Annotated in this window: 50 protein-coding genes; 45 read left to right on the forward strand and 5 right to left on the reverse strand. The window is 71.5% G+C overall.

Annotation, left to right across the window (positions count from 1 at the left end):
• Window positions 1–37 precede the first annotated feature (37 nt).
• From DEJ02_RS00005 to DEJ02_RS00025, 5 genes are all read left to right on the forward strand, one after another.
• Window positions 38–1,009 (forward strand): MoxR family ATPase, encoded by a 972-nt coding sequence (locus DEJ02_RS00005; RefSeq protein ID WP_110859004.1) that lies wholly within the window; start codon window positions 38–40, stop codon window positions 1,007–1,009.
• Window positions 1,010–1,107: 98 nt separating this feature from the next.
• Window positions 1,108–2,421: a DUF58 domain-containing protein gene (locus DEJ02_RS00010; protein ID WP_071404615.1), complete on the forward strand. Its 1,314-nt coding sequence runs from the start codon at window positions 1,108–1,110 to the stop codon at window positions 2,419–2,421.
• Complete coding sequence (locus tag DEJ02_RS00015) at window positions 2,418–4,895, forward strand: transglutaminaseTgpA domain-containing protein (RefSeq protein WP_111031579.1); 2,478 nt, start codon at window positions 2,418–2,420, stop codon at window positions 4,893–4,895. Before DEJ02_RS00010 ends, DEJ02_RS00015 begins: the two co-directional genes overlap by 4 nt.
• Window positions 4,892–6,901, forward strand: coding sequence for a zinc-ribbon domain-containing protein (locus tag DEJ02_RS00020; protein ID WP_111031580.1), 2,010 nt, complete (start codon window positions 4,892–4,894; stop codon window positions 6,899–6,901). The genes DEJ02_RS00015 and DEJ02_RS00020 overlap by 4 nt, the downstream gene beginning before the upstream one ends.
• Before the next feature lie 65 nt (window positions 6,902–6,966).
• Window positions 6,967–7,755 carry a hypothetical protein gene (locus DEJ02_RS00025; RefSeq protein ID WP_111031581.1) on the forward strand — a complete coding sequence of 263 codons (789 nt, stop codon included), beginning with the start codon at window positions 6,967–6,969 and terminating at the stop codon, window positions 7,753–7,755.
• An 85-nt stretch (window positions 7,756–7,840) separates the two neighbouring features.
• Here the strand turns inward: DEJ02_RS00025 and DEJ02_RS00030 are convergent, their stop codons facing one another.
• Window positions 7,841–8,833 carry an asparaginase gene (locus DEJ02_RS00030; protein ID WP_111031582.1) on the reverse strand — a complete coding sequence of 331 codons (993 nt, stop codon included), beginning with the start codon at window positions 8,831–8,833 and terminating at the stop codon, window positions 7,841–7,843.
• 34 nt (window positions 8,834–8,867) lie between these two features.
• Between DEJ02_RS00030 and DEJ02_RS00035 the strand changes: the two genes are divergently transcribed.
• From DEJ02_RS00035 to rbfA, 12 genes are all read left to right on the forward strand, one after another.
• Window positions 8,868–9,377 carry an OsmC family protein gene (locus DEJ02_RS00035; RefSeq protein WP_071404620.1) on the forward strand — a complete coding sequence of 170 codons (510 nt, stop codon included), beginning with the start codon at window positions 8,868–8,870 and terminating at the stop codon, window positions 9,375–9,377.
• Window positions 9,378–9,383: 6 nt separating this feature from the next.
• Window positions 9,384–10,355, forward strand: a complete 972-nt coding sequence (locus DEJ02_RS00040) for an FKBP-type peptidyl-prolyl cis-trans isomerase (RefSeq protein WP_111031583.1) — start codon at window positions 9,384–9,386, stop codon at window positions 10,353–10,355.
• Between the two features lie 2 nt (window positions 10,356–10,357).
• Window positions 10,358–11,470, forward strand: coding sequence for a 1-deoxy-D-xylulose-5-phosphate reductoisomerase (gene dxr / locus DEJ02_RS00045; protein ID WP_111031584.1), 1,113 nt, complete (start codon window positions 10,358–10,360; stop codon window positions 11,468–11,470).
• Between the two features lie 128 nt (window positions 11,471–11,598).
• Window positions 11,599–12,933 (forward strand): RIP metalloprotease, encoded by a 1,335-nt coding sequence (locus DEJ02_RS00050; protein ID WP_181440234.1) that lies wholly within the window; start codon window positions 11,599–11,601, stop codon window positions 12,931–12,933.
• A gap of 24 nt (window positions 12,934–12,957) precedes the next feature.
• Entirely contained in the window at window positions 12,958–14,436 is a 1,479-nt protein-coding gene (locus tag DEJ02_RS00055) for a cytosine permease (protein WP_111031586.1), read from the forward strand.
• Entirely contained in the window at window positions 14,433–14,993 is a 561-nt protein-coding gene (locus tag DEJ02_RS00060; RefSeq protein ID WP_111031587.1) for a cysteine hydrolase family protein, read from the forward strand. The genes DEJ02_RS00055 and DEJ02_RS00060 overlap by 4 nt, the downstream gene beginning before the upstream one ends.
• Before the next feature lie 56 nt (window positions 14,994–15,049).
• Complete coding sequence (ispG, locus tag DEJ02_RS00065; RefSeq protein ID WP_171907786.1) at window positions 15,050–16,204, forward strand: flavodoxin-dependent (E)-4-hydroxy-3-methylbut-2-enyl-diphosphate synthase; 1,155 nt, start codon at window positions 15,050–15,052, stop codon at window positions 16,202–16,204.
• A 693-nt stretch (window positions 16,205–16,897) separates the two neighbouring features.
• Complete coding sequence (locus DEJ02_RS00070) at window positions 16,898–18,649, forward strand: proline--tRNA ligase (RefSeq protein WP_111031588.1); 1,752 nt, start codon at window positions 16,898–16,900, stop codon at window positions 18,647–18,649.
• A 203-nt stretch (window positions 18,650–18,852) separates the two neighbouring features.
• Entirely contained in the window at window positions 18,853–19,848 is a 996-nt protein-coding gene (nusA, locus tag DEJ02_RS00075) for a transcription termination factor NusA (protein ID WP_071414715.1), read from the forward strand.
• A gap of 68 nt (window positions 19,849–19,916) precedes the next feature.
• Window positions 19,917–20,228, forward strand: coding sequence for a YlxR family protein (locus DEJ02_RS00080; protein ID WP_031259737.1), 312 nt, complete (start codon window positions 19,917–19,919; stop codon window positions 20,226–20,228).
• A gap of 74 nt (window positions 20,229–20,302) precedes the next feature.
• Window positions 20,303–23,155: a translation initiation factor IF-2 gene (infB, locus tag DEJ02_RS00085; protein WP_111031589.1), complete on the forward strand. Its 2,853-nt coding sequence runs from the start codon at window positions 20,303–20,305 to the stop codon at window positions 23,153–23,155.
• Between the two features lie 113 nt (window positions 23,156–23,268).
• Complete coding sequence (gene rbfA, locus DEJ02_RS00090) at window positions 23,269–23,742, forward strand: 30S ribosome-binding factor RbfA (protein WP_111031590.1); 474 nt, start codon at window positions 23,269–23,271, stop codon at window positions 23,740–23,742.
• On the opposite strand, the gene DEJ02_RS00095 is transcribed toward rbfA, so the two are convergent.
• Complete coding sequence (locus tag DEJ02_RS00095; RefSeq protein ID WP_375342359.1) at window positions 23,739–24,665, reverse strand: A/G-specific adenine glycosylase; 927 nt, start codon at window positions 24,663–24,665, stop codon at window positions 23,739–23,741. The two genes, rbfA and DEJ02_RS00095, sit on opposite strands and share 4 nt — an antisense overlap.
• A gap of 52 nt (window positions 24,666–24,717) precedes the next feature.
• Between DEJ02_RS00095 and DEJ02_RS00100 the strand changes: the two genes are divergently transcribed.
• Genes DEJ02_RS00100 through DEJ02_RS00120 form a run of 5 tightly spaced genes read left to right on the forward strand, consistent with a single transcriptional unit; the run spans window position 24,718 to window position 27,980 of the window.
• Window positions 24,718–25,164: a hypothetical protein gene (locus DEJ02_RS00100; protein WP_146249187.1), complete on the forward strand. Its 447-nt coding sequence runs from the start codon at window positions 24,718–24,720 to the stop codon at window positions 25,162–25,164.
• A 22-nt stretch (window positions 25,165–25,186) separates the two neighbouring features.
• Window positions 25,187–26,149, forward strand: coding sequence for a tRNA pseudouridine(55) synthase TruB (gene truB, locus DEJ02_RS00105; RefSeq protein ID WP_071244775.1), 963 nt, complete (start codon window positions 25,187–25,189; stop codon window positions 26,147–26,149).
• Entirely contained in the window at window positions 26,146–26,511 is a 366-nt protein-coding gene (locus DEJ02_RS00110) for a hypothetical protein (protein WP_071403707.1), read from the forward strand. The genes truB and DEJ02_RS00110 overlap by 4 nt, the downstream gene beginning before the upstream one ends.
• Before the next feature lie 45 nt (window positions 26,512–26,556).
• Window positions 26,557–27,009, forward strand: coding sequence for a hypothetical protein (locus tag DEJ02_RS00115; protein WP_111031592.1), 453 nt, complete (start codon window positions 26,557–26,559; stop codon window positions 27,007–27,009).
• 8 nt (window positions 27,010–27,017) lie between these two features.
• Entirely contained in the window at window positions 27,018–27,980 is a 963-nt protein-coding gene (locus DEJ02_RS00120) for a bifunctional riboflavin kinase/FAD synthetase (protein WP_071414720.1), read from the forward strand.
• 84 nt (window positions 27,981–28,064) lie between these two features.
• Here the strand turns inward: DEJ02_RS00120 and DEJ02_RS00125 are convergent, their stop codons facing one another.
• Entirely contained in the window at window positions 28,065–29,297 is a 1,233-nt protein-coding gene (locus DEJ02_RS00125; RefSeq protein ID WP_110864584.1) for a DUF349 domain-containing protein, read from the reverse strand.
• A gap of 113 nt (window positions 29,298–29,410) precedes the next feature.
• Complete coding sequence (locus DEJ02_RS00130; RefSeq protein ID WP_111031593.1) at window positions 29,411–30,223, reverse strand: peptidylprolyl isomerase; 813 nt, start codon at window positions 30,221–30,223, stop codon at window positions 29,411–29,413.
• 132 nt (window positions 30,224–30,355) lie between these two features.
• Between DEJ02_RS00130 and DEJ02_RS00135 the strand changes: the two genes are divergently transcribed.
• The 23 genes from DEJ02_RS00135 to DEJ02_RS00245 all read left to right on the forward strand — a co-directional run bounded on the left by DEJ02_RS00135 (window position 30,356) and on the right by DEJ02_RS00245 (window position 57,027).
• A complete protein-coding gene (locus DEJ02_RS00135; protein WP_084740335.1) occupies window positions 30,356–31,708 on the forward strand; it encodes a replication-associated recombination protein A in 1,353 nt (450 codons plus the stop codon).
• A gap of 234 nt (window positions 31,709–31,942) precedes the next feature.
• Window positions 31,943–32,572, forward strand: coding sequence for a 30S ribosomal protein S4 (rpsD, locus tag DEJ02_RS00140; RefSeq protein WP_017887166.1), 630 nt, complete (start codon window positions 31,943–31,945; stop codon window positions 32,570–32,572).
• Between the two features lie 123 nt (window positions 32,573–32,695).
• Window positions 32,696–32,878 carry a hypothetical protein gene (locus tag DEJ02_RS00145; RefSeq protein ID WP_110891564.1) on the forward strand — a complete coding sequence of 61 codons (183 nt, stop codon included), beginning with the start codon at window positions 32,696–32,698 and terminating at the stop codon, window positions 32,876–32,878.
• 59 nt (window positions 32,879–32,937) lie between these two features.
• Window positions 32,938–35,595 carry an alanine--tRNA ligase gene (alaS, locus tag DEJ02_RS00150; protein ID WP_111031594.1) on the forward strand — a complete coding sequence of 886 codons (2,658 nt, stop codon included), beginning with the start codon at window positions 32,938–32,940 and terminating at the stop codon, window positions 35,593–35,595.
• Between the two features lie 8 nt (window positions 35,596–35,603).
• On the forward strand, window positions 35,604–36,047 hold the full coding sequence (gene ruvX / locus DEJ02_RS00155; protein ID WP_181243029.1) for a Holliday junction resolvase RuvX: 444 nt from the start codon (window positions 35,604–35,606) through the stop codon (window positions 36,045–36,047).
• Between the two features lie 93 nt (window positions 36,048–36,140).
• The gene (mltG, locus tag DEJ02_RS00160; RefSeq protein WP_146249188.1) at window positions 36,141–37,730 is read left to right on the forward strand and encodes an endolytic transglycosylase MltG; all 1,590 of its coding nucleotides are present in this window, start codon (window positions 36,141–36,143) and stop codon (window positions 37,728–37,730) included.
• 42 nt (window positions 37,731–37,772) lie between these two features.
• Window positions 37,773–38,993 (forward strand): chorismate synthase, encoded by a 1,221-nt coding sequence (aroC, locus tag DEJ02_RS00165; RefSeq protein WP_110858979.1) that lies wholly within the window; start codon window positions 37,773–37,775, stop codon window positions 38,991–38,993.
• A complete protein-coding gene (locus DEJ02_RS00170) occupies window positions 38,990–39,571 on the forward strand; it encodes a shikimate kinase (protein WP_111031597.1) in 582 nt (193 codons plus the stop codon). The genes aroC and DEJ02_RS00170 overlap by 4 nt, the downstream gene beginning before the upstream one ends.
• On the forward strand, window positions 39,568–40,665 hold the full coding sequence (aroB, locus tag DEJ02_RS00175; protein ID WP_111031598.1) for a 3-dehydroquinate synthase: 1,098 nt from the start codon (window positions 39,568–39,570) through the stop codon (window positions 40,663–40,665). Before DEJ02_RS00170 ends, aroB begins: the two co-directional genes overlap by 4 nt.
• A 177-nt stretch (window positions 40,666–40,842) precedes the next feature.
• Window positions 40,843–42,534: an AarF/ABC1/UbiB kinase family protein gene (locus DEJ02_RS00180; protein WP_071403714.1), complete on the forward strand. Its 1,692-nt coding sequence runs from the start codon at window positions 40,843–40,845 to the stop codon at window positions 42,532–42,534.
• A gap of 148 nt (window positions 42,535–42,682) precedes the next feature.
• Complete coding sequence (gene efp / locus DEJ02_RS00185) at window positions 42,683–43,246, forward strand: elongation factor P (RefSeq protein WP_017887175.1); 564 nt, start codon at window positions 42,683–42,685, stop codon at window positions 43,244–43,246.
• A gap of 11 nt (window positions 43,247–43,257) precedes the next feature.
• Window positions 43,258–43,710, forward strand: coding sequence for a transcription antitermination factor NusB (nusB, locus tag DEJ02_RS00190; protein ID WP_027465744.1), 453 nt, complete (start codon window positions 43,258–43,260; stop codon window positions 43,708–43,710).
• Between the two features lie 24 nt (window positions 43,711–43,734).
• A complete protein-coding gene (pyrR, locus tag DEJ02_RS00195; RefSeq protein WP_017887177.1) occupies window positions 43,735–44,334 on the forward strand; it encodes a bifunctional pyr operon transcriptional regulator/uracil phosphoribosyltransferase PyrR in 600 nt (199 codons plus the stop codon).
• A complete protein-coding gene (locus DEJ02_RS00200; RefSeq protein ID WP_110864574.1) occupies window positions 44,334–45,308 on the forward strand; it encodes an aspartate carbamoyltransferase catalytic subunit in 975 nt (324 codons plus the stop codon). The genes pyrR and DEJ02_RS00200 overlap by 1 nt, the downstream gene beginning before the upstream one ends.
• Window positions 45,305–46,663, forward strand: coding sequence for a dihydroorotase (locus tag DEJ02_RS00205; protein ID WP_111031599.1), 1,359 nt, complete (start codon window positions 45,305–45,307; stop codon window positions 46,661–46,663). The genes DEJ02_RS00200 and DEJ02_RS00205 overlap by 4 nt, the downstream gene beginning before the upstream one ends.
• The gene (locus tag DEJ02_RS00210; RefSeq protein ID WP_051596738.1) at window positions 46,660–47,223 is read left to right on the forward strand and encodes a hypothetical protein; all 564 of its coding nucleotides are present in this window, start codon (window positions 46,660–46,662) and stop codon (window positions 47,221–47,223) included. The genes DEJ02_RS00205 and DEJ02_RS00210 overlap by 4 nt, the downstream gene beginning before the upstream one ends.
• Window positions 47,220–48,419, forward strand: a complete 1,200-nt coding sequence (gene carA, locus DEJ02_RS00215; RefSeq protein WP_111031600.1) for a glutamine-hydrolyzing carbamoyl-phosphate synthase small subunit — start codon at window positions 47,220–47,222, stop codon at window positions 48,417–48,419. The genes DEJ02_RS00210 and carA overlap by 4 nt, the downstream gene beginning before the upstream one ends.
• On the forward strand, window positions 48,419–51,712 hold the full coding sequence (gene carB, locus DEJ02_RS00220; RefSeq protein WP_111031601.1) for a carbamoyl-phosphate synthase large subunit: 3,294 nt from the start codon (window positions 48,419–48,421) through the stop codon (window positions 51,710–51,712). Before carA ends, carB begins: the two co-directional genes overlap by 1 nt.
• 11 nt (window positions 51,713–51,723) lie before the next feature.
• Window positions 51,724–52,608 carry an orotidine-5'-phosphate decarboxylase gene (pyrF, locus tag DEJ02_RS00225; RefSeq protein ID WP_258378634.1) on the forward strand — a complete coding sequence of 295 codons (885 nt, stop codon included), beginning with the start codon at window positions 51,724–51,726 and terminating at the stop codon, window positions 52,606–52,608.
• Window positions 52,605–53,528 carry a guanylate kinase gene (gmk, locus tag DEJ02_RS00230; RefSeq protein WP_258372412.1) on the forward strand — a complete coding sequence of 308 codons (924 nt, stop codon included), beginning with the start codon at window positions 52,605–52,607 and terminating at the stop codon, window positions 53,526–53,528. The genes pyrF and gmk overlap by 4 nt, the downstream gene beginning before the upstream one ends.
• Window positions 53,529–53,555: 27 nt before the next feature.
• Complete coding sequence (gene rpoZ / locus DEJ02_RS00235) at window positions 53,556–53,819, forward strand: DNA-directed RNA polymerase subunit omega (RefSeq protein WP_017887186.1); 264 nt, start codon at window positions 53,556–53,558, stop codon at window positions 53,817–53,819.
• Between the two features lie 5 nt (window positions 53,820–53,824).
• Entirely contained in the window at window positions 53,825–55,036 is a 1,212-nt protein-coding gene (gene metK / locus DEJ02_RS00240; protein WP_111031603.1) for a methionine adenosyltransferase, read from the forward strand.
• Between the two features lie 8 nt (window positions 55,037–55,044).
• Window positions 55,045–57,027: a primosomal protein N' gene (locus tag DEJ02_RS00245; RefSeq protein ID WP_111031604.1), complete on the forward strand. Its 1,983-nt coding sequence runs from the start codon at window positions 55,045–55,047 to the stop codon at window positions 57,025–57,027.
• 124 nt (window positions 57,028–57,151) lie between these two features.
• On the opposite strand, the gene DEJ02_RS00250 is transcribed toward DEJ02_RS00245, so the two are convergent.
• Window positions 57,152–57,607, reverse strand: coding sequence for a DUF4383 domain-containing protein (locus tag DEJ02_RS00250; protein WP_111031605.1), 456 nt, complete (start codon window positions 57,605–57,607; stop codon window positions 57,152–57,154).
• Between the last annotated feature and the right edge of the window lie 64 nt (window positions 57,608–57,671).

The following is a 57,671-nucleotide window of genomic DNA, read 5'->3' on the forward strand; positions in this document are numbered from 1 at the left end:
CCGCACCCCTCCCGCCACGACCGAAGGACCACCCCGCATGAGCATGACCCCGGAGCAGGCCACCTGGTTCGCCGACGTCGCAGGCCGCATCGTGACCAACGTCGAGCAGGTGCTCCTCGGGAAGACGTTCGTGATCCGCCTCGCGGTCACGGCGATGCTCAGCGAGGGGCACCTGCTCCTCGAGGACGTCCCCGGAACGGGCAAGACGAGCCTCGCCCGCGCGATGGCGCAGAGCGTGCAGGGCAGCACGAACCGCATCCAGTTCACCCCCGACCTGCTGCCGGGCGACATCACCGGCATCAGCGTCTACGACCAGCGGACGCAGGAGTTCGACTTCCACCGCGGGCCGGTCTTCGCGAACATCGTGCTCGCCGACGAGATCAACCGCGCGAGCCCGAAGACGCAGTCCGCGCTGCTCGAGGCGATGGAGGAGTCCGCGATCACGGTCGACGGCGTCAACCACCGTCTCGCCGCGCCGTTCATGGTCATCGCGACCCAGAACCCGATCGAGCAGGCCGGCACCTACCGTCTGCCCGAGGCGCAGCTCGACCGGTTCCTCATGAAGACGTCCATCGGCTACCCGGACCACGCCGCGACGGTGAAGATCCTCGAGACCTCGTCGGCTCCGTCGGCGTCGGTCCCGCTGGCGAGCGTCGTGCCCGCCGCGACCATCACCGAGATGGCCGCCCTGGCGCGCACCGTGCACGTCGACGCGGTGATCGCCGACTACGTCGCCCGTCTGGTGGACGCGACCCGCTCGGCGAGCGAGGTCCGGCTCGGCGTCAGCGTCCGTGGGGCGATGGGCCTGATCCGTGCCTCCCGTGTCCTCGCGGCGCTGAGTGGTCGCCACTACGTCACGCCGGACGACGTGAAGGCACTGGCCGTCCCGGTCCTCGCGCACCGCCTGGTGCTCGACGCCGAGGCCGAGTTCGACGGCGTCAGCGCACCGAGCGTCATCGCGCAGCTCCTGGTGGAGACCCCGCCGCCCGCCGACCGAGTCACGACGTGACGGACCGCCGGCCCGTCTCCACGCGCTCGCGCCGTCCGTCCTCGACGCGGTCGCGTCGTGGCACGACGGCGTACGAGCGCACGGGGACGGTCACCGGCATGACCAACGTCCGGACGCGCATCGTCGGCGACCGCGAGGGCGTCGCAGCGGATGCGGTCATCGGGATCGTCCGGCTCTGGGCAACGGCCTGGAGGCTCGTCCTGCGTCTCTGGGGCGAGGTCTCGTCCGTCGTCACCGGGCTCGGGTGGACGGTCGCCGCCCTGACGCTCGTCGCGTTCGTGACCGGCTACCGGTTCGGCCTGCGGGAGATCGTCGTCGTCGGGTTCGCCGGCGCCGTGCTCGCTGTGGTCGCCGCGGTGGCGTTGATCGGCCGGTCGCGGCTGGCGATCCGGATGCGGCTGCCGCAGCACCGTGTGGCGGTCGGCGACGACGCCGGCGTGATCATCACGGCTGAAAACCCCACGCGTCTGCCGTCGGTGCCGACCACGGTCGAGGTGCCGGTCGGATCCGGCCTGGTCGACGTCGCGATCCCGGCCATCGGGCCGCACGGCACCTTCGAGCGGGAGGTCCCGGTCCCGACGCTCCGCCGCGGGGTGCTCGACGTCGGTCCCGTGACGGGCGTCCGCGCCGACCCGGTGGGACTCGTCCGCCGCGAGCTCGTCTGGACCGCCCGTGAGCAGGTCATCGTGCACCCGCGCACGATCGCGATCCCGTCGACGAGCACCGGCCTGGTGCGCGACCTCGAGGGGCAGGCGACGACGGACCTGTCACCCGCGGACATCGCCTTCCACGCCATCCGCGAGTACATGCCCGGCGACGATCCGCGCACCATCCACTGGAAGTCGACCGCCAAGTCCGGCGCGCTCATGGTCCGGCAGTTCGAGGACACCCGTCGCTCGCACCTCGTCGTCGCGCTCGGCATCGCCCGCGGTGAGTTCGCCGACGACGAGGAGTTCGAGCTCGCAGTCAGCGCGGCCGCCTCCCTCGGGGCGCGGGCGATCCGCGACGGCCGTGAGGTCTCGGTCGTGGTGTCGCAGCGCACGCCCGAGTTCGCGAAGCGTGCCGTGTACGCCGTGCGGACGCTCCCCACCGTCACGCCGACGCGCCTGCTCGACGACTTCGCCTCGGTCGGCCTCGCCGACGCGTGCCTGCCGATCGCCGAGGTCTCCCGGATCGTCGGGAGCGACACCGAGGGCATCTCCGTCGCGTTCCTCGTGGTGGGGTCGACCGTCGGCCTGCCCGCGCTCCGACTCGCCGCCACGCGGTTCCCCGTCGGGGTGGAGGTCGTCGCGGTGATCTGCGAGCCCGAGGCCCAGCCGCGGTTCCTGCGCGTCGCGGGTCTGACGGTGATGACCATCGGCTACCTGGACGACCTCCGGCACGCCCTGCACCGATCGGCGTCGGCAGCATGAGCGCCGCACCCGTGACCAACCCGGCCCCGGCCGCGGACCGGGCGAGACGCTCGACCCGGCGTTCCGACCGGCGCGACGCACGGCGGCTCGTGCCGTTCCGGCTCGCAGGCGGCACACTGGCGGTCTGGCTGTTGCTGGCCGTCGCGAGCACGTCCTGGTGGCCGGTGTACCGGGACGGCACGATGATCACCGCCGCGGTGACCGCGATCGTCATCGGGACGGTCGTCGCGCTCCTCGGCACCCTGTTCCGGCTCCCGACGGCCGTCGTGGCGGTCGCGACCGTCGCCGCCTTCACGCTCACCGGCGTCCCCGCTGCCGTGCCGAGTCAGGCCAACGGCCTGCTGCCCACCGGACGCGGACTCCTCGACCTCTTCGCCGGCGTCGCCCTCGGCTGGAAGCAGCTGGTGACCATCAGCCTGCCGGTGGGCTCCTACGAAGCGCTCCTCGTGCCCTACTTCGTGACGCTGCTCGTGGCGGCGGTGACCGCCGTGAGCGTGGCGACCCGCGCCTCCAGGCAGGAACTCGCGAGCATCCCGGCACTGGTGCTCTTCGCGGTGGGGGTCGTCGTCGGGCCGAGCCGACTCGACACGTCGATCGTGACGGCGGTCGTCCTTGTCGGCCTCGCCCTCGTCTGGGCGCTGACCGTGCGGCACGCGCGTCGCGCCGTCGCGGTGGCGACCACGATCGGTGCACGCGTGCCGGTCGCGCGGTCGATCGTCCGCCCCGCCCTCGTGGGAACCGGCACCATCGTGGCCGCGGCGGTCGTCGCGACCGGACTCGGCCTGGTGGCACCTCCGTCGGGTGAGCGCACCGTCGCACGCACCGACGTCGTGAAGCCGTTCGACCCACGCGACTACGTCAGTCCGCTCAGCGGGTTCCGCGCCTACGAGGAGTCCACCGCCTCGGACGCGACCCAGCTCCGGGTGACCGGCCTGCCCGAGGGCGGGTTCGTGCGCATCGCGACGCTCGACACCTACGACGGCGTCGTCTACCGCGTCGGCGGGGCCGACGGTTCGGCCGGCTCGGGCACCTTCGAACGTGTGCCGACCGCGGTCGACGTCCGCGGTGTCCGGGGCACCACGGTCGACGTCGGTGTGACGGTCGACGGGTACCGCGGGGTGTGGCTGCCGACGGTCGGTGACCTGGAGCGCGTGGAGTTCACTGGGCAGGACGCCGACGACGAGCGCGGCGCCTTCTTCTACAACGGATCGACCGGCACCGGCGCCGTGGTCGGCGGAGTCGGGGACGGCACGTCCTACAACCTGACGGCGGTGCTGCCCGACCAGCCGACCGAACGGCAGCTGGTCACCGCACGGCCGGGGAGCGCCGCCGTGCCCACCGCACGGGACGTCCCCGACGCCGTGCGCGACACCGTTGAGTCCACGACGAAGGACGTGTCGGCACCCGGTGCGAAGCTCCTCGCCGCGATGCAGTCCCTGCATCGGAACGGGTACGTCAGCCACGGTGTCGGCGACGACCGGATGAGTCGGTCCGGTCACGGTGCCGACCGTGTCCAGGAGCTCCTCACCGCACCCCTGATGATCGGGGACCAGGAGCAGTACGCCGCGGCGGCCGCACTGATGGCGGACGAGATCGGGTTCCCGGCACGGGTCGTGATGGGCTTCACGGCCGGGGGAGACTCGGGCCGCGACGGCACCGCAGCGCGTGGCGGGACGACGACCTTCCGCGGGTCCGACGTCACGGCCCGCATCGAGGTGGACACCGCGCAGTGGGGATGGGTGATGCTCAACCCCAACCCCGAGGTGCGCGAGATCCCGAACGAGCAGCAGCAGACCCCGCAGCCGGTCACCCGACCGGAGACGGTGGTGCCACCGCCCCCGGTCGACCGACAGGACCAGGACCAGCAGACGCCCCCCGAGAGCGACCGGAACACACCGCCGGTGCAGCCACTCTGGCTCCAGATCCTGCTCGCGGTGCTGCCCTGGGCCCTCGGGACCCTCGGCGTGGTCGCGCTCGTCCTGCTGCCGTTCGCCGTGATCGTGCTGCTGAAGCGACTGCGGCGCCGCCGACGGCGGAACGCCACCACGCCCCGCGGCCGCATCGTCGGCGCCTGGGACGAGTACCGCGACGCACTGCTCGACCGCGGGCACGACGTGCGGCAGGCAGCAACCCGACGCGAAGCCGTGGTCGGTGCACCGGGCGACGGTGGCACCGGACTCGCCGCGCTGGCCGACCGTGCGGTGTTCGGTCCGAGTGACGCCGACCAGACCACCGCCGACCGCATGTGGGCGGCGACCGACGACGCGATCGGTTCGCTCCGGACAGGGCGGACCCGGCGGGAGCGGTTCCGCACCGCCGTCTCGCTCCGGTCCCTGCGGGGAACGGGACGCCGTCCGACGGCACGATCCCGTCGGAGGACCGACCGCCAGGCTGCGTCGGGGCGCGGCGACTACGATGTCCAGAGGCCGGACGAGCGTCGTGGACGGCCGAGTGAGGACAGAGGCACCACGTGATCAGATGCGAACACTGCGGATCGATGCTCCCGGACGGAGCGATCTTCTGCGGTGAGTGCGGTCGCGCGGTCACCGCCGCCGCGAGCCGTCGCCCGGTCGCGCCGACCCCCGTCGAACAGGCACCGCCGCCACCGTTGCAGCAGCCCGACGCCCACGGCCGACGGTCCGACCCGGCTTCCGACGCCTGGTTGCCCGAAGCCACGCTCGATCCCGCCACGCGTGCGTGGCTCACCGGTGCCGACCGTCGCGGCACCGAACCGCCGGCACCCGTGCCGGTGCAGCGTCCCGATGACTTCGCGCCGCGCCAGGCCCCCTCCCATGTGCACGGTGCCGGCTCCGGGCTCGAGGACTGGTCGGGTGCGCCGGGCGAGTCCGAGCCTCCCCTCGACCCCGACGCGCACCCGTCCGAACCCCTCGATGCCGACGACCCCGAGCGCACCCGCATCGCCCCGGCTCCCGGTCGCCCCGAGACGTCCGAGGACCCGATCCGCGATGCTGCGTTGTCGGTCTCGGACCAGGCGGCGCGACAGCCCGTCGAGCCCCAGCCCGTCATGCCCCAGCCCGTCGAGCCGCCGCCCGCTGCCGAGCCCTCCGTGCCGGTGTGGGCACCGCCAGCTGCCACCGCACCCCCGGCGGCACCCGCCGGTCCGTCCTGGTGGGTCGGTCGCGGTACCCCGGCTGCCGAGGCGCCCGCCGAGCCGGTCGTCCCGCCGATGCCGGGAGCACCCGCCGAACCTGCTCCCGAGCAGGATGCTGCGGCTCCTGCCCCCGACGAACTCGGCGCGCAGGAAGCCCAGAACGCACAGGACGCCCAGGAACCTCGGGACGCACAGAGCGCCCGGGACGACGCACAGGCTGCCCTGGGCGACTCCGAGCCGGAGCCCGACGAAGCGATCGTGGCCGCGTCGGAGACGAGCGCCACCGACGACCAGCCGCCCGTCGTGTCGCCCCCGCAGCCCGGGGACACCGCCGTGGTCGAGCCGCTGATCGACCGTCGACCGCCCCGTCCGGCCCCGCTCGTCACCCCGGGCATGCACGAGACGACCATCTGCCACGTCTGCGGCAACCGGCTCGAACCCGACGACATCTTCTGCGGCGAGTGCGGAGCCGTCCGTCCGGCGGTCACCGCGGCCTTCACCGGCCCGGTCATGCCGCTGCCGATGACCCGACCCGACTGGGCAGCCGAGGAGCCCGACAGCACGCAGGCCCCCGACGCGGGCAACGAGCCGGACGAGCCGGACGAGCCCGACGCGGGTTCCGCCGAGCCCGCGGGTCCGAACGAGTCCGACGAGCGCGCTGCAGGCGACGAGCCGGACGACGAGATCCCGGTGGACGACCAGTCCCTCCGCGCCGAGGTCGAGCAGTCCGATGCCGGCCGACGTCCCCGCGGAGCGCACGCTGCACCGGTGACCGAGCCCGAGCCGCCGACCGAGGCGTCCGCCGTGCCGCGCACGCCGATCCCGCCGGTGCCCGGTTCCGCCACCGTCCCCTCCTCGGTACCGTCCGCCCACACCGCGGGCGTGCCTTCCGCTGCACCGCTGCCCCCGATCCCGGGAGCGACCGGACCCGCGCTGCCGCTCCCGCCCGTCGACCGGTCGGAGTCGCCCGCAGCGGCCGGCGTGCTCGACGACCTCGACGAGGACGTCGACGAGACCCGCATCGTCGCGAAGACCCCGACCCGGGCACCGTTCGTGCTGCACTTCAGCACGGGCGAGCGGCTCGGCGTCCACGGTACGGGCCTGCTCGGCCGGCTGCCGCGACCGCAGCCGGGGGAGCGCTACGACGATCTGCTGACCGTGCACGACCCGGGCAAGTCCGTGTCGAAGACGCACCTCGAGCTCGGCCGCGACGGCGACGACCTGTGGGTCTCCGACCGGTTCTCCGGCAACGGCACGGTCGTGCGCCACATCGACGGATCGATCCGCCGCTGCGAGCCCGGTCGCCGGTACCGCGTCGAGCGTGGCGCCCGCGTCGACATCGGTGAGCAGTTCTTCCTGGTGCAGTAGACGACTTCTCCACAGATCGGGCCCGGGGCCAGCGCTGAGCTGCTCGTTCCTGGTGCGATGGGGGCATGTCCCGGTTCACCGCTCGTTGCGTGATCGTGGGGGCCGCGGTCGCGCTCGTCGTGGCCGGGGTCCTCGCGCCGATCAGCGGCGCGGGGCAGGGCGTCCTGCTCGGCGCGGGTGCGTGCTGCGCGCTGGTCGACGTGGTGCTGCACCGTTCAGCCTCGCCGGACCCGGACCCGGACCCGGACCCGGTCGCGGTCGTCGCTCCGCGCGGACCCGACCAGCCCGACGAGCCAGAACCGCTCAGTGCGCCGGAAACGCTGGCGGGTGCCGTTCCCGAGGACGGCGACGGCACGCCAACACTCGTCCTCGGGTACGGTCCGGGCGGCCGCGTACTCCGGGTCGACGCCGCGTCCCACGTCGTGGTCGTCGGTGGCGGAGCACTCGCCGTCGCGGTGTTCCGCGGGCTCGCCGAGCAGCTCCGAGCCGCTGCCGCCCGCACCGACGAGGACCTGCGCTGGGCCGCTGCTCCCGAGGGCTTCGACGCCGTGGGGACCAGCAGTGCCGATCCAGCCCCGAGCGCCCGGTCAGCGAGCACCCGAGCAGCGAGCAGCCTGTCAGTGCACGCCCTGCCGTCGGGGACCTCGGTCGCTGTGCGGATGGGGGCCGATGGCCGACCGCACGGCTCCGTGGTGCTCGTGGCCGGACTCGGATCGGCGCCTCGTCAGCAGGACGTCACCGTCGAGGTCTCACGGTACGGCTGCTCCGTCCGTCGACCCGACGACCACTCGGTCGTCCGGGTGTCCCCGGCGCTGCCGGTCCTCGTCCCCGACCCGGTGAGCGCCGATCGATGACCACCGCCGACCCTTGACCAGCGCTGACCCTTGACCAGCGCCGACCCTTGACCGGCGCTGCCCCTCGATCAGCGCCGACCAACGATCAGCGCAACCCGGCGCCGACCCGCACCGCGCCGACGGGCACGCCACCGCCGAGCACCCGCTCACCGGTCGCTTCGAGCACCTCGGCCACCCCGTCCGACGCGACGAGTCCGTTCCGCTCGAGCAGCGCCAGGGCCGCCAGGGTGCCGGCCCGCTGCGAGCCGTCGAGCACCTTCACGGCCACGGCGGCGCCTCCGGGCAACCCCATGACCATGACGCCCTCGGCACCGAGCTTCGCCAGCACCTGCAGCCGCTCGATGGTGACCGTGTTCGCGCGTCCGACGCCGTCGATCGCCCACGGGTGCGCCAGGACCGCGTCGGTCAGGGCAGCGGAGTCGTCGTCGGCCCGTGCCACGACACCGGCGAACCCGCGTGCCAACCCCGTCAGGGTGAGCGGGAACACGGGGGCGCCGCAGCCGTCCGTACCGACCAGGTCGACGGTCTCGTGCGTGTACTCCTCGACCACGGAACGCACCCGCTGCTGCAGCGGGTGCTCGATGTCGAGGTACGTGGGTTCGTCCCACCCGTTCACCCGGCAGGCCGCGAGCATGCCGGCGTGCTTGCCGGAGCAGTTCATCGCCAGTCGGCGGGGGCCGTCCATCGTCCGGGCGGTCCCGCGGTCGAAGGGCATGTCGGGCGGGCAGCCGAGGTCGGATTCGACGTGGTCGAAGGACTCGAGCATGTGCAGGGCGAGCGCCTGGTGCGCCGCGGTGCCGGCGTGACTCGCGGTGGTGAGGACGAGTTCCTCGTCGGAGAACAGCGCACCGGCACGTCGGACGGCCAGGGCCTGGAACGGCTTCATGGTGGAACGCGGGTAGATGCTCGCGGTCACGTCGCCCACGGAGTCGATCACGGTGCCGCTCGCGTCGACGACGACGCCGGCGCCGACGTGCCGGCTCTCGTCGAACCCTGAGCGTTCGAGCACCGCCAGCTCGACGGAACCGTCGGCGGTGAGAGGATGGCGATCACTGCGGACTTCGGGGCTCACCGTCATGCCGCCATGCTAGCCAAGGCGAAGGGGCGCACCCGTGCACGACCACTCCTACGAGGTCTCCGTCAGCTGGACCGGCGACCGCGGGACCGGCACCTCCGGGTACCGCGACTACGGCCGCGAACACGTGGTCTCCGCGACCGGCAAGCCGGACGTCCCCGGCTCCGCCGACCCGACGTTCCGCGGGGACCGTGACCGCTGGAACCCCGAGGAGATGGTGGTCGCGGCGCTGGCCCAGTGCCACATGCTCAGCTACCTGCACGTCGCGGTGACGAAGGGCTTCACCGTCGTCGACTACCAGGACACCGCGACCGCGTCGCTCCGCCTGAACCGCGACGGTTCGGGTGAACTGACCGAGGCGACCCTGCACCCGGTCGTCACCATCCTCGAAGCCGACCGGGTCGCGGATGCCGAAGCCGCACACGTCACCGCGAACGAGCTCTGCTTCATCGCGCGGTCCGTGGCGTTCCCGGTGCACCACGAGCCGCAGCTGGTCGTCCGACCTGCGTCATTGGCAGGGGACTCTTCGACAGGTGGGGCAGACTAGGTCCTCGTGAAGCGTCTCCGCCTGCTCCCGATCGCCATCGTCCCCGCCGTCGTGCTGGGACTCGCCGCCTGCTCCGGCTCCGGTTCGAACGGGTCCTCGGCCTCGCCGACCCCGTCGGCCAGTGCCACGGCCTCGGCGATCACCTCCTGCCCCGACCCGGGCAAGTCGTCCGATGCCATCAAGGCGACCGGGTCGTTCGGCGGACCGAAGGCCCCGACCGTGAAGTTCTCGTCCGGCCTGTCCGCGAAGACGCCGCAGGCCACCCGCCTCGTGAAGGGCAAGGGCGCGGCGCTCGACGAGGGCGACTACGCGCAGGTCTCCTACAGCGTGTACGAGGCTTCGGACGCCAAGAAGCTCGGCACCGTCGGCTTCGACGAGGGCAACCCGCAGGTGCTCTCGGTCGGCGGATCGGGCTTCGGTGCGCTCCTCGCCTGCTCGAAGGTGGGCGACCGCGTCGCCGCGGTCGGACAGTCCTCCGCACTCGGCTTCAACACCGGCGGTGAGATCGTCGTGGTCGCCGACGTCGTCGCGCAGACCCCGACCAAGGCGACCGGCACCCCGCAGGACCAGGACCCGGGCCTGCCCACGGTCAAGGACAAGGCCTCGGGCGAGCCGGAGATCACGGTCCCCGACGGCGTCAAGGCGCCCACGAAGACCACGGTCGAGGTGCTCAAGCAGGGCGACGGCACCGAGATCGCCGACGGCGACACCGCACTCGTGCAGTACAAGGGCGTCGTCTACGACACCGGCAAGGAGTTCGACTCCTCGTGGTCGAAGGGTGTCCCCACCACCTTCACCGTGTCGGAGAGCGCGCTCATCAAGGGCTTCGTCACCGGGCTCGTCGGGCAGAAGGTCGGCTCGCAGGTCCTGATCGTCGCCACGCCGGAGGACGCCTACGGCGCGAACCCGCAAGAGGGCTCGGGCATCCCGAAGAACGCCACGCTCGTCTTCGTGGTCGACGTCCTCGCCAAGGGCTGACCGTGACGGACGGCCGCCTCGGCACCACCGGTCCTGATCGTCGGCGGATCGTCGTCCTCGGCAGCACCGGCTCGATCGGCACCCAGGCGCTCGACGTCGTCGCCCGCAACCCCGATCGGTTCGAGGTCGTCGGGCTCACCGCCGGCAGCAACCGCGACCTCGTCGCCGAACAGGCCGCCCGGTTCGGAGTCCGCGACACGGCGTTCGGCGCGGCCGACTCGGAGCAGCTCGTCCGGAGCGTCGAGGCCGACGTCGTCCTGAACGGCATCACCGGCTCGGTCGGCCTCGGCCCGACGCTCGCGGCCCTCGAGACCGGTGCCGTGCTCGCCCTCGCGAACAAGGAGAGCCTGATCGTCGGCGGCTCCCTCGTGCAGCAGGCCGCGGCGCCCGGGCAGATCGTGCCCGTGGACAGCGAGCACTCCGCCATCGCGCAGGCGCTGCGCTCCGGCGCCGACGCCGAGGTGCAGCGGCTCGTCCTGACGGCGAGTGGCGGTCCGTTCCGTGGGCGCACCCGCGAGCAGCTCCGTGACGTCACCCCCGCCCAGGCACTGGCGCACCCGACCTGGGACATGGGTCTCGTCGTCACGACGAACTCCGCGACCCTGGTCAACAAGGGACTCGAGGTCATCGAGGCCCACCTGCTCTTCGACGTGCCGTACGACCGCATCGACGTCACCGTGCACGCGCAGTCGATCGTGCACTCCATGGTCGAGTTCGTCGACGGTTCCACCATCGCCCAGGCGTCGCCGCCGGACATGCGGCTGCCGATCGCGCTCGGCCTGGCCTGGCCGGACCGGGTGCCCGGCGTCGGCGTGCCGCTCGACTGGACGACCGCGAGCACGTGGACGTTCGAGCCGCTCGACCAGGACGCCTTCGGCGCCGTCGCCCTCGCCAAGCGGGTGGGTGAGCTGGGCGGCACGTTCCCGGCCGTGTTCAACGCCGCGAACGAGCAGGCCGTCGCCGCGTTCCACGCTGGTGCGATCGGTTTCCTCGACATCGTCGACACGGTCGAGCGCGTCGTCGAGGAGCACACCGCGGGGGAGCCGTCACTCGACGGCGTGCTCGCCGCGGAGCAGTGGGCCCGCACCGCTGCGGACCGCGCGCTGACCCGCTGACGCGAGTCGCGCCTCCCGTCCGACGCGGAGGCGGCAGACCGCGGACGTGACGCACAGGCCTGGAGGCCCAGCTCGCCTCTCAGACGGCGCTCGGCTCCGTCATGGAATCAGTCCCGTACTCTTTCCCGGTGACCGTCGAATCCGTCCTGCTCTTCGTCCTCGGCGTGGTCGTCTTCATCATCGGCCTGCTGGTCTCGATCGGACTCCACGAGCTGGGGCACCTGTCCTTCGCGAAGCTCTTCAACGTCAAGGTGACGCAGTACTCGCTGGGCTTCGGCAAGGCGATGTGGTCGTTCAAGCGGGGTGAGACCGAGTACGGGATCCGCCCGATCCTGCTCGGTGGGTACATCTCGATGGTCGGCATGCTCAAGCCGCGCGCCTCGGGCCGGGCGAACGCCATCACGAACACCGGCATGTACGGCGCCTTCGTGCAGGACGCCCGCCAGGCCAGCGCCGAGCAGATCGCGGACTCCGGCGGTGACGACTCCCGCGCCTTCTACCGCCTGACGCCGTGGAAGCGGATCATCGTGATGGTCGCGGGCCCGGCCATGAACCTGGTGATCGGCATCGTGCTGTTCGGTGTGCTGCTGTGCGGGTTCGGGGCGCCGACGACGACCTTCACGTCGAGCGTCGGGTGCGTGCTGCCGAACAGCCAGACGACCGAGTGCTCGCCCGGCGACGCGGTGTCCCCGGCGAAGCAGGCGGGCATCGAGTCCGGCGACGTCGTGCTCTCGGTGAACGGTGAGCAGGACCCCACCATCACCCGCGTCTCCGAGGTCTTCCAGGAGTCCGCCGGTGAGCAGGTCACCGTGGTCGTCGAGCGCGACGGTGCCCGCAAGACCCTCGAGATCACCCCGACGACCGCCACCCGCGACGTCTACGACTCCGAGGGCAAGGTCGTCAAGAACGACGACGGCACCACGAAGACCCAGCGCGTCGGCGTGGTCGGCGTCAGCATCGGGCAGTCCCTGGTGCGGCAGTCCCCGGCCGAGGTGCTGCCCGCGACCGGTGCCCAGATCGCGGCGTCGGCGCACCTGATCATCGACCTGCCGCAGCGCCTGGTCGCCGTGTGGAACGCCGCGTTCGGTGCCCAGGAGCGGTCGCAGGACAGCCCCGTGTCGGTGGTGGGCGTGGGCCGCGCGATCGGCGAGGTCTCGTCGATGAGCGGCGTCCCCGTGGTCGACAAGGCGTACACGATCCTCGGGCTGCTGGCCTCGCTCAACATCGGCCTGTTCGTCCTGAACATGGTGCCGCTGCTGCCGCTCGACGGCGGACACATCGCGGGTGCGCTCTGGGAAGCGATCAAGCGACGGTCGTTCAAGCTCGTCGGCAAGGTGGACCCGGGGCCCATCGACCTGGCGAAGACGATGCCGCTGACGATGGTCGTCGTGGTGCTGTTGGCGGGCATGAGCGCGCTGCTCATCTACGCCGACATCGTGCGGCCGGTGAACCTGTTCGGGTAGTCGCTCCGGCGCTACGCTCAGCGGATGACCACAGCCGCCCCGAACCCTCCCGAGGTTCGCACCGTCGAGCGCCAGGGCCTCGACGTCATCGCCGAGACCGACCGGAAGGGCACCCCGAGGGGGCTGTTCTGGCCGTGGTTCGCCGCCAACATCTCCGTGCTCGGCCTGAGCTACGGCTCCTTCGTCCTCGGTTTCGGCATCTCGCTGGCCCAGGCGACGATCGTCTCGGTGATCGGGGTGGTGTTCTCGTTCCTGCTGTGCGGCGTCGTCGCGATCGCCGGCAAACGCGGGTCCGCGCCGACGATGGTGCTGAGCCGCGCGGCCTTCGGGGTCCGCGGCAACCGGGTGCCGTCGTTCCTCAGCTGGGTCCTCACCGTCGGGTGGGAGACGTCGCTCGCCGCCCTGGCGGTCCTGGCGACCTCGACGGTGTTCACCGAGCTCGGCTGGGACGGCGGGGTGCTCACGAAGATCGTCGCGCTCATCGTGGTCGCCGCACTGATCGTCGGAGCCGGCATCGCCGGGTTCGACGTCATCATGCGCCTGCAGACCGTGATCACCGTCGTCACCGCCGTGTTGACCGTCGTCTACATCGTGCTCGCCGCGCCGACCATCGACTTCGCAGCGCTCGGTGCCCTGCCGTCCGGCAGCGGGCAGAACGTCATCGGGGCGCTCGTCCTCGTGATGACCGGATTCGGCCTGGGCTGGGTGAACGCCGCCGCTGACTACTCGCGGTACCTGCCACGGAACGCCTCGACGGGCGGGGTCGTCGGCTGGACGACGTTCGGCGGTGCCCTCGCACCGGCGGTCCTCGTGGTGATCGGCGTGATGCTTGCAGGGTCGTCACCGGACCTGAACGACGCGATCGGAGCCGACCCGATCGGCGCGCTCACGACTGTGCTCCCGGTCTGGTTCCTCATCCCGTTCGCGATCGTGGCGATCCTCGGGCTCGTCGGGGGAGCCGTCCTCGACATCTACTCGTCGGGCCTCGCACTGCTGAGCGTCGGCGTGAAGATCTCGCGTCCGGCGGCCGCGGGCGTCGACGGTGTGATCATGGTCGCCGGTGCCGTCTACGTCGCCTTCTTCGCGCAGGACTTCATCTCGCCGTTCCAGGCCTTCCTCGTGACCCTCGGCGTCCCGATCGCGGCGTGGGCCGGGATCTTCGTCGCCGACGTCCTGCTCCGTCGACGCGCCTACGCCGAAGCCGAGCTCGACGACCGCCGCGGGCGCTACGGCGACGTCCGGTGGCTGCCCATCGCGCTCGTCGTGCTCGGTACCGTGCTCGGGTGGGGCCTGGTGACGAACACCTACGGCGTCCCGGCCTGGCTCAACTGGCAGGGCTACCTGCTCGGCCCGTTCGGCCTCGGTGGCCGCGAGGGGCCGTGGGCCTACGCGAACCTCGGCGTCCTCGTCGCCCTGGTCGTCGGGTTCCTCGGCACGCTGCTGTTCGCGCGCGGCTCGATCCGCCGCCAGGAAGCACTCGCCACCCCGGACGACCTGCGATGAGCGCGGAGATCCCCGACGACGCCTGGCTCGTCGTCATCGACATGCAGCAGGTCTTCACCGGCGAGAACCCGTGGGCCGCCCCGCGGTACGACCACGCCGGCGCCGGCATCGAGCGGCTCCTGCCGCGGTTCACGGGCCGCACGGTCTTCACCCGCTTCGTGGCTCCGGCGCAGCCGGAGGGTGCGTGGGTGCCGTACTACCGCGACTGGCCCTTCGCACTGGTGCCGGACGCCGACCCGCTGTACGCGCTCACCGAGCCGTTCGCGTCGGCCGCCGCGGACCGGAACGACCCCGTCGTGACGGAACCGACCTTCGGCAAGTGGGGGACGAGCCTCCAGGCCGTCGTCGGCGACCACGCGCACCTGGTGCTCACGGGGGTGTCGACCGACTGCTGCGTGCTGTCGACCGCGCTGGCGGCGGCCGACGCGGGTGCGACGGTGACCGTCGTGGCGGACGCCTGCGCCGGCGGGACCGACGAGGACCACGACCGCGCGCTCGCGGTGATGCGGCTCTACGCCCCGCTCATCACGGTCGTCGACTCGGTCCGGGAGCTCTGAACAGACGCACGGGGACCGGACCCGGCACGGTCAGACCGAGCGCGTAGAGTGCTCACGTGCCCGCAGTCAACCTCGGTATGCCCAAGTCCCCCGAAACCCTCGCTCCGCGTCGCAAGTCGCGGCAGATCCGGGTCGGCAAGGTGCTCGTGGGCGGCGACGCCCCGGTGTCCGTGCAGTCGATGACCACGACGCAGACCACCAACATCAACGCGACGCTGCAGCAGATCGCCGAACTCACGGCCTCGGGCTGCGACATCGTCCGGGTCGCCGTCCCCACGCAGGACGACGCCGACGCGCTGGCGATCATCGCGAAGAAGTCGCAGATCCCCGTGATCGCCGACATCCACTTCCAGCCGAAGTACGTCTTCCAGGCGATCGACGCCGGCTGTGCCGCCGTCCGCGTCAACCCGGGCAACATCCGCAAGTTCGACGACCAGGTCGGCGCGATCGCCAAGGCCGCCAAGGACGCCGGCGTCTCGCTCCGCATCGGCGTGAACGCGGGGTCGCTCGAGCCGAGCCTGCTGCAGAAGTACGGCAAGGCCACCCCGGAGGCGCTCGTCGAGTCCGCGGTGTGGGAAGCCTCCCTGTTCGAGGAGCACGACTTCCACGACTTCAAGATCTCGGTCAAGCACAACGACCCGATCGTGATGGTCAAGGCCTACCGGCAGCTCGCCGCCGCCGGTGACTGGCCGCTGCACCTCGGCGTGACCGAGGCCGGCCCGGAGTTCCAGGGGACGATCAAGAGCGCCACCGCGTTCGGCATCCTGCTGGCCGAGGGCATCGGTGACACCATCCGCGTGTCGCTCTCCGCCCCGCCCGCGCAAGAGGTCAAGGTCGGCCTGCAGATCCTGCAGTCGCTCAACCTGCGCGAGCGCAAGCTCGAGATCGTCTCCTGCCCGAGCTGCGGTCGCGCGCAGGTCGACGTGTACCAGCTCGCGAACGACGTCACGAAGGGGCTCGAGGGCATGACCGTCCCGCTCCGCGTCGCCGTCATGGGCTGCGTCGTGAACGGCCCGGGCGAGGCGCGCGAGGCCGATCTCGGCGTCGCCTCGGGCAACGGCAAGGGGCAGATCTTCGTCAAGGGCCAGGTCGTCAAGACCGTGCCCGAGGCCGAGATCGTCCAGACACTCATCAACGAGGCGAACCGCATCGCGGACGAGATGGGTCCGGCCGCCGCCACCGGCACGCCCCAGGTGATCATGGCGCCGTAGGCGCGACCACCCTCCGACCGGAGGCCCGGTGCCAGCTGGCACCGGGCCTCCGGTCCGTCGTCGTGCGGCGCTGGTGCCGGCGCCAGCGCCGGTCGGCACGGTGCGTGCTTCGCGAGCGGCCGGCGGGTTGATCGCCTGGTGCGAGCCTGCAGGCGCGCACGGAGCGGCTGGTGCCGCACCGGGCGATGAACCTCGCACGGTGCGGCTCCGCTCCGCGGCGCCCGCGGCGCCCGCGGCGCACCGCGGACCGGCCCGGAGGCCCGCTGTGGCTGCTCGACGCGCGTCCCCTCCGCACGGTGCGGACTTCGCGAGCGGCCGCCGCGTTGACCGCCCGGTGCGAGCCTGCAGGCGCGCACGGAGCGGCTGGTGCCGCACCGGCCGATGAACCTCGCACGGTGCGGCTCTGCTCCGCGTCGCCGGCGGCGCCCGCGTCGCCGGCGACGCGCGTGACGCACCGCGGACCGGCCCGGAGGCCCGTTGGGGCTGCTCGATGCGCATCCCCTCCGCAGGGTGCGGACTTCGCGAGCGGCCGCCGCGTTGATCGCCCGGTGCGAGCGTGCAGGCGCGCACGGAGCGGCTGCCGTCGCACGGGCCGGCGAACCTCGCACCGTGCCGAACGGCGCCGCTCGCGCCCAGCGGCGGGCACACCGCAGCGAACCCGCGCCGTCGGCCCGCCGCCACTAGGCTTGCCCCGTGGTCACACGGCTTTCGCATCTGTTCCTCCGTACGCTCCGCGACGACCCCTCCGACGCCGAGGTGACGAGCCACAAGCTGCTCGTCCGCGCCGGGTACGTCCGTCGCCAGTCCCCGGGGATCTTCGCCTGGCTGCCGCTCGGCCTCCGGGTGCGCGCCAAGATCGAGGCGATCATCCGCGACGAGATGGTCGCAGCCGGTGCGCAGGAGGTCCTGCTGCCCGCGCTCCTGCCGCGTGAGCCATACGAGGCGACGAACCGCTGGACCGAGTACGGCGACGGCATGTTCCGCCTGCAGGACCGCAAGGGTTCCGACTACCTGCTCGCCCCCACGCACGAGGAGATGTTCGCGCTCCTGGTGAAGGACCTGTACTCGTCCTACAAGGACCTGCCGGTCACGCTGTTCCAGATCCAGGACAAGTACCGCGACGAGGCCCGGCCCCGCGCCGGACTCCTGCGCGGCCGCGAGTTCACCATGAAGGACGCGTACTCGTTCGACCTCACCGACGAGGGCCTCGAGCGCAGCTACCAGGTCATGCGCGACGCGTACGAGAAGATCTTCGCCCGCCTCGGCCTCGACTACGTCATCGTCAAGGCCGACGCCGGCGCGATGGGCGGCTCCAAGTCCGAGGAGTTCCTGCACCCGATCGGCGTCGGCGAGGACACCTTCGTCCGCAGTGCCGGCGGCTACGCGGCCAACGTCGAGGCGTACGTCACCCCCGTCCCCGAGTCGCTGCCGATCGAGGGCCAGCCGGAGCCCGTGCTGCTGCCCGCCTCGGACACCCCGACGATCGACACGCTCGTCGCCCACGCCAACCAGGTCGCGCCGCGCGAGGGTGCACCGTGGACCGCGGCCGACACGCTGAAGAACGTCGTCCTGGCGCTCACCCACCTCGACGGCACGCGCGAGGTCGTGGTCGTCGGCCTCCCCGGTGACCGCGACGTCGACCTGAAGCGCGCCGAGGTGTCGTTCGCCCCGGCCGAGGTCGAGGCCGCCGGCGACGACGACTTCAAGAAGCACCGCGGTCTGGTGAAGGGCTACATCGGCCCGCAGGTCCTCGGCGCCGACAGCGCCACCGGCCTCCGCTACTTCGTCGACCCGCGTGTGGTCGACGGCACGAGCTGGATCACCGGTGCAAACGAGCGCGGCGTGCACGTGTCCGGCCTCGTCGCCGGCCGTGACTTCGTGGCCGACGGTGTCGTCGAGGTCTCCGACGTCCGCGCCGGTGACCCGTCGCCGGACGGCTCCGGCCCGCTCGAGACCGCGCGTGGCATGGAGATCGGGCACGTCTTCCAGCTCGGTCGCAAGTACGCCGAGGCGCTCGGTCTCAAGGTGCAGGACGAGAACGGCAAGCTCGCGACGGTCACGATGGGCTCGTACGGCATCGGCGTGACCCGCATCCTCGCGATCCTGGCCGAGTCCCACAACGACGAGAAGGGCCTGGTCTGGCCGAAGAACGTCGCGCCGTTCGACGTGCACATCGTCGCCACCGGCCGTGACCAGGTCGCCTACGAGCTGGCGGCCTCCGTCGTCGCCGAGCTCGAGGGCGAGCGGTTCGACGTGCTGTACGACGACCGCCCCAAGGTCTCGCCCGGCGTGAAGCTCCGTGACGCCGAACTACTCGGCATGCCGATCGTCGTCGTCGCCGGTCGCGGCGCCGCCGATGGCGTCGTCGAGCTGTGGGACCGCGCGACCGGCGACCGCCGCGACGTGCCGGTGGCCGAGCTGCTCGACGCGGTCCGCGCGATCTAGACGCGACCCCTGACGGACGGGCGCGCCCCGCTCAGCGGTGACGCGCCAGCGTCACGCGGGGCGCGCCGACCGAGCCTGCGAGGGAGGGGTGCGACGCCGCCACGGGCCTCCTGTCCGCCTCCTGGTTCTGGGGTACGCTTGTGGCCGACTTCTGCGCAGTTCCACCCCGCAGGAGCGACTCATCTGAATACGGAGGCACCTCGGTGAAGATCGATCTCGCAGTCCTGCGACTCATGGAGCGCGAGCGGGAGATCCCGTTCGACGAGCTCGTCCAGATCATCGAATCTGCCATCCTGACCGCCTACCAGAAGCACGCCGACGAGAACGGCGAGCCGGCCCACGCGCAGTCGCGTGTGGAGCTCGACCGCAAGTCCGGCGAGGTCAGCGTCTACGTCCCCGAGCTCGATGACGAGGGCACCGTCATCGGTGAAGCCGTCGACCAGCCGAGCGACTTCGGACGCATCGCGGCCTTCGCGGCGAAGCAGGTCATCAACCAGCGCCTGCGCGACATCGGCGATGACAAGATCCTCGGCGAGTTCCGCGGCAAGGAAGGTGACATCGTCGCAGGCGTGGTCCAGCAGGGCCCGAACCCGAAGATGGTGCACGTCGACCTCGGCACGATCGAGGCGATCCTGCCGCCCGAAGAGCAGGTGCCGGGGGAGTCGTACAAGCACGGCTCCCGCATCCGCGTCTACGTGACGAGCGTCGCCCGTGGCAACAAGGGCCCGCAGATCATCGTGTCGCGCACCCACCCGGGCCTCGTCCGGAAGCTCTTCGCACTCGAGGTCCCGGAGATCGCGTCCGGTGTCGTCGAGATCACCTCGCTCGCCCGCGAGGCCGGCCACCGCACGAAGATCGCCGTCAAGGCGAACGAGCCCGGCGTGAACGCGAAGGGTGCCTGCATCGGCGAGCTCGGCGCACGTGTCCGTGCGGTCACGAACGAGCTCGGTGCCGAGAAGATCGACATCGTCGACTACTCGTCCGACCTCGCGTCGTTCGTCGCGAGCGCCCTGTCGCCGGCCAAGGTGACGAGCGCGTTCGTGCTCGACGCCTCGACGAAGGCCGTCCGCGCGCTCGTGCCGGACTACCAGCTGTCGCTCGCGATCGGCAAGGAGGGGCAGAACGCCCGCCTCGCCGCGAAGCTCACCGGTGCCCGCATCGACATCCAGCCGGACTCCATCCTGGACGGCGAGGACTAGGACGATTTCGCTCCCGGCGCGCCCTGCGAGGGCGCGCCGGATCGCGCACGTCCGAGGCAAGGAGTAGAGTGGTTCCCGTCAGAACGTGCATCGGCAGTCGTCGTCGCGCTTCCCGATCCTCCCTCCTCCGAGTCGTCGCCCTGAGCGATGGCCGTGTCGTGGCGGATCCGAAGGCAGTCATGCCGGGCCGGGGAGCGTGGCTCACACCGACCGTCGATGCCTACGATCTGGCCGTCAAGCGCAGGGCTTTCCGCCGTGCGCTCCGGTTGGATCGCGATCCCGACACGTCCGCGGTGCTCGACCACATCGTCGGTCTCCCACAGGAACCGGCCGAGCGCCCGGACATGACAGAACAGGCTGAACGGCTTATGGACAACTGATGAGCGGCTCGAAATGAGACCCGTCATCCATTGAGTCCTGCCCCTTCACGGGGTGGGACCCGTGAAGGAGAACAGTGGCTAAACCACGCGTACACGAGATCGCAAGCGAACTCGGCGTCGACAGCAAGACCGCACTCGAGAAGCTCAAGGAGCTCGGCGAGTTCGTCCGGGGTGCCAGCTCGAGCATCGAGCCCCCCGTGGCACGGAAGCTCCGTGCCGCCCTCCAGGCAGACGGCGCCCCCGCGGCGAAGCCCGCCGCCTCGACCTCCGCGCCGAGCGCACCCGCCAAGGCCAGCGCGCCGAAGTCGAGTGCACCCAAGCCCGGCGGCCCCCGTCCGGGTCCGGCTCGTCCGGCACCGGCTCCCGAGCCCGAGGCCCCGGCAGCACCCGCTGCCGACGTCCCCGCACCGGCCGCACCGAAGTCCGTCGCCCAGCGACAGGCCGAGGCAGAGGCTGCGCAGAAGGCCCGTGCCGAGAAGCAGGCCGCTGAGAAGCAGGCCGCCGAGCAGGCAGGCGGGTCCACCGACGCTGCTCCGAAGTCCGACGCCGTGAAGCCGGGCACCAGCCCGAAGGCTCCCGCGGCAGCCGGTCCGAAGCCGGGTGGCCCCAAGCCCGGTGCACGTCCGGGCAACAACCCGTACTCGTCGAACCAGGGCATGGGCTCGCGCCCGCCGCGCCCCGGCAACAACCCGTACTCGTCCAACCAGGGCATGGGCCAGCGCCCGGCCGCCGGCGCAGCCGGTGGCGGTGGCATCCCGCGTCCGCAGCCCCCGCGTCCGGGCACGCCCCGTCCGGGTGCTCCGCGTCCGGGTGGTCCCGGTCAGGGCAATCGTCCCAACGGCTTCGGGCAGCGCCCGGGCCAGGGTGGTGGCCGTGGCGGCCCCGGTGCCCGTCCGGGTGCCGGCGGCGGTGCCGGTGGCGGCTTCCCGCGTCCGGCCTTCAGCGGCCCGCGTCCCGCCGGTGGCGGTGGCCGTGGTCGTGGCCCCGGTGGTGGTACCGCCGGTGCGTTCGGTCGCGGTGGCGGCAAGAGCCGTGCCCGCAAGTCGAAGCGGACGAAGCGCGCCGAGTACGAGATGCGTCAGGCCCCGTCGCTCGGCGGTGTGCAGGTCCCTCGTGGCGACGGCAACACGGTCGTCCGACTCCGTCGTGGTGCGAGCATCTCGGACTTCGCGGACAAGATCGACGCCATGCCCGGCAACCTCGTGACGGTGCTGTTCCACCTCGGTGAGATGGCGACTGCGACCGAGTCGCTGGACGAGGCCACGTTCGAGGTCCTCGGTGACGAGCTGGGCTACAAGATCCAGATCGTCTCGCCCGAGGACGAGGACAAGGAGCTCCTCGAGGGCTTCGACATCGACCTCGACGCAGAACTCGAGGACGAAGACGACGACGTGCTGCAGCAGCGGCCGCCGGTGGTCACCGTCATGGGTCACGTCGACCACGGCAAGACCCGCCTCCTCGACGCGATCCGCAACTCGAAGGTCGTCGAGGGCGAGGCCGGTGGCATCACCCAGCACATCGGTGCGTACCAGATCGTCGCGCAGCACGAGGGCATCGACCGCCCGATCACCTTCATCGACACCCCGGGTCACGAGGCCTTCACGGCCATGCGTGCCCGTGGTGCCCAGGTGACGGACATCGCGATCCTCGTGGTCGCGGCGGACGACGGCATCATGCCGCAGACCATCGAGGCGCTGAACCACGCGCAGTCGGCCGGTGTGCCGATCGTCGTCGCGGTCAACAAGATCGACAAGGAAGGCGCGAACCCCGCCAAGGTCCGCCAGCAGCTCACCGAGTACAACCTGGTGGCCGAGGAGTACGGCGGCGACGTCATGTTCGTCGACGTGTCGGCACGGCAGAACATCGGCATCCAGGAGCTCCTGGACGCCGTGCTGCTCACCGCGGACGCCGGTCTCGACCTGCGTGCGAACCCCGACAAGGACGCCCGTGGTGTCGCGATCGAGGCCCGGCTCGACAAGGGTCGCGGTGCAGTCGCCACGGTCCTCATCCAGTCCGGCACGCTCCACGTCGGTGACGCCATCGTGGCGGGCACGGCCTACGGTCGAGTCCGTGCGATGACGGACGAGAACGGGGTCGCGGTCAAGGCTGCGACGCCGAGCCGCCCGGTCCAGGTGCAGGGTCTGTCCTCGGTGCCCCGCGCCGGTGACACCTTCCTCGTCACCGAAGAGGACCGCACGGCGCGTCAGATCGCTGAGAAGCGTGAAGCCGCCGAGCGCAACGCCCTGCTGGCGAAGTCGCGCAAGCGCATCTCGCTCGAGGACTTCACCCGTGCGCTCGAAGAGGGCAAGGTCGAGTCGCTCAACCTCATCATCAAGGGTGACGTCTCCGGTGCCGTCGAGGCACTCGAGCAGTCGCTCCTGGACATCGAGGTCGACGACAGCGTCCAGCTCCGCATCCTGCACCGCGGTGTCGGTGCGATCACGGAGTCGGACATCGACCTCGCCACGATCGACAACGCCATCGTCATCGGCTTCAACGTCCGTCCGGACGTCAAGGCCCGTGAGCGTGCGGCGCGCGAAGGCATCGACGTGCGCTTCTACTCGGTCATCTACAACGCACTCGACGACATCGAGCAGTCCCTCAAGGGCATGCTCAAGCCCGAGTACGAAGAGGTCCAGTCGGGCGTCGCCGAGATCCGCGAGGTGTTCCGTTCCTCGAAGTTCGGCAACATCGCGGGTGTCATCGTCCGCTCCGGCACGATCACGCGCAACGCCAAGGCGCGCGTCATCCGCGAGGGTGTGGTGGTCGCCGATGGCCTGGCCATCGAGTCACTGCGTCGCTTCAAGGACGACGTGACCGAGGTCCGCACGGACTTCGAAGCCGGTATCGGTCTGGGCAAGTTCAACGACATCCAGATCGGCGACGAGGTCGAGACGACCGAACTCGTCGAGAAGCCGCGCGACTGATCGCGTGACTCCTCTGGGCCCCGGCCTCCCCACGTGGGAGGCCGGGGCCCGACCCCTTTCCCACGCAGGACCACCGGCGGGAAGCGTCCCGCCACTGCCTCAGGAGGCACCCAATGGCCGATCCGCAGCGCGCACGCAAGATGGCGGACCGCATCAAGGAAGTCGTCGCACGTCGACTCGACAAGGGTCTGCGGGACCCGCGACTCGGGTTCGTCACGATCACCGACGTCCGTGTGACCGGTGACCTGCAGCACGCGTCGATCTTCTACACCGTGTACGGCACCGACGAGGAGCGTGCGGACTCCGCCGCGGCGCTCAAGGCCGCGACCGGCATGCTCCGGTCCGAGGTCGGCAAGAACATCACCGCCCGGCTCACGCCGTCGCTCGAGTTCATCGCCGACGCCCTGCCCGAGACCTCGGCGCACATGGAGGACCTGCTCGTGCAGGCCCAGGTGCGCGACGAGCAGGTCCGCGCAGCCTCGGTCGGTGCGACGTACGCCGGCGACGCCGACCCGTACAAGCGCGACGAGGACGACGACGCCGACGACGCTGCCGAGACCGACGGCTCCGCCGAGCCGCGTTCCTAGACCCCGGGCAGCTGGTAGCCGCTCGCGTCGTCCCCGACGGCCAGTCCGTCACGCACGAGCGACGCGAGCGCCCGGTCCCGCTGGTCGGCGTCCGGCCACACCGGTTCGATCTCGGACCGGGTGACCGGCACGTCGCTGGCGCGCAGCTCGGCCATGATCAGGCCGCGCACCTGGCGGTCACTGCCGGCGAACTTCGCCTGCCGCGGTGCCCGCGGCCCGTCGTGCTCCGGGTACCCGGCCGCACGCCACGCGCAGCGGTCCGCGATCGGGCACGCATCGCACGCGGGGGAGCGGGACACGCACACCAGCGCGCCGAGCTCCATCACGGCGGCGTTCGTGGCGGCGGCGTCGTCGCGGTCCGCCGGCAGCACGGACTCCATCAGTGGCAGGTCCTGCTTCGCCTTCGCCGGCCCGGGTTCGCCCTGGCCGAGGACCGCACGTGCGAGCACGCGGCGCACGTTGACGTCCACGACCGGGTGCCGGTCGCCGTACGCGAAGACCGCGACGGCGCGGGCGGTGTAGTCGCCGATGCCCGGCAGGGCGAGCAGGGCGTCGACGTCGCGGGGCACGACGTTGCCGTGGTCGTTCGCGATGGCGGTCGCCGCCGCGTGCAGCGCGAGCGCGCGTCTCGGGTAGCCGAGCCGGTCCCAGGCTCGCACCGCCTCGGACGGGGGCGAGTCCGCGAGGTCGCGAGGCGTCGGCCAGCGGGTGAGCCACGCCTCCAGTCGGGGGACCACGCGCGCGACCTGCGTCTGCTGCAGCATGATCTCGCTGACGAGCGTCCCCCACGCGGGGAAGCCGGGGCGGCGCCACGGCAGGTCCCGCGCCTGCTGCCGGAACCACGCGATCAGCGGGGTCGCGATGTCGGGCCGTTCCGGCGTGGCCGACTCCTGCACACCGCGTCGCGCGGTCGGTTTGTCCACGTCCGGTCTGGAGGCCCGACTCGCGTTCACCTCGACAGCCTACGGTGGACGCATGGCACGCTGGGCACCCGAAGAGACCGACACGATGGCTGCGATCGCCGCAGAGGCGATCGCGCAGGTCGGCACGAACCGTACTGTCATCGGCATCGACGGGCAGGACGGCACCGACCTCGAGCGGGTCGCGGCCGCGCTCGTCACCGGTTTCGAGCAGCACGGGATCTCCGCGATGGCGGCCGCCGCGCCGTCGGCCGACCAGGACACGCTCCGGTCCGACCTGGTGACGCCCTTCCGCACGACCGGAGCCGGTGACGGTGTCCTGATCGTGCACGGGCGGGGGACCCTGGCCCCCGGGGTCCGTACCCTGTGGCGCTGGTCGCTGTGGGTCGAGCAGGAGTCCGGCCGGCTCGAGCGTCGTGCCGACGTGAAGATCGCGGCCTCCGCGGTGCTCGACGTCACCGATCCCGAGCACCCCCGCCGCGAGTGGAACGACGCCTGCTGACCGGCGCTGGTAATCTCGCCTGGTGCTCGAAACCGCGCCGGACGGCATCCTCCTCGTCGACAAACCGCAGGGGATCTCCAGCCACCGGGTGGTCTCCATCGCCCGTCGCCGCCTCGGCCTGAAGAAGGTCGGCCACGCCGGCACCCTCGACCCCATGGCGACGGGGCTGCTGCTGCTCGGTATCGGGCCGTCCACCCGGTTGCTCACGCACCTGGTGGGCCTCGACAAGACCTACACGGCGACCATCCGGCTCGGTGTCTCCACGGACTCCGACGACGCCGACGGCACGCCGACCGCTGCTGTCGGTGTGGCCGCTGCCGACGTATCGGACGACGCCGTCGAGACCGCCGTCGCGGCGCAGCGGGGCGTGATCGACCAGGTCCCGTCCACGGTCAGCGCGATCAAGGTCGACGGGCGCCGTGCCTACGACCTGGCGCGCAAGGGCGAGGCGGTGGAGCTCAAGTCCCGCACGGTGACCGTCTCGCAGTTCGACGTGACGACGCGGAACGAGCGGACCGTCGCCGTCGACGGCACCGACGTCGCCGTGGTGGACCTGGACGTCGTCGTGACCTGCTCGTCGGGCACCTACGTCCGCGCGCTCGCCCGTGACGTCGGCGCGGCCCTCGGCACCGGGGCGCACCTCGTCGCCCTCCGTCGGACACGCGTCGGACCGTTCGACGTGCAGGACGCCATCGACCTCGAGGACGACGCCGTCGACGTCCGCGCCGCGCTCGCACGTCCGGCGGACATCGCCCGCCGACTCTTCTCGTCGGTGACGCTCGACGCAGCCTCGGCGAAGGACCTCACCGACGGCAAGCGTGTCGCGGCCGAGCACCCCGACTCGGACGGACCGGTGGCAGCGGTCACCGCGTCCGACGACCGGCTGGTCGGCCTCGTCTCCGTCCGCCGCGGACTGCTCCGGGTCATCACGAACTTCCCGACGCCCGGTGCGTCGTCCTCCTCGCAGACCGGAGCCCGCGCGTGATCGAGTGGTACATGTGGGTGCAGCTGGTGCTCGCCGTCGTTGTGGGGCTCTTCGCGGTCGTCGTGGGGTTCATCGGCTGGAAGCCGAACGACTACACCGTCGGCGCCCTCGTGCTCATCGAACTGCTGCTCCTGGCGCAGGGCGTCATCTCGATCGTGCTGCCGGCGACGGGCAGCCCGCCCGACGGCAACGCGCTCGAGTTCGGGGTGTACGCCGTTTCTGTCCTGCTCGTCCCGCCGGCCGCGGTCGTGTGGGCACTGATCGACCGCACGAAGTGGAGCACCGTGGTGCTCGGCGCGGGGGCCTTCACCGTCGCGGTGATGGTCTACCGGATGTACCAGATCTGGTTCGCGCTGAACTGACGCCGGAGGTCATGCGCGCAGCCGGGCGTCGGTAGAATCGGTGCAATGGCGACCAGATCCTCACTCGCGACCGGCATCGGCCGCGTCCTCATCGCCGTGTACGGCATCCTCGCGCTGGCGGCGACCGGACGCAGCGTCGTGCAGATCATCGAGAAGTTCTCGTTCGCACCGTTCGCCTACACGCTCAGTGCCGTCGCTGCCGTCGTCTACATCGTCGCGATGATCGCCCTCATCGTGCCCGGCCGGTTCTGGTACCGGGTCGCCTGCGTCACGATCGTGTTCGAGATGACCGGCGTGCTCGTCATCGGCACCCTGTCGCTGTTCGACCGCCAGCTGTTCCCCGACGACACCATCTGGTCGTACTACGGCTTGGGCTACGCCTTCGCGCCGCTCGTGCTGCCGATCGCCGGGCTCTGGTGGCTCCGCAAGCACCACCGCACGGTCACCGAGCCGTCGGCACCGGCTGCGTCCTCGTCCACCGCCCCGGCGAGCGAGTAGGAGCCACCGTGCAGTTCTACGAGGACACCGCCGACGTGGCGGACGGGTTCGGCCCGAGCGCCGTCACCATCGGGAAGTTCGACGGCGTGCACGTCGGGCACCGAGCCGTCATCGCACACCTCGAGCGCGCCGCCCGCGAGCACGACCTCGTGGCCACCGTGGTCACGTTCGACCGCCACCCGCTCAACGTCATCGACCCGCCGCACGTCCCGCCGGCACTGACCAGCACCGCGCAGCGCCGCGAACTGCTCGAGGAGGCCGGGGTCGACGCCACCCTGCTGCTCCGCTTCGACCAGGAACTGCAGTCGAAGTCGCCCGAGGCGTTCGTGTCCGAGATCCTCGTCGACACCCTGCACGCCCGGCTCGTCTTCGTCGGCAGCGACTTCCGCTTCGGTGCGAAGGGCGCCGGTGACGTCGCGCTGCTCCGGACCCTGGGGGAGCAGCACGGCTTCACCGTCGAGCTCATCGACGACGTGGACCTCATCGACGACGTCCGACCCGACGGTGAGCGCCGCGTGTCCTCCACCTGGATCCGGGAGCTCCTGGGCCAGGGCCGCGTGGCCGAGGCCGCACGACTCCTCGGGCGGGAGCACGCCGTGCGGAGCGTCGTGGTGCACGGCAACCAGCGCGGCCGGGCGATGGGGTACCCCACCGCGAACCTCGACCCGGCGTGCGAGGGCTTCGTCCCCGCCGACGGCGTCTACGCCGCCCGGGTGCTGCACGACGGCACCGTCTACCCGGCAGCGGTGTCGGTCGGCAACAACCCGACGTTCGAGGGTGTGCCGGCGAAGCAGATCGAGGCGCACCTGCTCGACGTCGACATCGACCTGTACGGCGATCGGATCTCGGTGCTCTTCGTGTCGTACGTGCGCGGCATGGTGAAGTTCTCGTCGATGGACGAGCTCGCCGCGCAGATGCGGCAGGACGACCTCGACATCCGGCTGCTGCTCGGACTGCCCGCGCCGGTCTGACCTGCCGAGCACGCTGAAGCGGCCACCACGAACGACGCCCCCGTGACCGATCGGTCACGGGGGCGTCGTTCGTGCTGCGGAGGCTCAGCCGCCCAGGGCGTCGAGCCAGATCTTGCGGGCGTCGAGGGCTTCCTGCGCGTCCTTGATCTTCCGGGCGTCACCGGTGGCCTGCGCCGCGGCGAGCTCGGACTGGAGCTTGCCGATCGCGTCTTCCAGCTGGCTCGCGAGGCCGTTCTGACGGGCCTTGCGCTCCGGGTTCGATTCCTTCCAGTGCGCGTCCTCGAGCCCACGGACGTGGTCCTCGATGGCACGCAGGCGGTCCTCGACCCGACGGACGTCGCCGCGGGGGACCTTGCCGATCTCGTCCCAGCGGCGCTGGATACCGGTCAGGGTCTTGCGCGCGGCGACGCGGTCGGTCGCCTGCAGGAGCGGCTCGGCCTCGGTCAGCAGGGCCTGCTTCGCCTCGAGGTTGGCGGAGAACTCTTCGTTCTCGGCTGCGCTCTCGGCGTGGCGCTGCTCGAACAGCACGTCTCCGGCGGCCTTGAAGCGCGCCCAGAGTGCGTCGTCGTGCCGCTTGCCTGCACGCCCGGCGTTCTTCCAGTCGTCGAGGAGCTGGCGGTAGTCCGGGATCGCATCGGAGCCGCGGGGTGCGAGGGCCTCGGCCTGCGCCACGAGCTCCTGCTTGCGGGTCCGGGCGTCACGGTGTTGTGCATCCAGCTCGGAGTAGAAGGCACGACGGTGCTGGTCGACGGTGGACCGCGCTGCGCGGAACCGCTTCCACAGGTCGTTCGCCTCGTTCTTGGGGATCCGCGGCCCGTCGTGCTGGTGCTGCTGCCAGCGCGCGAACACGTCGTCGAGCTGCGCCGTGATCTGCTTCCACTGCGCGCGTGCGGGGTCCACCGCGGCGAGTGCCTCGGCTTCCTCCACCAGGGCGGTGCGGTGCGCCAGGGCGTCCTGCAGGGCCTGCTGCGCCTGCTCCGCCTGCTCCTTGGTGAGCGAGCCGAGCTGCTCGGCGAGGACGCCGACGCGGGTCTCGAGCGACTTGATGTCACCCACCACCCGCGCGTCGGCGACCAGGGCCGTCAGGTGCTCGACCGTCCGGGCGACGTCGTTCGCCGACGCACCGCGCTGGACGCGCTGCTCGGCGATCTTCACCTGCCCCTCGAGGTCGGCGTACTTCCGCGCGAAGTAGGCGAGGGCTTCTTCGGGGGTGGCGTCCGGGTACTCACCGACAGCACGTTCGGTCTCTTCGTACCGGACGTACACGGTCCCGTTCTCGTCGACCCGCCCCCAGGTCGTTGCTTCGTCAGATCCCACAGGTCTCGCCTCGATCGTGGTCGTGCATCGCCGACGTCACCGTCGGCACGGTCAGGTCGTCAGCCTATTGCACGGACGGGCTCCGCCGCCCGACCGGTGCGACGGGTTGTGGACTACTTCTGCTCCGCGATGGTCGCGTCGGTGATCTCCGTCGCCACCTTCGGCTCACCGGTGCCGTCGCTGCCGGGGGACGCGATGCCCTTCGCGGCGATCTCCGACTCGAGCTCGGACAGACCGCTCGTGACCTTGCCGACGACCGTGTAGCCGCCCGTGGAGCCGTCGAGCGTGGTGTCCCCGTAGACGATGAAGAACTGCGTCGACTGCGAGTACGGGGAGTCCGACCGCGCGATCGCGATGGTGCCCTTCTCGTAGACGCCGTCCTCCGGCACGTTCTCGAGCGGGCCGTACTCGAAGCCGGCGTCGCCGGTGCCGTCGCCGTTCGCGGAGCCGCACTGCAGGAACTTCAGGCCGTCGCTGTCGGCGAGCCGGTGGCAGGTGGTGCCGTTGTAGAACTGCTCACGGATCAGCGAGATCTCGGCACTCGTGGCCTGCGGCGCCTTGGCACCGTCCAGCTCGATGCCGAGGTCGATGCTCTTGTTGAGCGTGAGCGTGCCGGTCCAGGTCGCGCCCTTCGCGATCGACTTGCTCGGCACGTCGCCGGTGTTGCCGGCAGTGGCGCTGGGCGACGGCGTGGCCGTCGACGACGCGGAGGCGCTCGGGGCCGGGGCGTCCGACCCCCGCGACCCGGCGAAGGCGAGCTGCGACCCGGTGGCGAGGGCCGCGACGAGGACGAGGGCACCGGCGCCGATCAGGTTGTCCCGCACGCGGCGGCGTCGCTGCCGCTCGTGGAGCCCCTGGCGGGCCTGGTAGAGGCGGAGGCGCTCGCGCGCCTCACGGTTGTCACGCGCTGGGTTCTTCGGTGCCACGGTGCTGGTCTGCCCTCTCGTCGCAGTGTGCAACGAGCGTAGCCGAACGGTCACCACCACCACCTGGCGGGAGGCGCGGCCTGCGTCGGTGGACCGGCCTACGATTGCAGGATGGCAGCGGATCGTTCGGGAATGCACGCGCCCACCACGGGTGGTCGCGCCGGTCTCGCGCAGGGTTCCGTCCCGCTCGCCGTCCGGATGCGCCCCACCAGCCTCGACGAGGTCGCCGGTCAGCAGCACCTGCTCGGCCGGGGTTCGCCCCTGGTGCAGCTCGCCACCGGCACGCGTGAGAACCCCGGCGGGGTCTCCGTGATCCTGTGGGGACCGCCGGGCACCGGCAAGACCACGCTGGCGCAGGCCATCGCACGGCAGTCCGGTCGCGAGTTCGTCGAGCTCTCCGCCGTGACCGCCGGCGTGAAGGACGTGCGCGAGGTCATGGAGAAGGCGCTGACCCACCGGGACCTGTACGGGTCGACCACGGTGCTGTTCCTCGACGAGATCCACCGGTTCAGCAAGGCCCAGCAGGACGCCCTGCTGCCCGGCGTCGAGAACGGGTGGGTCATCCTGATCGCCGCCACCACCGAGAACCCGTCGTTCTCGGTCATCTCGCCCCTGCTGTCCCGCTCGCTGCTCCTGACGCTCAAACCGCTCACCGATCCCGACCTCGGCATGCTGGTCGACCGCGCGGTGGAGGACCCCCGCGGGCTCGGCGGTGCCGTCGTCCTCGGTGACGAAGCCCGCAGTGCGATCATCCGCCTCGCGTCCGGCGACGCCCGACGTGCCCTGACCGCGCTCGAGGCCGCGGCGGCGTCGGCCACCGCCGCGCAGGACGAGGACGACGACACCGTGCCCGTCGTCGACGCCGACACCGTCGCGGCCGCGGTCGACCGGGCCCTGCTGCGTTACGACCGACAGGGCGACGAGCACTACGACGTCATCAGCGCGTTCATCAAGTCGGTGCGGGGGAGCGACGTCGACGCGGCCCTGCACTACCTCGCCCGGATGATCGAGGCAGGCGAGGACTCCCGGTTCATCGCGCGCCGGATCATCATCTCCGCGTCCGAGGACATCGGCATGGCCGACCCCCAGGCGCTCCCCATCGCGGTCGCCGCGGCCCAGGCCGTGCAGCTCATCGGGATGCCAGAGGGGCGGATCCCGCTGGCCGAGGCCGTCGTGTACCTGGCGACGGCGCCGAAGTCGAACGCCGCCTACAACGGCATCAACCAGGCGATGGCCGACGTCAAGGCGGGGCGCATGGGCACGGTCCCGATGCACCTGCGCGACGCGCACTACGCCGGGGCGAAGCGCCTCGGGCACGGCAAGGGGTACGTCTACTCCCACGACGCCGAGCACGGGGTCGCCGAGCAGCAGTACCTGCCGGACGCACTCGAGGGCACCGAGTACTACACGCCGACGGCCAACGGCTACGAGCGCGAGGTCGGGCCGCGGCTCGAACGACTCCGGAAGATCACACGCGGCCACTAGCGTCGGTGCTTCTGCGCTCGCCCCGATGCTGCTAGCATTGCCGGGCCTACGTCCTGGTCCTCGAGCACGGCTGCGTCGAGGACAGAGTGCCACTCCGGTGGTACGGGGGCAGAGGTTCGGACTGTAGCCGTCCGATCCCACAGGCTCATCCCTCTGGATCCCGTCGTCGGGGCCACCGGCACTCGCGTGCCCGGCCTCCGGTGAGTATTCAGTTCGAACAGAGAAAAGGACCCTGTGTCTACCAAGTCACGTACCCGCAGCAAGACCCGCCTGTCGCGCGCACTCGGCATCCCGCTGACGCCGAAGGCTGCCCGTTACCTCGAGAAGCGCCCCTACGGGCCCGGTGAGCACGGCCGTACGCGCCGTCGTGCGGACAGCGACTACGCCGTCCGCCTCCGTGAGAAGCAGCGTCTGCGCGCCCAGTACGGCATCCGCGAGAAGCAGCTCCGCATCGTCTTCGAAGAGGCCCGCAAGACGAAGGGCCTGACCGGTGAGAACCTGGTCGAGCTCCTCGAGCAGCGCCTCGACGCCCTCGTGGTCCGCGCCGGCTTCGCCCGCACCACCGCGCAGGCCCGTCAGCTGATCGTGCACCGCCACATCCTGGTCGACGGCAAGCTCGTCGACCGCCCCTCCTTCCGCGTCAAGGAGGGCCAGCTGATCCACGTCAAGGCGAAGTCCGAGTCGATGGAGCCCTTCCAGGTCGCCGCTGCCGGTGGCCACCAGGAAGTCCTCCCGAAGGTCCCGGGCTACCTCGAGGTCGAGATCGAGAAGCTCCAGGCCCGCCTCGTGCGTCGCCCGAAGCGCGCCGAGGTCCCCGTGACCTGTGAAGTGCAGCTCGTCGTCGAGTACTACGCAGCTCGCTGATCCACTGATCACACCCGAACGGCGGGTCGTCCTCTCGAGGGCGACCCGCCGTTCGGCGTTCCGGCACCGGCGACTAAGCTTGTCCGGGCATGCACCGCCCGGGTGCACAGAGGGAGAGGCACCGTGAAGCAGCTGTTCTTCGTCGCCGTCGGCATCGTCATCGGGTTCGCCGTCGCACACCGGGTCGCCCAGACCTCCGGTGGCGCCCGGCTCTTCGCCGAGGTGAACGCCAGGACGAAGGCCTTCACGGGTGCCGTCGCGGACGGCTACCGGTCGCGCGAGGCCGAGCTCCGGACCGACGTCTGAGCGCTCCGACCGAGCAGCCTCGACCCTCCTCCACCCACGACCTGAACCCAGGAAGCACCATGCAGACCGCAGAGATCCGCCGCCGTTGGCTCCAGTACTTCGGTGACCGCGGCCACACCGTCGTCCCGTCCGCGTCCCTCGTCTCCGACGACCCGTCGCTCCTCTTCACGGTCGCCGGCATGGTGCCGTTCATCCCGTACCTGACCGGTCTCATCCCGGCGCCGTTCCCGCGGGCGACGAGCGTGCAGAAGTGCATCCGCACGAACGACATCGAAGAGGTCGGCAAGACCCCTCGCCACGGCACGTTCTTCCAGATGAACGGGAACTTCTCGTTCGGCGACTACTTCAAGGAGCAGGCGATCCAGTTCGCCTGGGAGTTCCTGACCAACCCGGAGACCGACGGCGGACTCGGCTTCTCGCCGGACGACCTCTGGGTCACCGTCTACGAAGAGGACGACGAGGCGATCGGCTTCTGGAAGCAGCACTCGTCGCTGCCCGACGAGCGGATCCAGCGCCTCGGCAAGGACACCAACTACTGGTCGACCGGACAGCCCGGACCCGCGGGTCCCTGCTCGGAGATCTTCTTCGACCGTGGCCCCGAGTACGGCATCGACGGCGGCCCGGCGACGGACGACGACCGCTACGTGGAGATCTGGAACCTCGTCTTCATGCAGTACCAGATCGCCGACGTGCGGTCGAAGTACGACTTCGAGATCACCGGCGAGCTGCCGAACAAGAACATCGACACCGGCATGGGGCTCGAGCGCGTCGCCTTCATCAAGCAGGGCGTCGACAACATGTACGAGATCGACCAGGTGCGGCCGGTGCTCGACCGCGCAGCCGAGATCTCCGGCCGACGCTACGGCGCGGTGCACGAGGACGACGTGCGGATGCGCGTCATCGCCGACCACGTCCGTTCCTCGCTGATGCTCATCGCCGACGGCGTGAGCCCGTCGAACGAGGGCCGCGGGTACATCCTCCGTCGTCTGCTCCGTCGCACCGTCCGCGCGATGCGCCTGCTCGGTGTCGAGGCACCCACGTTCCCCGAGCTCTTCCCGGCGTCCCGCGACGCCATGCGCGACGCCTACCCCGAGGTGGCGTCCGACTACGACCGGATCTCCCGCATCGCCTACGCGGAAGAGGAGACCTTCCTCCGCACCCTGGCGCAGGGCACGACCATCCTCGACGTCGCCGTCGAGCGTGCGAAGCAGGACGGCGCCCCGTCGATCGGCGGCGACACGGCGTTCCTGCTGCACGACACCTTCGGGTTCCCCATCGACCTGACGATGGAGATGGCCGAGGAAGCCGGGGTCCACGTCGACCGCACGGCGTTCGAGACCCTGATGTCCGAGCAGCGTGCCCGGGCGAAGGCCGACGCGAAGAGCAAGAAGACCGCGATCGCCGACCTGAGCGTGTACAGCGCGTTCCGGGCCAAGGGCGAGACGACGTTCCTCGGCTACGACGCGCTCGAGGCCGAGACGCGCGTGCTCGGCATCATCGTCGGCGGTGTGAGCGTCGACCGTGCGGTCGCCGGTGACATCGCCGAGGTCATCCTCGGCGAGACCTCCCTGTACGCCGAGTCGGGCGGCCAGGACGCCGACCAGGGCTCGATCGTCGGCAACGGGTTCGACCTCGAGGTCCTCGACGTCCAGCGACCGGTCTCCGGACTGTGGAGCCACACCGTCCAGGTCCGCTCCGGCGAGGTCGCCGTCGGTGACGCCGCGAGCACCGTCGTCGACGCGGAGTACCGCCGCGGCGCGACCCAGGCGCACTCCGCGACGCACCTGGTGAACGCGGCGCTCCGCGACATCCTCGGGCCGGAGGCGCTGCAGGCCGGTTCGTACAACAAGTCCGGCTACATGCGCCTCGACTTCTCGTGGTCGCAGCCGGTCTCGCTCGAGACGCGCTCCGAGATCGAGGAGGTCGTGAACACCGCGATCCGCACCGACCTCGAGGTCTCCACGCGCATCCTGCCCATCGACGAGGCGAAGGCCCTCGGGGCACAGGCCCTGTTCGGTGAGAAGTACGGCGCCGAGGTCCGCATGGTCGACATCGGCGGCCCGTGGTCACGCGAGCTCTGCGGTGGTACGCACGTCGCCTCGAGCGCGCAGATCGGGCTCGTCAACCTGGTGGGGGAGTCGAGCGTCGGTTCGACGAACCGCCGCGTCGAGGCGCTGGTCGGGCTCGAGGGGTTCCGCGACCTCGCCGTCGAGCGCACGATCGTGTCGCAGCTCTCCAGCGCGCTCAAGGCTCCCCGTGCCGACCTGCCGGCCCGCGTGCAGAACCTGATGGAGGACCTCCGGTCCGCCCAGAAGAAGCTCGCCGAGTACGAGTCGGCGAACCTGCAGCAGCGCGTGCCCGCCATCGCCCGGAACGCCACCACCGTCGGTGCCACCACCGTGGTCGCCGAGACGGTCGACGGCCTGCAGTCCGGCGACGACCTGCGCTCGCTCGCCACCGGCGTGCGGGGCCAGCTCGGTGACGGCGCGGCCGTCGTCGTGCTCGGTGCCGTCGTGGGCGGCAAGCCGATCGTGATCGTCGCGACCAACGACGCCGCCCGTGCTGCGGGCGTGCAGGCGGGCCCCCTCGCGAAGGAGGCCGCCGGCGTGCTCGGTGGCGGTGGCGGCGGCAAGCCGGACCTGGCGCAGGGCGGCGGGACCGACGCAGCAGCGCTCCCCGCGGCGCTGCGTGCCGTGACCGCACGGCTCGCGGGCTGACCGTGGGCATCCGGTCCGGGCGGCGGCTCGGCGTGGACGTCGGACGCGCCCGGATCGGGGTCGCCGTGTGCGACCGCGACGGCCTGCTGGCCACGCCGGTCGAGACCGTCCGTCGTGACGACTCGAGGGACCTCCGGCGCATCCTGGAGCTCGCGGACGAGTACGACGTGCTCGAGGTCGTCGTCGGACTGCCGCTGTCGATGTCGGGCGGGGACACGGCCTCCACCGAGGACGCTCGCGTGTTCGCGGCCCGGATCGCGGCGCGTCGGCCGGTGCGCCTGGTCGACGAACGACTGTCGACCGTGACCGCCCAGCGAGGGCTGCACCAGGCCGGCAAGAACACGAAGAAGTCCCGGGCCGTGATCGACCAAGCAGCCGCTGTTATCATTCTGCAACACGCGCTCGACCACGAGCGCAGTGCCGGTGCCCCTCCGGGCACCACGCTTCCCTGACAGGGCTGCCCGGTACCGCACATGGGTGCTCTCGTCGTCAGCTGTGAGGACGACGGTGCCCAGGTGGAGTTCCCGACCGAGAGACCGAGGACGTTGGCAGACGATCTGGACTGGAACGCGATCATCGCGCCCGGCAACGACGCCGAGCGGCGGAAGGCGACTTCCGACCGCACGACAGGCACCGATGACCGCGACGACGCTGGTCGGGTGACCCCACCGCCGGCGCCCCCGATGTCCCGACGCGAAGCCCGCGCCCTCGAGGCTGAACGAGCCCGCGTCGCAGCGACCGACGAGCCGTCGGCCGCCGAACGGACCAACGACGCGCCGGTCGCCGAACGGACCAACGACGCGCCGGCAGCCGCACGCGACGAACGCCCTGCGTCCCCCGCCGACGCACCGATCGCCACCCGCCCCGAAGACCTGCACCCCGAGGTCGCCGCACTGCTGACCGGCGAGCTGCCGACCGAGTCCGCGGCGACCGCCGCGGCCGGCGGATCCGGAGCCGACGGGACGGACGACGGTGACGCGACCGGCGGCGGTGGTGCCGCGGGAGGCGGCGGACGCGGGGGACGAGGCGGCGGAGGACGCGCCTCCAGGCCGCCCCGCGAGCCACGGCCGAAGCGCCGGCGCGGACCGCTCGTCGCGGGGCTCGTCATCGTCGCGGTCGTGCTCGCTGCCGGCGTCGGGGCGTACACGTTCGCCGCACCCAAGATCCAGCAGCTCATCGCGGCGATCAGCGGCGCGCAGGAGCCCGACGACTACACGGGCAACGGCACCTCGAAGGTGACCATCACGATCAAGCAGGGCGACATCGGCGAGAACGTCGCCGCGACGCTGCAGCGCAGCGGCGTCGTCAAGGACTCGAAGGTGTTCTACAAGCTCCTGCTGGCCTCGCCGGACGTGCAGTTCCAGCCCGGTTCGTACGCGCTGAAGAAGCAGATGAGCTCGAAGTCCGCGCTGGTGGCCCTGCAGGACAAGGACAACCGCGTCCAGGCGTCGATCATCATCCCGGAGGGCACGGCACTCGCCGACATCAAGGCCGGGATGGTCTCGAAGGCCGGCCTGACCGAGAAGCAGGTCGACGCGGCCGCGAAGGACCTGTCGGCCTACGACCTGCCGTCCGGCGTCACGACGCTCGAGGGCTGGCTCTTCCCTGCGACCTACCCGATCAACCCGGGCTGGACCGCCGAGCAGTACTTCAAGTCGATGGTCGACACCATGAAGGAGCACCTGTCCGCCGCCGGCGTCAAGGAGGCCGACCAGGAGCGCACCATCGTCTTCGCGTCGCTGGTGCAGAAGGAAGCCGGTCTCGCAGCCGACTACCCCAAGGTCGCCCGGGTGTTCCAGAACCGCCTCGACCAGGGGATGAAGCTGCAGTCCGACGCCACGGTCGCGTACGGCACGGGCAACACGCACACCGTGACGACCACCGACGCCGAGCGTGCGGACGCCTCGAACGAGTACAACACCTACGTGCACGAAGGACTGCCGCCCGCACCGATCTCCAACCCCGGGGACATCGCGATCAAGGCCGTGACGAACGAGGCCCCGGGCAAGTGGCTGTACTTCGTGACGGTCGACCTGGAGTCGGGCAAGACCGTCTTCTCGGACACCTACGACCAGCACCTGGTGGCGGTCGAGCAGTTCCAGGCGTGGCTGCGGGCGCACCCCGACTACCAGTAGGCGACGACGTCGCACGGACCAACGCTGTGGGAGGATTGCGGCATGCTTCGTTGGTTGACTGCTGGTGAGTCCCACGGACCCGAACTGATCGCCATGCTCGAGGGCCTGCCCGCGGGTGTCCCGGTGTCGTTCGAGTCCATCCGTGCCGATCTCGCGCGCCGCAAGCTCGGCTACGGCCGTGGCTCGCGGATGAAGTTCGAGCAGGACGAGCTGCACGTGTCCGGCGGTGTCCGGCACGGCTACTCGCTCGGCAGCCCCATCGCGATCCGCATCGGCAACACCGAGTGGCCGAAGTGGGTCGAGGTCATGAACCCCGAGCCGATCGAGTCCACCGAGATGTCCCGCGGGCGGAGCGCGCCGCTCACCCGTCCGCGTCCGGGCCACGCTGACCTGGTCGGCATGCAGAAGTACGGCTTCGACGAAGCGCGCCCGATCCTGGAGCGGGCGAGTGCCCGCGAGACCGCCGCACGCGTGGCGCTCGGTGCCGTCGCGAAGTCGTTCCTGGCCGAACTCGGCATCCGCTCGGTGGCGCACACGCTGCAGGTCGGGACCGTCCGGGTCCCCGACGGCACGGACCTGCCGCTTCCCGACGACGTGGACCGCCTCGACGAGGACCAGCTGCGCTGCTTCGACGCCGAGACCTCCGCCCGCATGGTCACCGAGGTCGAGGCCGCGAAGAAGGACGGCGACACCCTGGGCGGCGTCGTCGAGGTGCTGTTCTACGGCGTCCCGCCGGGCCTCGGCTCGCACGTGCACTGGGACCGCCGGCTCGATGCCCGCCTGGCCGCCGCGATCATGGGGATCCAGGCCATCAAGGGGGTCGAGGTCGGTGACGGCTTCGCGACCGCCGGCCGCCGGGGCTCTGCCGCGCACGACGAGCTGTACCGCGAGGACGGCGAGATCTACCGCACGAGCGACCGCGCCGGTGGGACCGAGGGCGGGATGTCCACGGGCACCGTGCTGCGTGTCCGCGCCGGGATGAAGCCGATCGCGACCATCCCGCACGCCCTGCACACGGTGGACGTCGTCTCCGGTGAGGACGCCTCGGCGCACCACCAGCGCTCGGACGTCTGCGCCGTCCCGGCTGCGGGTGTCGTCGCCGAGGCGATGGTGGCCCTGGTGCTCGCCGACGCGGTGCTCGAGAAGTTCGGTGGCGACAACGTCGTCGAGACGAAGCGCAACCTCGACGCCTACCTCGCCGCGATCCCGGAGACCCTGCGCACGCGCCGGACCGAACCGTCGGCGACGTCGACCGACCTGTGAGCACCGACGTCCGACGCGCCGACGCGCCGGTGGTCGTCATCGGCCCGATGGGTGCCGGCAAGTCGAGCGTCGGCAAGCGGGTGGCGAAGGCCCTCGGCGTCCCGTTCACGGACACCGACCGGGTCATCGTGCGCGAGCACGGGCCGATCCCCGGGATCTTCGCCGACCGCGGTGAGCCGGCGTTCCGCGCCCTCGAGGCCCAGGCGGTCCGGGCGGCGCTGGCCACCGGCGGCGTCATCGCCGTGGGCGGGGGAGCCGTCACCCACGCGGACACCCGGCAGGCCCTGAGCGGAGCGCGCATCGTCCTGCTCACCGTGTCGCCCGAGGCCGTCGCCGACCGGATCGCCGGGTCCGACCGGCCGTTGCTGGCAAACGGCGGGATGGACGCCTGGCAGACGATCATGGACGAGCGGGCCGCCACCTACGCCGAACTCGCGCACGTCGTGGTCGACACGTCGCGCCGGCCGATGTCCCGCGTGGTCGACGAGGTCGTCACGTGGCTGCGCAGCGACGCCGGCACCACCGCCGCGCCCGGCAGCACGACCAGCAGCACCACCAGCACCGAAGGAGCACCGTGACCGAGTCGACCCTGCCCGCCGGGACCACCGAGATCCGGGTCGGCGGTGACGACGGCTACACGGTGGCCGTCGGCACGGACCTGCTCGGCGCCCTGCCCGCGATCCTGGGCCCGCGTGTCGCCAAGGTCCTCATCGTGCACTCGCCGACGCTCGGTGCCCGGGCGAACGAGCTCCGCGCGCTCCTGGTCGAGGCCGGGCTCGAAGCCCTGATCGCCGAGGTCCCCGATGCCGAGGGCGCCAAGCGCGTCGAGGTCGCGGCGTTCTGCTGGCAGATCATGGGACAGGCCGACTTCACCCGTACCGACGCGGTCATCGGCCTCGGTGGCGGTGCCGTCACCGACCTGGCCGGCTTCGTCGCCGCGACCTGGCTGCGCGGTGTGCCGTACGTGGCCGTCCCGACCAGCGTGCTCGGCATGGTGGACGCCAGCGTCGGCGGCAAGACGGGCATCAACACGAACGAGGGCAAGAACATGGTGGGCGCCTTCTACGCTCCCCGTGCCGTCGTCGTGGACCTCGACCTCGCCCGCACGCTGCCGCGCAACGAGATCCTGACCGGGTTCGCCGAGATCGTGAAGGCCGGGTTCATCGCCGTGCCCGAGATCCTGGACATCGTCGAGGCCGACGTCGACCGGGTCACCGACCCGACGACGCCGGAGTTCCGCCGGGTCGTCGAGCTCGCCATCGCGCTCAAGGCCGAGGTCGTCTCGGACGACTTCACGGAGCAGGGCCGACGCGAGATCCTGAACTACGGGCACACCCTCGGGCATGCGATCGAGCACGCTGAGCGGTACCAGTGGCGCCACGGTGCAGCGGTGTCGGTCGGCATGGTGTTCGCCGCCGAGCTCGCCCGACTGACCGGCCACCTGGACGACGCCACGGTCGACCGGCACCGGGCGATCCTCGAGTCGCTCGACCTGCCGACCTCGTACGGTGTCGGGCGGTGGCAGGGGCTGCTCGCCACGATGCGTCGCGACAAGAAGGCCCGTGCCGGCATGCTGCGGTTCATCATCCTGGACGGCGTCGGCAAGCCCGTCGTGCTCGAGGGCCCCGAGGACCACCTGCTCTTCACCGCCTACCAGGAGGTCGGCGTCTAGCCTGCTCGGTCAGCGCAGGACCTGACGAATCCACTCCGAGACCGCGCCCCGCGCCGGGCCCGCGCCGACCTGTGGAAGCCGCGCCGGGCCTCCAGGCTGTGGAGGACGACAGGACGACGTGACGGACGGCACCACCCGCACGCTGCGGACCCAGCACCGGGGAGCAGACTGGCGGGCGTGCCCACCCCACCCCGACTGAGCGACCTCTCCGGCCCGCGCGATGCCGACACCGGCACCCTGCGCTCCCGTGGTCGACGCTTCACCGAACTCCTCTCGATCGCCCGCCGCCACCACCTGGTGCCGTTCCGTCGTCTCGACTTCTCGCACGACCCGGCAACGTCGGACCTGCGTCGCGACCAGGCCGAGCACCTGCGCCGGGCGTTGGAGGAAGCCGGTGGTGGATTCGTGAAGATGGGCCAGCTGCTGTCCACCCGTGACGACCTGCTGCCCGAGGAGTGGACCGAGGGACTCGCCCACCTGCAGCGGAACGTCACGGCGGCGCCGGCCGACGAGGTCCGTGCGCTCCTCGAGCAGGAGCTCGGTGCCCCGGTCGACCAGGTGTTCGCGACCTTCGACCCGGTGCCCGTCGCAGCGGCGTCCATCGCGCAGGTGCACCGCGCCCGGCTGCCCGACGGCACCGCGGTCGCCGTGAAGGTGCAGCGGCCGGGGATCGACGCCGCGGTGCGCCGCGACGTCGACATCGCGCTGCGGGTCGTCCGGTTCATGGCCCGGTGGTCGACCGAGGCGCGGCAGGTCGGCGTGCAGGACATCGCCGGCCAGTACGCGGACGACCTGATCCGGCAGGTCGACTTCGTCTCCGAGCTCCGGAACCTCACCGCGCTGCGTGCGGCCCAGGCCCGCAGCGCGCGTCCGGACGAGGTCCGGTTCCCGGACCCCTACCCGGACCTGTCCGGCCGGCGTGTGCTGGTGATGGAGTTCCTGGAGGGCGACACGCTCAGCGCGATCCGCGCCGAGCGTTCCGAGCGCGACCTCGACGCGCCGATGCGCGCGATCCTCCGCGCCTTCCTGCGCCAGGTGGTCTTCGACGGCCTGTACCACGCGGACCTGCACCCGGGGAACGTCCTGGTGCTGCCCGATGGTCGGCCCGCGTTGATCGACTTCGGATCGGTCGGGAGGCTCGACCCGGGTCTCCGGGACACGGTCCAGGACCTGTTGGCCGCGTACCTGCAGGACGACACGTCCCGGATCGCCGATGCGGTCCTGCGGATGGCACCCGTGCGCGATGCGCACGACGAGCCCGACTTCCGTCGGGACATCGCCCGCTTCGTCGCGGACGAGCTCGGCCCGGGTGCACGCATCGGCGTCGACACCGTGGACGACGCGGTCGAGGTCTTCGGGCGGTACCGGCTGAAGCCGCCGCCGGACTTCGTCGCCGCGGCCCGCGCCCTGGCCATCTTCGAGGGCACGCTCCGCACGCTCGCGCCGTCGTTCGACCTGCTCGAGGAGTCCCGCGGACTCGCCCGGGAGCAGATCACCGACCAGCTCCGGCCGGGCAAGCTCCGCGACCTGGCGGCGAAGGAGCTGCTCGGCGTCGTGTCGGCTGCCCGTCGCCTGCCCCGCCGGGTGGACCGCATCGGCGAGGCGATCGAGACCGGCCGGTTCACGGTGAACATCCGGCTCTTCGCGGACAGCCGCGACCGGCAGCTCGTGTCCGGGATGATCCGGCGCATCCTGCTCGTGCTGCTCGGTGCGGGGGCGGGGATCCTGGCGATCGTCTACCTGTCGTTGCCGGCGCGACCGACGGCGGCCCTGTCCACCGGGGTCGCGGGCGGGTTGCTCGGGGGAGCGGCGGTGGTGCTGCTCGGCTGGGCGGCGATCGACGCCTGGCTCGCCCGACGGCGGCGCTGACCGCGGGCCCGGCGCCCGTCCGTGACCGGCGCGTCCAGCACGCACGCGCACCGCTCCGGCCGCCGGGCGGGCGTCCGCTACACTCGTCCGGGGCCGTCCGCGGCCCGAGGACACTTCACAACACGACCGAACGGGACACCGACGACTCATGGCCAGTACCACAGACATCAAGAACGGCGCCGTTCTCATCATCGACGGCCAGCTGTGGTCGGTCGTCGAGTTCCAGCACGTCAAGCCGGGCAAGGGCGGCGCGTTCGTCCGCACGAAGCTCAAGAACGTCGTCTCCGGCAAGGTCGTCGACCGCACGTTCAACGCCGGCGCGAAGATCGACACCGCCGTCGTCGACCGTCGTGACTACCAGTTCCTCTACGAGGACGGCGACTCCTACGTGTTCATGGACACCGACACGTACGACCAGATCCCGGTCTCCGCGACCGTGGTCGGCGACGCCAAGAACTACCTGCTCGAGTCCGCGATGGTCACCATCGCGATGAACGAGGGCAACCCGCTGTACGTCGAGCTCCCGACGTCGATCGTCACCGAGGTCGAGACCGAGCCCGGCCTGCAGGGCGACCGCTCCTCCGGCGGCACCAAGGACGCGACCATCATCGCGACCGGCCACCGCATCCAGGTCCCGCTGTACCTGGAGAGCGGCACCCTGGTGAAGATCGACACGCGCGACGGCAGCTTCCTCGGCCGCGTCAACTCCTAGGCGCTGACCGTATGAGTGCTCGTTCGAAGGCCCGCAAGCGCGCCCTCGACATGCTGTACGTCGCCGAGGTGCGTGAGCTGCCGATCGCGGACGTGCTCGCCACCGAGACGGTCCGGCACCTGGACCAGCCGGAGCGTGCCTCCAGCTGGGACTACGCCCGCCAGATCGTCACGGGTGTCGACGATGCCCGTCACGAGATCGACTCCGTCATCGTCGACCACGCCCAGGGCTGGTCGATCGCCCGGATGCCGGTCCTCGACCGCTGCATCCTGCGGATGGCCGTCTGGGAGCTCCGGTTCAACCCGGAGGTGCCCGACGCCGTCGCCATCGCCGAGGCGGTCGAGCTCGCGCAGTCGCTGTCCACCGAGGACTCCGCCGGCTTCGTCAACGGCGTGCTCGGGGCCGTCGCCGGCGGTCGTGCACCGTCCGGTCGGACGGTCGCAGGAGACCAGGAGTCCCGGTAGGGTTGACCACGTCAGCATCCTTTAATGCCGTCCAGTGAGGCGGGGAAGGGGGTCGACGTGGGAACCAGAACGGTCCTGCAACAGCCCGACATCACGCGTGCCCTGACACGCATCGCGCACGAGATCCTCGAAGCCAACCACGGGGGCTCGGACCTCGTGCTCCTCGGCATCCCGACCCGCGGCGCCGTCCTGGCGGAACGCCTCGGCCGGATCCTGGCCGGCATCGAGCCGGAGTGGTCCTCGGCCGCCGGCGGCATCGGGACGGAGCGTGTCGGCACGCTCGACGTCACCATGCACCGCGACGACCTCGGCCACGGCATCGGCCGCGCGCCGCACCGGACGGTGATCCCCGCCGGCGGCATCGACGGCAAGGTCGTCGTGCTCGTCGACGACGTGCTGTACTCCGGCCGCACCGTCCGCGCCGCGCTCGACGCGCTGCAGGGCATCGGCCGGCCGCGTGCCGTCCGGCTCGCCGTGCTCGTCGACCGCGGCCACCGCGAGCTGCCGATCCGCGCGGACCACGTGGGCAAGAACCTGCCGACGGCGTCCGACGAGCGGGTCACGCTGCACCTGGCCGAGACCGACGGCGACGACACCGTGTTCATCGAGCAGGGGGTGGCGTGATGCGGCACCTGCTCTCCACCGCCGACCTGTCCCGCGACCAGGCCGTCCACATCCTCGACGTCGCCGAGGAGATGGCCGAGGTCAACACGCGCGAGGTCCGGAAGCTCCCGGCCCTGCGCGGCAAGACCGTGGTGAACCTGTTCTTCGAGGACTCCACGCGCACGCGCATCTCGTTCGAAGCCGCCGCGAAGCGCCTGTCCGCCGACGTCCTGAACTTCGCCGCGAAGGGCTCGAGCGTCTCGAAGGGCGAATCCCTGAAGGACACCGTGCAGACCCTCGGCGCGATGGGCATCGACGGCATCGTCATGCGCCACGGTGCATCGGGCGCGCCGCGGGTGCTCGCCGACGCCGACTGGATCGACGTGCCGGTGGTCAACGCCGGTGACGGCACCCACGAACACCCGACGCAGGCACTGCTCGACGCCTTCACCATGCGCCGCCGCCTGCACGGTGCCGGCTCGCGCGGCCAGGGCCTCGACGGCGTGCGCGTCCTGATCATCGGCGACGTGCTGCACAGCCGAGTTGCCCGTTCGAATGCCTGGCTGCTCCGCACCCTCGGCGCGAGCGTGACCTTCGCCGCGCCGCCGACGCTGCTGCCCGCCACCCCGACGCCGTTCGGCGCCGCGGTGCACCACGACCTCGACACGGCCCTCGCCGAGGACCCGGACGTCGTCATGACGCTCCGCATCCAGCAGGAGCGCATGAACGACGCCTTCTTCCCGAACCCGCGCGAGTACACGCGGCACTGGGGCCTGACGGCGGCGCGCTTCGGTCGGCTGTCCGAGCGCACGCTGATCATGCACCCCGGTCCGATGAACCGCGGGCTCGAGATCGCCGGCGTCGCCGCCGACGACCCCCGTTCGACGGTCGTCGAGCAGGTCGAGAACGGCGTCTCGGTCCGGATGGCCGTCCTCTACCTCGCCCTGACGGGCAGTGCCGGAACCGGCACCGACGCGAAGGAGTCCGCCGCATGACCGCTCACCTGATCCGTGGCGCGCAGCTGGTCGACGGCTCGCGTGCCGACATCCGTCTGGAGGCCGGGCGCATCACCGCGGTCGGGTCCGGTCTCGACACGGTCGGCGCCACCCCCGTGGACGCGGACGGCCTCATCGCCCTGCCCGGTCTCGTGGACCTCCACACGCACCTGCGCGAGCCCGGCCACGAGGAGTCCGAGACCGTCCTCACCGGCTCGCGTGCTGCGGCCGCCGGTGGCTTCACCGCCGTGAACGCCATGGCGAACTCGAGCCCCGTCGCCGACACCGCCGGGGTCGTCGAGCAGGTCCAGGCCCTCGGCGACGACGCCGGCTACGTGACGGTCCGCCCGATCGGTGCCGTGTCGCAGGGGCTGCAGGGCACGCACCTGTCCGAGATCGGCGCGATGGCGACCTCGCGTGCGAAGGTCCGGGTGTTCTCGGACGACGGCTCCTGCGTGGCCGACCCGCTGCTCATGCGCCGCGCGCTCGAGTACATCAAGGGCTTCGGCGGGGTGCTCGCGCAGCACGCCCAGGAGCCCCGGCTGACCATCGGCGCGCAGATGAACGAGGGCCGGCTGTCCTCGGAGCTCGGCCTCGCCGGGTGGCCCGCCGTCGCGGAAGAGGCGATCATCGCCCGCGACGTCCTGCTCGCCGACCACGTCGGAGCACGCCTGCACGTCTGCCACGTCTCGACGGCCGGCAGCGTCGAGGTGATCCGGTGGGCGAAGTCCCGCGGCATCGACGTCACGGCCGAGGTCACCCCGCACCACCTGGTGCTCACCGAGGACCTCATCGCCGGCCACGACGGTGCGCCCGGCTACGACGCCCGCTACAAGGTGAACCCGCCGCTCCGCGCCCGCGAGGACGTCGAGGCGCTCCGCGCGGCCCTGGCCGACGGCACCATCGACATCGTCGCGACCGACCACGCACCGCACACCGCCGAGGCGAAGTGCTGCGAGTGGCCCGCCGCCGCGAACGGCATGGTCGGCCTCGAATCCGCGCTGAGCGTGGTGCAGTCCGCCGTGGTCGACGACGGCCGGCTCGACTGGGCCGACGTCGCGCGGGTGCTGTCCGAGGCGCCGGCGCGGATCGGGCAGGTCGAAGGGCACGGGCAGCGCATCGCCGAGGGAGCACCCGCCGAGATCACGCTCTACGACCCGTCGGCCAGCCGCGAGTTCGCGGTCACCGACCTCGCCGGGCAGTCGCAGAACTCGCCGTACCTCGGCATGACCCTGCCGGGCCGGGTCGTCGCGACCTTCCACCAGGGGTACGCGACGGTGCTCGACGGCCGGGTCGTCGACGCGGACACGATCGCGGCGCACGCCGCGGCGCTCCGGACAGGGGCGCGCGCATGAGCGGCGACGCGCAGCGCTGGCTCCTCGGCGCGGTGATCCTGCTCGCGGTCGCCGCCCTGTTCGTCGCGATGGCGCGCACCTGGCGGACGCGGACCAGGAAGCAGGCGGAAGCCGTGCCTCCGGTCCGCGTGCCGGCCGACCTGGCACCGGCGGTCGGGTCGTGGGACGGGTTCACCGTCGCGACGACCCGCGCCGACCAGCCGTTGGAACGCATCACCGCAGGCGGCCTCGGGTTCCGCGGCCGCGGCGGGGTGACGGTCCACGCGACCGGCGTGGTGATGCGCCTCGCCGGTACCGACGACCGCTGGATCGCGCGCGACGCGGTCCGCGGCGCCGACCGATCCACGTGGGCGATCGACCGAGTGGTCGAACCCGGGGGACTGGTCCGTCTGCGATGGACGGCGACCGGCGCCGCAGGTGCGACGGACCTGGACACCTACTTCCGGTTCCCGGAGGGCGACGCAGCCGCGCTGCACGCCCTGCAGGGACTGACCGAGACCGGGCCGCAGGCGACTGCGGCCGATGCTCCGCGAACCGCGGGCGAAGGGAAGAAAGCATGACACGCGAACGGGCCGTCCTGGTCCTCGAAGACGGCACCCGGTACGACGGCTGGGCCTACGGCGCCCGTGGGCGCACGCTCGGCGAGGTGGTCTTCGCGACCGGCATGACCGGCTACCAGGAGACGCTGACCGACCCCTCCTACGCCGGACAGATCGTGGTGCAGACCGCGCCGCACATCGGCAACACCGGGGTGAACGACGAGGACCCCGAGTCCCGTCGCATCTGGGTCGCCGGGTACGTGGTGCGCGACCCCAGCCGCGTGGTGTCGAACCACCGCGCGAACGCCACGCTCGACGACCACCTGGTGCGCGACGGCATCGTCGGCATCTCCGGCATCGACACCCGCGCACTGACCCGCCGCATCCGTGACGCCGGCGCCATGAAGGGCGGCGTCTTCAGCGGTCCGGACGCGGCGCTGTCGGCCGAGTCGCAGCTGGACGCGGTCGTGTCGCAGGCGACCATGGCCGGCGCGAGCTTCTCGGCGGTCGTTTCCACCCCGGAGACCTACGTCGTCCCCGCCGTCGGCGAGCAGATCGGCACCCTGGCCGTGCTCGACCTCGGCGTGAAGGCCTCGACCACCCGGTACCTCGCCGCCCGCGGCTTCGAGGTGCACGTGGTGCCGCAGGACATCTCCGCTGCGGAGCTGGAAGCCCTCGCACCGGACGCCCTGTTCTACTCGAACGGCCCCGGCGACCCCGCCGCGTCGGACGCGCAGGTGGAGCTGCTGCAGGACAGCCTGCGCACCGGCCGGCCGTTCTTCGGCATCTGCTTCGGCAACCAGCTGCTCGGCCGCGCGCTCGGCTTCGGCACCTACAAGCTGCCCTTCGGTCACCGCGGCATCAACCAGCCGGTGCTCGACACGACCACGGGCAAGGTCGAGATCACGAGCCAGAACCACGGCTTCGCGGTCGACGCGCCCCTCGGTGAGGTCCTCGAGTCGCCGGCCGGGTTCGGTCGGGTCGAGGTCTCGCACTACTCGCTGAACGACAACGTGGTCGAGGGCCTCCGCGCGCTCGACGTGCCGGCCTTCAGCGTGCAGTACCACCCCGAGGCCGCCGCCGGACCGCACGACAGCATGTACCTCTTCGACCGGTTCGCGGACATGGTGCGCGAGCGTCGCGACGGGGAGCCGCTCGACGCGGCCACCGCCGACGCCACGACCCCCGCAGCAGACATCACCAAGGAAGCGAACTGATGCCCAAGCGCGCAGACATCAACTCCGTCCTCGTCATCGGCTCCGGCCCGATCGTCATCGGTCAGGCCGCCGAGTTCGACTACTCCGGCACCCAGGCGTGCCGCGTCCTCCGGGCCGAGGGCGTCCGGGTCATCCTGGTCAACCCGAACCCGGCGACGATCATGACCGACCCCGACTTCGCCGACGCGACCTACATCGAGCCGATCACGAACGCGTCGCTCGAGGAGATCATCCGCATCGAGAAGCCGGACGCCGTCCTGCCGACCCTCGGCGGCCAGACGGCCCTGAACGCGGCCATCGCGCTCGATGAGGCCGGCATCCTCGCCAAGCACGGCGTCGAACTCATCGGTGCCAAGGTCGAGGCGATCCAGCGCGGCGAGGACCGTCAGCTCTTCAAGGAGCTCGTGCTCGAGTCCGGCGCCGACGTCGCCCGCAGCCACATCGCGCACACGTTGGAGGAAGCGAAGGAGTTCGCGAAGGACCTCGGGTACCCGCTGGTCGTCCGACCGTCCTTCACCATGGGCGGCCTCGGCTCGGGCTTCGCCTACAACGAGGCCGAACTCGTCCGCTTCGTCGGCGACGGGCTGCAGTCCAGCCCGACGACCGAGGTCCTGCTCGAGGAGTCCATCCTCGGCTGGAAGGAGTACGAGCTCGAGCTGATGCGCGACAACTACGACAACACCGTCGTCATCTGCTCCATCGAGAACGTCGACCCGGTCGGCGTCCACACCGGTGACTCGATCACGGTCGCCCCCGCGCTGACCCTGACCGACCGCGAGTACCAGAACATGCGGAACATCGGCATCGACATCATCCGTCGCGTCGGCGTCGACACCGGTGGCTGCAACATCCAGTTCGCCGTCGACCCGTCCAACGGCCGCGTCATCGTCATCGAGATGAACCCCCGCGTGTCCCGCTCGTCGGCCCTCGCGTCGAAGGCCACGGGCTTCCCGATCGCCAAAATCGCCGCGAAGCTCGCGATCGGCTACCGGCTCGACGAGATCGAGAACGACATCACGAAGGTCACCCCGGCGAGCTTCGAGCCGACGCTCGACTACGTGGTCGTGAAGACCCCGCGGTTCGCGTTCGAGAAGTTCCCGGCCGCCGACGCCACCCTGACCACGACGATGAAGAGCGTCGGCGAGGCGATGGCCATCGGCCGGAACTACGCCACCGCACTGCAGAAGTCGCTGCGCTCGCTCGAGAAGCGCGGGTCGAGCTTCCACTGGGACACCCCGGCGTCCGAGCTCGACAAGGACGCCCTGCTGGCGAAGTCGTCGATCCCGACCGACGGCCGCATCGTCACGGTCCAGCAGGCCCTGGTCGCGGGTGCCACCGCGGACGAGGTCTTCGAGGCCACCAAGATCGACCCCTGGTTCATCGACCAGATCGTGCTCATCAACGAGGTCGCGGACGAGGTCCGGGCCGCCGACACCCTCGACGCGGACACGATGCGCTGGGCGAAGGAGCACGGCTTCAGCGACGCCCAGATCGCGAGCCTGCGCAGCACGGATGCGGCACCGGTCTCCGAGCAGCAGGTCCGTGACGAGCGGCACGCCCAGGGCATCCGACCGGTCTTCAAGACCGTCGACACCTGCGCCGGCGAGTTCCCCGCCCTGACGCCGTACCACTACTCCTCGTACGACACCGAGACCGAGATCACGCCGAGCGACCGCAAGAAGGTCGTCATCCTCGGCTCCGGCCCGAACCGCATCGGACAGGGCGTCGAGTTCGACTACTCCTGCGTGCACGCGTCCTTCGCGCTGAGCGCGGCCGGGTTCGAGACGATCATGATCAACTGCAACCCCGAGACCGTGTCGACCGACTACGACACCTCGGACCGCCTGTACTTCGAACCGCTGACGGCCGAGGACGTCCTCGAGGTCATCGAGGCCGAGGCCGCGTCCGGCGAACTCGTCGGTGTCGTCGTGCAGCTCGGTGGCCAGACCGCCCTGGGGCTGGCGAAGCCGCTCGAGGCCGCGGGCATCCCGATCCTCGGCACCAGCCCCACCGCGATCGACTCGGCTGAGGAGCGCGGGCAGTTCTCCGCCATCCTCGACGCCGCCGGTCTGCTCGCACCGCGCAACGGCACGGCCCACGACCTGGCGAGCGCGACCACGGTGGCCGAGGAGATCGGGTACCCCGTCCTCGTCCGCCCGTCGTTCGTGCTCGGCGGCCGCGGCATGGAGATCCTGTACGACTCCCCGTCGCTCGCGGACTACTTCGACCGGATGGCCGACCAGGCGATCATCGGCCCGGAGCTCCCGCTGCTGGTCGACCGGTTCCTGGACGACGCCGTGGAGATCGACGTCGACGCGCTCTTCGACGGCGAGCGGCTCTACATCGGCGGCATCATGGAGCACCTCGAAGAGGCCGGCATCCACTCCGGCGACTCGGCCTGCACCCTGCCCCCGGTCGGCCTCGGCCGCGCGGAGATCCAGGGCGTCGTCGACGCGACCGAGAAGATCGCCCGCGGCATCGGCGTGCAGGGCCTGCTCAACGTCCAGTTCGCCATCGGCGCCGGCGTGCTCTACGTCCTCGAGGCGAACCCGCGCGCCAGCCGCACCGTGCCCTTCGTCTCGAAGGCGCTCGGCATCCCGCTGGCCAAGGCCGCGTCCCGCATCATGACCGGCACCACGGTCGCCGAGCTCGTCGCCGAGGGCATGCTGCCCGAGCGTGACGGGGCGTTCGTGCCCGCGCAGTCGCCGGTCGCCGTGAAGGAAGCCGTGCTGCCCTTCCGTCGCTTCCGCACCCGCGAGGGCCAGGTCGTCGACTCGGTGCTCAGCCCCGAGATGCGCTCCACCGGCGAGGTCATGGGCATCGACCGCGACTTCCCGCGGGCGTTCCTCAAGTCGCAGGACGCCGCGTACGGCGGCCTGCCGACCAGCGGCACGGTCTTCGTGAGCGTCGCCGACACCGACAAGCGCGCGATCGTGCTGCCGGTGCACCGCCTGCAGCAGCTCGGCTTCACGATCATCGCGACCGAGGGCACGGCGGAGATCCTCCGCCGCAACGGCATCGAGGTCGGGATCGTCGGCAAGTACAGCCAGGGCGGCGAGAGCGTCGTCGACCTGCTCGCCAGGGGCGAGGTCGACATCGTCATCAACACGCCGTCGGGTGCCGCCGGTCGTGCGGACGGGTACGAGATCCGTGCGGCCACGGTCGCGGCGGACAAGCCGCTGTTCACGACGATCGCGCAGATCGGGGCGGCCGTCGCGGCGATCGAGACGATCGGTTCGCCGCTCAACGTCCGCAGCCTGCAGGACTACGCGCTCGAGCGCGCGACCTGGTGACGGCTGCCAGCGTGGGCACGACCCGGTCAGGAGGCCCGGCCTCCTTCGGCGACCGCCTCGCGTCCGCCATGGGGGAGCGTTCACCGCTCTGCGTCGGCATCGACCCCCACGCCGCCACCCTGGCGGCGTGGGGGCTCGCCCGCGACGAGCAGGGCCTGACGGCGTTCGGCGCGACCCTGGTCGACGCGGCCGCCGGCCGCGCGGCGATCGTGAAGCCGCAGGTCGCCTTCTTCGAGGCGGCGGGGGTGGCGGGCTACCGTGCGCTCGACGCGACGATCCGCCGGGCACGCGATGCGGGCCTCCTGGTCGTCGCCGACGTGAAGCGGGGCGACATCGGGACCACCGGCGACGACTACGCGCTGGCGTGGCTGGACCGCGACGGGCCGTTCGCGGCCGACGCGATGACGGTGTCGCCGTACCTCGGGTACGGCTCGCTCCGGGGCACGATCGACGTCGCGCGCCGGAACGGTGCCGGGGTCTTCGTGCTCGCGGCGACGAGCAACCCCGAGGCGCGGGTGCTGCAGACCGCGGTGCTCGCGGAAGGACCGCGTACCGGCCGGACGGTCGCGGCCGGTATCGTCTTGGACGTGGCAGACGACAACCGGTCCGTGGGCGATCAGGCCCTCGGCGACGTCGGGCTCGTGCTCGGCGCGACCCTTCACCTCGACGACTTCGGCATCGACGCGGACGCGATCGGCACCGCTCCGGTCCTCGCCCCGGGCTTCGGTGCCCAGGGGGCCCGCATCGAGGACCTCCGTGCGCTGTACGGCGCGCGTGCCGAGCAGGTGCTCGTGAGCGAGTCGCGCGGCCTGCTGACCGGTGGTCCGGACGGCGTCGCGGCGCTCGTCACCGACCGCGCGGACCGCATCCGCACCGCACTGGTGGCGGCAGCGTGACCGACGAGCACGAGGGCCTGCCCGCCCACCGGACCCCGCCAGAGGTCGACCGCGTCGCTGCGGCGAAGGCCGCGGTCGCCGCGCGACGCGCCCGGGCCGCGGTGAAGGCCGCGATCGCGTCGGGGGAGCGCTCGGCACTCGACGTCGCCCGTGCCGCGTGGGACGACTCGCTGGTCGAGACGACCTCGGCGGAACGCTCGCTCCGGGTCCGTGACCTGCTCGTCAGCCTGCCGGGGATCGGCCCCGCACGAGCCGAGGCGATCATGGGGACCCTGCGGATCGCCCCCTCGAAGCGCCTCGGTGGCCTGGGGACCCGGCAGCGGACCGCCCTGGCGGACTGGCTCGCCGCCCGCGGTCGCAAGCGTGGTGTCTCGAAGCTCGTCGTGCTCGCCGGACCCACCGCGGTCGGCAAGGGCACGGTCAGCGCGCACATCCGACAGCACTACCCGGACGTCAACCTCAGCGTCTCCGCCACCACCCGGAAGCCGCGCCCCGGCGAGGTCGACGGCGTGCACTACTACTTCGTGGACGACGACGAGTTCGACCGCATGATCCGCGACCGCGAGCTGCTCGAGTGGGCGACCGTCCACAACTCGTACCGCTACGGCACCCCGCGCCCGCCGATCGACCGCGCGCTCGACGCCGGCGAGAAGGTCATGCTGGAGATCGACCTGCAGGGCGCCCGGCAGGTCCGCGACGCCATGCCCGAGGCGGTGCTCGTGTTCCTGCTGCCCCCGACGTGGGAGGAACTGGTGCGCCGGCTGATCGGCCGCGGCACCGAATCCGCGGAGGAACAGGCGCGTCGTCTCGAGACCGCGAAGGTCGAGCTGGCCGCGCAGGACGAGTTCGACGTGCGGATCGTGAACTCCGATGTCGGCACCGCGGCACGTGAGGTCGTAGACTTGTTCTCTGCGCCCTGACGGGTGCACTGACTTCGAGGAGACACCATGGCCAACCCCCAGGGCATCATCGACCCGCCCATCGACGACCTGCTCAGCAAGGTCGAGTCGAAGTACGCGCTCGTCATCTTCGCGTCGAAGCGCGCCCGCCAGATCAACGACTACTACGCCGACCTGCACGAGGGCTCGCTCTTCGACAACGTCGGACCGCTCGTCGACTCGACGATCGACGACAAGCCGCTGTCCGTCGCGCTCCACGAGATCAACGAGGACAAGCTCACCGTCACCAAGCAGCAGCAGCCCACCGACTGATCCCGGTGACTGCAGCTGCTCTCCGCCTCTTCACGTCCGAGTCGGTGACCGAGGGGCACCCCGACAAGATCTGCGACCAGATCTCGGACAGCATCCTCGACGCACTGCTGGCGGTCGACCCGAACGCGCGCGTCGCCGTCGAGACGATGGTGACCACCGGGCTCGTGCACGTCGCCGGCGAGGTCACGACCTCCGGCTACGTCGAGATCCCCAAGCTCGTCCGTGACGTCATCACCGGCATCGGCTACAACTCGTCGGACGTCTCGTTCGACGGTGCCACGTGCGGTGTCGAGGTCTCGATCGGCGCCCAGTCGCCCGACATCGCGCAGGGTGTGGACGAGTCGCTCGACTCCCGCACCGGTGCGGTCGACCCGCTCGACCGTCAGGGTGCCGGCGACCAGGGCATCATGTTCGGCTTCGCGACGAACGAGACCCCCGAGTACATGCCGGTCGCGATCTGGCTGGCGCACCGTCTGGCCGAGCGCCTCGCCGCGGTCCGCAAGTCGGGCGAGCTGTCGTTCCTGCGCCCGGACGGCAAGACCCAGGTCACCATCGGGTACGACGGCGTCGTGCCGAAGACCGTCGAGACCGTCGTGCTCTCCACGCAGCACTCGCCGAGCGTCACGCTCGACGAGCTCACCGCGGCGATCACCGAGCACGTGATCCGTCCGGTCCTCGACCTGGTCGACCTCGACTCGTCGCACGTCGACGTCATCGTGAACCCGACCGGTCGCTTCGAGATCGGTGGCCCCCAGGGTGACGCCGGGCTCACCGGCCGCAAGGTGATCGTCGACACCTACGGCGGGGCCTCCCGTCACGGTGGCGGCGCGTTCAGCGGCAAGGACCCGTCGAAGGTCGACCGTTCGGCTGCGTACGCGCTGCGCTGGGTCGCAAAGAACGCGGTCGCCGCGGGGCTCGCCGACCGGCTCGAGGTGCAGGTCGCGTACGCGATCGGCCGTGCGAAGCCCGTCGGGCTCTACGTGGAGACCTTCGGCACCGGACACGTCGACGACGCCACGATCGAAGCTGCCATCCGCCAGGTCTTCGACCTGCGTCCGGCCGCGATCATCCGCGACCTCGACCTGCTCCGACCGATCTACGCGCAGACCGCGACCTACGGCCACTTCGGCCGCGAGCTCCCCGGGTTCACGTGGGAGCAGCTCGACCGTGTCGAGGAACTCCGCGCCGCCGCAGGACTCGTCGCCGCGACCGTCTGAAGCACCGCGTGACCACCGTCGCGCGCGTCGTCCTCGACTCGCCGCTCCCGCAGTTGGACCGTCTGTTCGACTACCGGGTGCCGGCCGAGCTCGAGGACGACTGCGTCGCGGGGGTCCGCGTCAAGGTGCCGCTGCGCACCGGGGCACGGATGTCCGACGGCTACGTGGTCGAGATCGTCACCGAGGGTGAGTACCCCGGTGAGCTCAGCCAGATCGAGGCCGTGCTGTCCCCGGTGCCCGTGCTGGCGCCGGAGATCTGGACCCTCGCGCGCGCCGTCGCCGACCGCGCCGCGGGTGTCGCCTCCGACGTCCTGCGCCTGGCCGTGCCACCGCGGCAGGTGCGCGCCGAGAAGGCCTGGCTCGCCCGGGACACCGCGTGGTCGCCGCCGCCGGTGACCGCCCCGCCCGTCACCGGCTACGCCGACGGCGTCCTGGAGGCCGTGGTGACGGAGCACGGGCGCGCCGCGGTCGCCGCCGTGCCCCAGCCCGTGGCGGTGGGTGACGCGGACGCACCGGTCTGGGTGCCGGGATGGGCCGCGACGCTCGCCCAGGCTGCGGCGCACGCCCTGGTGGCCGAGCAGTCCGCGGTGATCGCCGTGCCGGACTTCCGCGACGTCATCGACCTCGAGCGCGCCCTGCTCGCCGTGCTGCCGCCGGAACGGGTGGTGCGGTTCGACGCCAAGCAGACGAACGGGCAGCGCGCGAAGGCACTCCTGCAGGCCCGCACGCACCCGGTGGTCGCGATCGGCAACCGCACGGCGATGTACGCGCCGGCGACCGAGCTCGGGCTGATCGCGATGTGGGACGACGGCGACGCCTCGTTCATCGAGCAGCGGGCGCCCTACGTGCACACGCGTGACGTGGCCCTGGTGCGGGCCGCCCAGTCCGGTGCCGCGCTCCTGTTCGTGTCGCACGCGCGCAGTACCGACGTGCAGCGCCTGGTGGAGCTGCACTGGCTGCAGGACGTCGTGCCCTACCGCGTGAAGACGCCGAAGGTCATCCCCACCGTGCAGCAGACCGGGGCCGAGGGGTTCGCCGCGCAGGCGCGCATCCCGAGTTCCGCCTGGCGTGCCGCGCGCGAGGCCAGCCAGCACGGTGCCGTCCTGGTGCAGGTCGCGAGCCCGGGCTTCGGTACGGGGCTGGTCTGCGCCGAGTGCGGCGAACGCGCGCACTGCCGGGTCTGCGGGGGGCCGCTCGGCAGCCCGCACCGCGGCGCCACGCCCCAGTGCCGCTTCTGCGGCGCGCTGGCCGTCGGCTTCCGCTGCCCGACGTGCGGCAACGGCACCGTCAAGCCGGTCGGCCAGGGGGCGCAGCGCACCGCGGAGGAGCTCGGGCGAGCGTTCCCCGGCACCCGGATCATCGTCGCGGATGGATCCCGTCCGCTCGACGAGGTTCCCGCCAAGCCATCGGTCGTCGTCGCCACCCGTGGGGCCGAGCCGTCGGTGCCGGGGGGCTACGCCTGCGTGCTGCTGCTGGACGGCGAGAAGATGCTCGCCCGCGAGGGCCTGCGTGTGCAGGAGGACGTCCTGCGCTTCTGGACGAACGCGGCGGCGAAGTCGGCCCCCGGTGCCGAGGTGTACCTGGTCGGGATCGGTGGGCGGCTTGCGTCGGCGATGGCCCTGTGGCGACTCGACGGTCCCGCGCACGACGAGCTCACCGACCGCCGCGAACTCCACTTCCCGCCGGCGGTGCGGGTGGCGACGATGACCGGCACCGACGAGGCCGTCAGCGCTGCGGTCGAGGCCCTCGGCGACGCTGTCGTCGGTCCGGTGCTCGGCCCGGTCCCGGTCGAGGACGACACCTTGCCGGGGACGGTCCGGGCGATCGTGCGGTTCCCGTACGCGCACGGGGCCGAGGTCGCCGCGACACTCAAGGCCGAGGTGATCCGGCGCTCGTCGACCCGGCGGGTGCTCAAGGGCGGCAACCGACGACGGGCCGCTCCGACGCTGCGGGTGCGGTTGGACGACGCGGAACCGTTCTCCGAGGTCTGACGCCGCCTAGCCCCGGGTGGGCCCCATCCGCTGCACGACGCAGAACGACACCGTCGACGTCGTGCGACGTCGGCGGTGTCGTTCGGGGTCTGCCGCCGGGTGGCGCCAGGCAGGTGCTGGCCGGTCAGGCGTTGGCGGGCCGACGACGCTCGCGCGGCAGCACGACGCCGAGGGCGACCATGCCGATGGCGAGGACGAGGTGCAGCCAGTTGTCGGCGTTGTTCAGCGGGACGAAGTTCGCACCCGAGCTGTGGCCGGCGGTGAACAGGCCGTAGATCCACAGCACGAAGTAGACGATCCCGCCGATCACCAGGTACATCCGCGAGCCGGAGGCGCGGTTGGCGGCGAGCAGTCCGACGACGCCGAACAGCAGGTGCACGATGTTGTGCAGCACGGACACCTGGAAGATGCCGAGCAGCATGCCCATCGACTCGTGTCCGGCCCCGGCCAGGTCGCCGGTCGTGATACCGGGGATGAACCCGGCGATCCCGACGAGCAGGAACACGATGCCGACCACGAGGGCGGCCTTCTGGACGGACGAACCGGCGTAGCGGTTGGTGGAAGTGGTGACGTCGCTCATGGTGGTTCCTTTCCTGATGTGCCCCAGACCGTACGCAGCCGATGCTCTGCTGTCCCCAAGGCGA

It is taken from the genome of Curtobacterium sp. MCLR17_042, assembly GCF_003234695.1.
GTDB classification, from domain to species: domain Bacteria; phylum Actinomycetota; class Actinomycetes; order Actinomycetales; family Microbacteriaceae; genus Curtobacterium; species Curtobacterium flaccumfaciens.

What these genes read in the sequence shown, in the direction of transcription:
- DEJ02_RS00005 (WP_110859004.1), top strand. Translation starts at nt 38, where the DNA reads ATGAGCATGACCCCGGAGCAGGCCACCTGGTTCGCCGACGTCGCAGGC.
- DEJ02_RS00010 (WP_071404615.1), top strand. Translation starts at nt 1,108, where the DNA reads ATGACCAACGTCCGGACGCGCATCGTCGGCGACCGCGAGGGCGTCGCA.
- DEJ02_RS00015 (WP_111031579.1), top strand. Translation starts at nt 2,418, where the DNA reads ATGAGCGCCGCACCCGTGACCAACCCGGCCCCGGCCGCGGACCGGGCG.
- DEJ02_RS00025 (WP_111031581.1), top strand. Translation starts at nt 6,967, where the DNA reads ATGTCCCGGTTCACCGCTCGTTGCGTGATCGTGGGGGCCGCGGTCGCG.
- DEJ02_RS00030 (WP_111031582.1), bottom strand. Translation starts at nt 8,833, where the DNA reads ATGACGGTGAGCCCCGAAGTCCGCAGTGATCGCCATCCTCTCACCGCC.
- DEJ02_RS00055 (WP_111031586.1), top strand. Translation starts at nt 12,958, where the DNA reads ATGACCACAGCCGCCCCGAACCCTCCCGAGGTTCGCACCGTCGAGCGC.
- DEJ02_RS00060 (WP_111031587.1), top strand. Translation starts at nt 14,433, where the DNA reads ATGAGCGCGGAGATCCCCGACGACGCCTGGCTCGTCGTCATCGACATG.
- rbfA (WP_111031590.1), top strand. Translation starts at nt 23,269, where the DNA reads ATGGCCGATCCGCAGCGCGCACGCAAGATGGCGGACCGCATCAAGGAA.
- DEJ02_RS00100 (WP_146249187.1), top strand. Translation starts at nt 24,718, where the DNA reads ATGGCACGCTGGGCACCCGAAGAGACCGACACGATGGCTGCGATCGCC.
- DEJ02_RS00115 (WP_111031592.1), top strand. Translation starts at nt 26,557, where the DNA reads ATGGCGACCAGATCCTCACTCGCGACCGGCATCGGCCGCGTCCTCATC.
- DEJ02_RS00135 (WP_084740335.1), top strand. Translation starts at nt 30,356, where the DNA reads ATGCACGCGCCCACCACGGGTGGTCGCGCCGGTCTCGCGCAGGGTTCC.
- alaS (WP_111031594.1), top strand. Translation starts at nt 32,938, where the DNA reads ATGCAGACCGCAGAGATCCGCCGCCGTTGGCTCCAGTACTTCGGTGAC.
- aroC (WP_110858979.1), top strand. Translation starts at nt 37,773, where the DNA reads ATGCTTCGTTGGTTGACTGCTGGTGAGTCCCACGGACCCGAACTGATC.
- efp (WP_017887175.1), top strand. Translation starts at nt 42,683, where the DNA reads ATGGCCAGTACCACAGACATCAAGAACGGCGCCGTTCTCATCATCGAC.
- nusB (WP_027465744.1), top strand. Translation starts at nt 43,258, where the DNA reads ATGAGTGCTCGTTCGAAGGCCCGCAAGCGCGCCCTCGACATGCTGTAC.
- pyrR (WP_017887177.1), top strand. Translation starts at nt 43,735, where the DNA reads ATGCCGTCCAGTGAGGCGGGGAAGGGGGTCGACGTGGGAACCAGAACG.
- DEJ02_RS00200 (WP_110864574.1), top strand. Translation starts at nt 44,334, where the DNA reads ATGCGGCACCTGCTCTCCACCGCCGACCTGTCCCGCGACCAGGCCGTC.
- DEJ02_RS00205 (WP_111031599.1), top strand. Translation starts at nt 45,305, where the DNA reads ATGACCGCTCACCTGATCCGTGGCGCGCAGCTGGTCGACGGCTCGCGT.
- DEJ02_RS00210 (WP_051596738.1), top strand. Translation starts at nt 46,660, where the DNA reads ATGAGCGGCGACGCGCAGCGCTGGCTCCTCGGCGCGGTGATCCTGCTC.
- carA (WP_111031600.1), top strand. Translation starts at nt 47,220, where the DNA reads ATGACACGCGAACGGGCCGTCCTGGTCCTCGAAGACGGCACCCGGTAC.
- carB (WP_111031601.1), top strand. Translation starts at nt 48,419, where the DNA reads ATGCCCAAGCGCGCAGACATCAACTCCGTCCTCGTCATCGGCTCCGGC.
- rpoZ (WP_017887186.1), top strand. Translation starts at nt 53,556, where the DNA reads ATGGCCAACCCCCAGGGCATCATCGACCCGCCCATCGACGACCTGCTC.
- DEJ02_RS00250 (WP_111031605.1), bottom strand. Translation starts at nt 57,607, where the DNA reads ATGAGCGACGTCACCACTTCCACCAACCGCTACGCCGGTTCGTCCGTC.